Origin of the sequence: Halomonas chromatireducens, from assembly GCF_001545155.1 — a bacterium.
Classification (GTDB): Bacteria; Pseudomonadota; Gammaproteobacteria; order Pseudomonadales; family Halomonadaceae; genus Halomonas; species Halomonas chromatireducens.
In genome coordinates this window covers 3,371,068-3,425,557 of sequence record NZ_CP014226.1, presented here as the reverse complement: position 1 = coordinate 3,425,557, position 54,490 = coordinate 3,371,068, and the positions used below count along the sequence as shown (strand labels likewise).

Below are 54,490 nucleotides of genomic sequence, written 5' to 3'. Positions count from 1 at the left end.
CCGCCTGTGGCAGATCGATGATCACCGGGCCGTCGGTCGCCAGCAGCACATTGAACTCGGAGAGGTCCCCATGAATCAGGCCCGCGCACAGCATACGCACCACGTCGCCGATGACCTTGGCATAATAAGTACGGGCCTGTTCGGCGGTAAGGGTGACGTCGTCCAGGCGCGGAGCGGCAAAGCCCTCGGCGTCGGTGATCATCTCCATCAGCAGCACGCCGTCGACGAAGCCGAACGGCTTGGGCACCCTCACCTCCGCCGCCGCAAGCCGATAGAGCGCATCCACCTCGGCATTCAGCCAGGCCTGCTCCTGCTCCTTCTGCCCATAGCGGGTCTTCTTGGCCATCGCCCGGCCCTGGCGGCTGTTGCGCACCTTGCGGCCTTCCTGATACTGCACGGCCTGCTTGAAACTGCGCTGCTTGGCCTCCTTGAAGACCTTGGCGCAGCGAAGTTCACCGCCGGCACGCACCACATAGACCTGAGCTTCCTTGCCGCTCATCAGCTGGGCGACGACTTCGTCGACCATGCCGTCTTCAACCAGCGGTTGTAATCGCTTGGGTATTTTCATATCACCACTTTGGCCTATCGCCTTACGAGCGTATCGCCCTGCTGCATGTCAGCGGCTGACGCGCCGGGCGCGAAACGAACGCCCCTTGAGTTTTCCCGCGCTCAACTGCGCAAGCGCCGCCTTGGCGACCTCGCGCTGCACGGCCACATAGGCGCTGCGCTCCAGCACCTTGATCTTGCCAACCTGGTCACCCCGGATACCGCCATCCCCGGTCAGGGCACCCAGGATATCCCCCGGACGCACCTTCTGCTTCTTGCCCCCGTCGAGCTGCAGCGTGGCCATGGGCGGTGCCATGGGCTCACCTGACAGGGCTCGGCGGGAGGGCAGCGCCTCCATCACCAGCTGTTGCTCGAGAAACGCGCCGAGTCGCTCCAGGCGATAAGCCTCCTGCTCGCTGACCAGGGTGCAGGCCACACCGGAGCTGCCGGCCCGGCCGGTACGGCCCACCCGGTGCACATGCACCTCGAGTTCGCGGGCGATACGGTAATTGAATACCGCATCCAGGGCGTCGATATCCAGCCCCCGGGCTGCCACGTCGGTGGCCACCAGTATCGACGCGCTCTTGTTGGCAAATAATATCAGCAGACGATCGCGGTCGCGCTGTTCGAGGTCGCCATGTAGCGCCAAGGCGCTGAAACCGGCCTGGTCCAGGGCCTCGGCCACCTCGTCGGTCTCACGCTTGGTATTGCAGAACACCACGCTGGATTGCGGACGATGATGCTGCAACAGCAGGCGCAGCGCCTCGAAGCGCTCCGACTCGTCACCCAGCCGGTAGAAATGCTCGCGAATACTGGTCTCGTCATGGGTCTCGCTCACCGCCACGTTCACCGGGTCACGCAGGAACCCCTCGGCAATGGCACGAACCCCCTCCGCGCCCTCGCCCTGCAGTCCGGTGGCGCTGAACATCAGTGTCTGCCGACTCGTTGGCGTCTCGCCGATGATCGCCTCCAGCGCGGCCTGGAACCCCATGTCGAGCATGCGATCGGCTTCGTCGAGCACCAGGGTGTCCAGTGTTGCCAGGTTCAACGAGCCCTTGCGCAGGTGCTCCTCGACCCGCCCCGGCGTGCCGACCACGACATGGGCCCCGTGGGCGAGCGAATTGAGCTGCGGTCCCAGGGGCGCCCCGCCGCACAGAGTCAGCACCTTGATATTGGGCAGCGCCCGCGCGAGACGGCGGATCTCACCGGCCACCTGGTCGGCCAGCTCCCGGGTGGGACACAGCACCAGCGCCTGGACGCTGAAGCTCGATACCGTAAGCCGCGTGAGCAATCCCAGGCCGAAGGCCGCCGTCTTGCCCGAACCGGTCTTCGCCTGGGCGACGACATCTCGCCCCGCCAGCATCGCTGGCAGGCTGGCAGCCTGGATCGGCGTCATGGTGTGATAGCCAAGGGACCCCAGGTTGCCAAGCAGCTCCGGCGGCAGCGAAAGCGACGCGAAGGCGGCCTCGCCAGGAGAGTCGGAGTCGGGAACGGAATCGGACACTGCAGTCATCCTGAAAAATGAGTGGGAGCCTGAGGAACAAGCGAAGGCGAGAGCCGCGAAGCAAGGGCCGTGAGGGTCGTAATCGAAGGCGCACAGAATAGCAGAAAGCATCAAGAAATGCCGTCATGCCACCGGCATTCCCGATGCGACCGCATACTGCACTGTGCGTTCACAGCGCCAACCTGCAGCCATGGATCGCCACCATGTAGCGCTTTACGTCTCATGGCCCCGGCGATTGACGCTGGTCAGCCCCTCAGCGAGAGGCACGGTGCCAGCATGCCTTACCGGCGGCCTTGGCACGGTAAAGTGCCTCGTCTGCCCGCCGGTAGACATGGTCCGCGTCAACACCACTGCCGGGTTCTACCAGATAGAGCCCGGCGGAAACGGTAACGCTATCACAGGGTCCGTCGGGCGCCGGTTCCCCGAGCTCCTCGATGACTGATAGCAGGTGGGTGGTCATCTCCTCGGCCTGGGCTTCGTCCTCGCTGCGAAAGATGATGCCGAACTCCTCGCCGCCCAGACGCAGCAGGATATCCTCCTGGCGACTGAACACCTCCCGCATCACACTGGCCAGCCGCTTGAGCAGAGCATCGCCCTGCGGATGCCCGTACCGGTCGTTGTAGGCCTTGAAGCCATCGATATCCAAAATCAGGAAGGCCAGTTGACGATCATCACAATCGCGGCGCCGCAGCTCACGCTCCAGGTCTTCGATAAAAGCGCGGCGATTGTGAAGCCCCGTCAGCGAATCGCGGTTGGCTTGAATCGAGAGTTGTTCACCGACCGCACGCAGACGTGCCAAGACCTGCTGACGATGATGTACGTACAGCGCCAAGACCACGGCCTGGAACGACATCCCGGCCGTGAGGGTCAAGGCCCCATCGAGCAGCATGGTGCTATCGCGTAGCTCGGGTCCTGCTCCCAGCGCCAGGGCAATATTGAGACCGGCGGTCATCAATAGCGTGCCGGCAACTCCCTTGCGTATGTCACCGAGCAGCAGGAATGCCATGGCCGGGTAGATCAACGGCAGCGACATGGCCAAGGGGTTATCGGCCCGGAGGATGGGCAACCCCAGCAGGCTGATGAAGAGAAAGGCGTGGGCCACATGAGTGACTGCCGCAATCGAGCCTCCCCGGCGCAAACCGACGATGACGCTGACAGAGACCAACAGGCCAGCGACATGAAACACCATGCGCCAAAGCGAGGCTTCCAGCACACCGAGCAGCGTCAGCGACAGGAAAACTCCCCAGACGATGATGCTGGCCGCTCCAGCCAGGTTAAGAAGAGTAATGCGAAGATAGTGCGGGCAATCCTCGCAGGTGCGCCCGCCGGACGTCATCAGGTCTCGCCAGTATGCCGCCGCCGCGCTTCTCGACCCAGGCGTCCCGTCGCCTTCCTGGCGACTCGTGACACTGTACGTCCTCTCCATGCTTCACGCCTCTTTGTGAAGTTTGTCGCCACGATCATTCAGTCTAGCAAAGGCTCATCATACTTCGATTCAATCGTCGGGCTTTACATAATGCAACAACTGGTGACCTTCACCCTGGTTTAGGTCCGGCTCCAATATAAGAATCCACCCCTTCATGCACGTTGTTGGGAATAGGCCACGGGTGGCAAATAGCCCTGCCGCCGACTCGCGAGTGATGGGGCTATGCTGATATAACGCAGCAGTGACACGTCTCACCCACCAGCAGGAGAGCGCCCATGGCCGACACCACATCCCGGTTGGATGCCATCAAGGAAGGAATCAGGAAGCTGGCAAACCTGGCGGGAGGCGAACAGGCCGAAGCGGCACGCCAGCTTGCGGCCAAGTTGAGCGCCGATGTCGACGCGTTGGCGCCTGAAGTTGCAGCACAGCCGCCTGCCCCACCCCGCCCGGGAAAGGGGCCTGCCATCACGCCTCTCCATGGAGAGATCCGCTGCCCAGTCTGTGCGCTGCGTTCCTTTACCTACCAAAAGGGCACGATGCGTGAGTCGGCGGATGCCAATACTGGTTTCGAAGCGTTCTATCACTGCCTGAGCTGCGGCCACCAGGCATGGCACGAAGCGGCTCTCGACTGAGTCTGCTATACCCCGTTGCGGGCCAGATGGAGCGCTACCGCAGCCATCATCAGCCCGATCACCACATCGATGAGGCGCCAGGCCAGGGGGCGAGAGAGCCATGGCGACAGCAGCGCACCGCCCCAGGCCAGCAGGCTGAACCACAGGATTGATGCAGTGCTGGCGCCGGCCACGAAGGTCGTCGCACTCTCCTGCTGGGCGCCGATGGCAGGTATCAACAGCAGGGTATCCAGGTAGACCTGCGGATTGAGAATCGTCACCGCCAGGGTGGCGAACAGCACATGCTTCAGACTGCGCCCGCCAGCCCTGGAAGCCGTCAGCGCCTGTCGCCCGGTAGTGGCGCGATAGAACGCCTGGGCGGCGAGCCATGAGAGAAACGCCACGCCCAACCAACGCATCGCCTCCATGGCATTCGGCATGGTCAACAGGATGGCGCTGACACCGAACATGCCTGCCGTCAGCAATACCACATCGGTCCCCATGCAGAGCCCGGCCGACCACCAGTGATGCTCTCGCCTGACCGCCAGGCCCAGTACATAGGCATTCTGGGCGCCGATGGCGATGATGATCCCGCCACAAACAATCAGCCCGGTGAGATAACTCTCCAGCATCGCCTGCCCTCCTCAATTTCTGCTCGGAATATCCAGCTCGAATGCGGCAAGCATAAAGACAAAACGATATACTGAAAAATCATACTGCTAATTATGCATCAGTTTTTCTAATGGCGAGTGCCAAGAATAGCGAGAACCCCATGCTGGACTACAAACTGCTTCAGGCCCTGGCCACGGTCATCGAGTGCGGCGGGTTCGAACGAGCCGGTGACGCCATGGGCCTTTCGCAATCAGCGGTTTCCCAGCGCATCAAGTCGCTTGAGGTCCGCCTGGGTCAGCCGGTACTGATCCGCCACCCCGAACTTCACCCCACCCCCGCCGGCCAGCGGCTACTCAATCACTACCAGCAGGTGCAGCTGCTCGAGCGAGACCTGCGCACCACCCTGCCGACGCTGGAGGAGTCCGCTCCCAGGCTGCGTATCGCAATCAACGCCGACAGCCTGGTGACCTGGTGGGCCGACGCCGTGGGCGAGCTATGCCGAACGGAAGGCCTGTTGCTCGACCTGGTGGTCGAGGATCAGGACGTGGGGCTCAAGCGACTGCGTGACGGCGACGTCGCCGCCTGCCTGTGCGCCAGCCCCCAGCCCATTGCGGGGGCCCGCTGCATCCCCCTTGGCGAGATGGCCTACCATCCCCTGGCCACGTCGGACTATATCGCCTGCCACTTCCCCCACGGCCCGTCCGCCGACGCCTTCGCCCAGGCTCCCGCCATCGTCTTCGGCCCCCATGACCAGCTTCAACATCGCTTCCTGGCCCAATACGGCTATCACGGCAGCTTTCCCTATCACCTGTGCCCCTCTTCGGAAGGTTTCGTGCGCCTGGCGCTTGCCGGCATGGGCTACGGCATGATCCCGCGAATGATGCAGGCAGACGCCCTGATGGCTGAAGGCAAGCTGGCCAGCATTGCACCAGGTGAGTCGCTGTCTGTACCACTCTACTGGCATTTCTGGCGCCATAGCGGCGCGTTACTGGAACGTCTGACCCACGCGCTTGCCGAGGTCAGTCTGAAATAGTGACGCAGCATGGCGGGCGCCGGGTTCGCCAGATCCCGGCCGGCTATCTAGACTGCCTGCACTGCAAAGCGATTGCAGCGCCGTAGCCGAACATGCGAAGGAGTACGCCCATGCAGTCACGCTATTTCACCATCACGGACTATCCACAAGGCACGCCGCAACGCGAGCTATTCGAGCTGCACAGCACCGAACTGCCTCCGTTGCAGGATGGCGAAGTGAGAATTCGCAACACCTGGCTGTCGGTTGACCCCTATATGCGCGGCCGGATGAGCGGGGTGAAGACCTATATCGATCCATTCGAACTCAATGAGCCGCTAGAGGGTGCGGCTGTGGGTGAGGTCATCGAGTCGCGGGACGCCCGCTTCAAGCAGGGCGACAAGGTTCGCCACATGGCCGGCTGGCGGGATATCGCGCAGCTGAAGGCCGACATCATCGAACCGCTGCCGGAAATAGAGGTACCCGAAGAAGCCTATCTTGGGGTTCTCGGCATGCCGGGCATGACCGCCTGGTCCGGCCTCAATCTAATCGCCAAGATCCGTGAAGGCGACAATGTCCTGGTCAGTGCCGCCAGCGGTGCCGTGGGCTCGCTGGCGGTCCAACTGGCCAAGGCCAGGGGAGGCACCGTGGTGGGCATCGCCGGTGCTCCGGAAAAGCTCGCCTGGCTGGAGTCGATCGGTATCACCGCCGTCAGCTACCGCGACAAGGATGCTCAGCAGCTGAGTGCCGACCTCAAGGAGGCCTGCCCCGCCGGCTTTGACGTCTACTACGAAAATGTGGGCGGCATCTGCCTGGAAGCGGCGCTGAACAACCTGCGCGTTGGCGCGCGCATAGCGGTGTGCGGCCTGATTGCCGACTACAACGCCGAGAAGCCCAGCACCGCCCCCGGCAACCTCGCCATGATCCTGATCCGCCGGATCCGCATGCAGGGCTTCATCATCTTCGACCACTGGACCGAGTATCCGCATTTCCTTGAGGAAGTGGGCCCGCTGGTCACCAAGGGCGAGATCGACTATGAACAGACGGTCGAGGAGGGCCTGGAGCGCACGCCAGACGCCTTTTTGAAGCTCTTCGAAGGGGCCAACAAGGGCAAGATGCTGGTACGCCTTCAGTAATAACTGCGTGAAAGGCGCCCCGCCCGTGATGGGCTAGTCGTGATATCGCGACAGCGCCTCCGCACAGCCCATTCCCACATCCTCGCCGCCGCCTGGATCGATCCATGGCAGGACCGCCAGCGGCGGCGCAACCAGGGCGCCAAGTGCAGATAGCACGCCTCGCGTGAGCAGTTCAGGGGTCACTACCTCCACCTCCAGGTTGCTCAGCGGTCCCACCAGCTTGACCGGCGTATTGGCCGTGAACAGCGTGACGTCCCTGTTGTGCCCTTCGAATGCCATGTCCACCTCCTCGGTCGCAAGGCTCATCGCGCCGGCGCCGACGAAGTGAGCGATTTCAGTGGCCATGAAGAAGTTCTCCAGGGTAACCAGACCATCATCGGCCTGGAAGTGAACATAGCTGCACTCCAGACGCACCAGCTCACCCTCCCCAGCCAGCGCCTCCACCAGGGCATTGGCAACATTCAAGGGCATTAGCTCCGCAGCAATGATATCCAACCAACCCTGGGACATTGCCAGCTCCAGATCACCATCCAGCCCGGCCATGAGCTCGGCCATCGAGCGGCCGCGAAAATCGAATTTACCATGACCGCCAATGATACCGAGGGTATCTTCGGCCACATCGGGAAGCCCCGCATCGTCCAGCAGCGCGGCGAGGTTTACCTGGGTTATCTCCAACTGCATCTCACCCACGATGGTCCCCTGATGCGCGTCCAGGACCCAGGCCGCATAGACCTGGCCGCCACCGAGCCCCACCCGCAGCGGCGAGACGGTCATCACACCCTGCTCCAGCTCGAGATCGAGGCTCAGGTCATTGAGCGGTGCATACCGGGAGTGAATCGCGCCGGCCCGGTAGTCGAGCACGACATCGGTAGCACGCAGCGCCTCCAGGTTCCACTCTCTGTCGGGGAACACCCGTCGATGTCCCGCCACATCCTCGATCCAGGACTCCTGCTCCGAAGTCACCTCAGCTTCCGGCCCGTCTTCCGGTTCGATACCCAACAGCTCATCCACATCGACTCGCTCGGAAGTGAGCGTGGCCCATACCTGGTTGCGCTCACCAAGATGGAAACGCACGTCACCCGCCACATCGCTGTCTCCGACGCGCCCTTCCATGCCATCCAGGTTGAGGAGATCGCCGCTGTAGCGCAGATAGCCGGCCACTTCATAGGGGGGCAGGTCCGGAAGACCAATGTCGATCAACTCGTTCAGCTCTGCCGGCGTGGGGCCAGCTAGCCGTGCATCCCCTTCCAACGACTCCAGCTCGAAAGGCCTGACCACACTGCCATTGAGGTGAAGCCGAGTGTCACCGGTATTCAGCTCACCGCTCACCGGATAGGGCGTCTCGTCGACAGCCAGGCCAAGCAGTGGTCCCACGATCAGGTCATAGCCAAACGGTGTCTGGTCGTAGGTGCCATCACCAACCAGGTGAACGCCGGGGGTGTCGCCCCCCTCCACCGAGTCGGCCCGAAGGGAGAGGGCCAGATCCCACTGGGGGGCGAGATAGTCCAATGCGGTATTTTCGAACCGCAAGCCTCCCTCTGCCACGGTCAGGTTGATTCGACCAGACAGGATGCCCACTTCGCCAAGGCCCAACGGCGCCAGCGCCACGTCGAGATTGAGCTGGTCAAGCTGCGCTGACACCTCCGCCGCCAGCCGCTGATCCCGCTCCTCAGCCCAGCCCTCCAGGGACAGCCTCCCCTGCTGGCCTCGCGCCTCCTCCTGCAGCGCATGAAAATGCGTAACGATGAGCCGCGGCCCCTCGACACTCCCTTCCAGCGCAACGTCATGCAATACCTGGTCATCATGGATCAGCCGATCGAAAGCCAGATCAAATCTGGCGTCATACCCATCGAGCCCCTTCAGTGATTCGGCCAGATCCCGGTCCCAGTCCTGCCCCGGCCCCAGGTCATTCCATGCCGAATCGTCGGCCGCGGTCTGGTCCAGCGGCTCCCAGCGATCCAGGTCCAGCTCATCGGCGTGAATACGGGTCTCGATGTGCGTCACGTCGCGGCCGAAATCCACTGCCAGGTCGCCCGTGAGATCCAGTTCATCAATGCGTCCCTGCGCATCATCGAGCGTAAGGACGTTATCGCTGTAGCGCAGGAAGGCTTCAAGCCAGTAGGGAGGCAGTGTTGGCAGTTCGGCGCCGAAGAAAGCCGCGAACTCCTCGGGCGTGGGGCCCTCGAGGCGAGCGTGCCCTTCAATGGCCTCGAGCTCGAAGGGTCGCACCAGTCGCCCGTCCATCTGCAGCACGGTGTCTCCCGTACGTACCCGACCGATAAGCGGGTAGTTAGGCGACTCCTCGGCGAGATCGACTGGCCCCACCGTCAGGTCGTACTCGACCGGCCGTCCCTCATAAGAGCCACTCCCGGCCAATCGTACCGCCGCCCTGTCAGCATGGTCGACCTCGCGCGCCTCGGCCCGTAACTCAAGCGCCAGCCCCCAGGCCGGTGCGCGATAGTCCAGGACGGTATCATCCAGCAGGAGCGTCCCTTCACGCAGCAAGGCATTGACCCTGCCGTCGATGATGCCCAGCTCGCCCAGGCCCAGTGGCGCCAGCGCTGCGCTCAGGTCAAAGCGTTCGAACTGTACCGCCACGTCTGCTACCGGTCGTTCCTCATGGAGTCCGACCCGGCCCTCCGCGACGAGCTTACGCGGCGACGCGTCATCCCCCAGTTGCTGCAGGGCCTGAAGTTGCTCGATGACGACACTTTCCTCATTGGCCCAACCCTGAAGAATCAATTCGTACAGGACCTGATCGCCGTAGCGAAGCTCCTCCACCGCAATGTCGAGGTTCGCTTCGTACTCCTCCAGCATCGCCAAAACCTCGGCCAGCTCCTGCTCCCATTCAGGGCCGGGAAAGGGAGGCGCCACCGCGTCGTCAACCCAGCGCTCCAGGTCCAGCTCTAACATATCGAGACGTGCCTCGAGGGAAAGCACAGCCAGGTCGAGGTCCAGTTCAAGGGCACCGGAGAAGAGGTCGCGACCGACCCGCCCCTGCATGGACTCGACGTGAAGATAATCTTCCTCCCGCAGATAATGAACCAACCCTTGATACTCCAGCTCGTCCTCCCTGAAGCGGCCATCGCCCCACACCTCCAGGCTCAGCCCCTCGGTTATCTCGGCTCCCGGCGTCTGAAAAACGGCATCGAGCTGTAGATCCAGGGCAGCATCGCGGTAGACCAGGTGCCCCTGGCCGATACTGAACTCCCCGGGCCAAAGAGGCTCATCCTCCTCTCTCTCCTGCTCCGGGTCACCGCCATTGAAAAGCTCATCCCAGTTGCTTGAGCCATCCTCCCGACGGATCAGGTGCAATACGGGCTGGTCGATGGCGATGTGGTCCAGCTCCAGCCTACCCTGCAGCAAGGCGAGAACATTCAGGGTGATCGACAGCTCGTACATGCGGGCCAGCGGCTCCGCTTCAGCCCACTCGGCACTGGCGATGCGCACCTCCTCGAGCTGCAGCGTGATCGGCGTTCCCCAGCCGATGCCATGGTCGACAATTTCGACTTCACGGCCGAGCTGCTGGCTGGCCTGCCGCTCCAGCCATGCGCGCATCCACGATGATTCCAGCAGCAGCACGACCGCTACCACCAGCATCAGCACTACGCCTAGAAGCGCAACACCTGTTATTCGGGCCGCCCTGTTCACATTTCCATCCCTGGCCTCGCCGATACCCTTAACCATGGACAGAGAAGCGGCAACAGTCCAACCGGGACGGCAAGGAGATCAAATGCCAGCGGCCGCGGCAGGTGGCTCTGGGTATCACGAGCCAGGCACCTTGATAGTCTGACCGTTACAAAAAGAGCAGGTCCGACAGTTACAAAAAGAATGCTGCATTGCAGCAATAAAGCGCCTAGGCTGGTTTATGAAGTCCCTTAAGGAGGGCCGGCATGATGAATATCGCAACGCAGAAAAACCAGCCATACGAAGCCGAAGTGCTTCAATTCTGGGCCACTCAGGCACAGCTACAGCAAACCGCCTTCGATGCCCTGGCCGACTACTTGTCAATGGCAAGCACAGCCCCCCTGGCTTGCGCTCAGGCTGCCACAGGCCGCCACACTCACTAGCGCTCAGGCAGGCGCCGATTGCGCGGCGCCTTCCAGTATCAGGGCAGGCCGTGCTCGGAAACTGCCACCATGGTGGTGTTTCCGAATCTTTGCAGTTTATTGACGGCTTAAAGGGTATATAGTGACAACGTACTACCATTCTCATGTGGAGCAGAAAACACGATCGACCAATTTTCCAAGCCAGCCCGGAGGTTTCATATGAAAATCTATAAACCTGAGTGGCAATGCACGTTTAGCGTATATGAAGGCGTGGAAGAAGCGTCAAGCTGGAAAGAGCGTATCGCTTGGCGACTGCGACAGCTCGCAGATAAGCTGGATGGCAGCGGAAGGACGATCAAGATCGACTGCAACGTAACACCCCATGTGAGTCGCCAGGACATCGATACCTGCCTGGGAAAAGGCTTCGAAGTCACCCAGGGCCTACTCACTCAGCTCGCCCAGCAAGCAGCTTGTGAAGACGTCATGCGTGACGCAAAGGCCGAGCTGTACAAGGAAGATTACCCTTCCTGAGGTTGACGTTCGGGTTGCTACCACACCCTATTAGGCCCCTGGCCCAATAGGGTGTTTTCGTATCGGGTTGCCCTCGGCCGGCAATACGGCTACCATCCTGCCGGCAACCCCTGTTAACGTCGGCGATCTTGTACCATATGGAAACCCACCGGTGACATATGGATACCGATTCCCGGTGGGCAACAGATGCCTGGGGGCTGGCTTGAGACGAGTGCGAGGCTGGTGCAGCATGAGCCACGCGTCCTCCATCACTGATCATGGCGCCTGACCGTGGGATACGATCATGCGGCGCGATGCAGTAGTCACGAGGTGAAACATGGCGACACAAACTCGCCTGATTTTGACCGTTGGTCTGATAGGCCTGCTGATGATTTCCAAGGCAGCGGCCCATGAAACGACGGAGCTGATCGATGAGGGCATCGCATCCTTCTACAGCGACCGCTTCCAGGGTCAAACGACCGCCAGCGGTGAGCCCTTCGACCAGCAGGCCCTGACCGCAGCCCACCCGAGCCTGCCATTCGGCACCGAGGTTGTGGTAACCCGCCCGGACAACGGGCGCGAGGTCACAGTCCTGATCAACGACCGCGGTCCCTTCGTACAGGGACGCATCATCGACCTTTCGAAGCGCGCCGCCCGGGAACTGGGCATGATCAACCGGGGGACAGCACCGGTGCTCATTACCTCCGTCGAGTGAAGGTGTCTTCTCGCCAACATCACTAAAGCACATCTCCCGGCTATTACTTTTCCTCAACCTAGCGCTTGCTGAGGTCGGCCGGGCCAGCAGTGCCTGACGCCTGCACGACTCCCGTGAGAACATCCCCGCTCACGCAGGCGGTCGCCGCCAATCTCTCTCGCCCACTCCACAGCAGTCGCATTATAGCGACACAACAAGCCATTGATTTACAGGGATAGTTTTATTATCCCGCTATAACTGTCGGCGATCAGCAACAGATCGGAGCCTTCAGGAAGCCTCTATCAGTCAAGCTGAAGTCCTCATTAAAAAAAATCTGCAATAACAATTTGTTTTTTATGGCTATTATTTTTTATGGCACCTTTATCGCATTACCTTACCAGTAGCAAGATGATCGGGGAAATCAGGTAGCACACCATGACCAACCCGTTCAGGAGGCCCTTGCCCAGGCAAGGAAGGATGCAGCCAAGGAAAAATCGCCAGGGAATGGTGTATACGGGATGTATCCCGGCAAGGAGGCCTCCCCCCTATTCTCAGCTGCCCGTCACGTCGGCTCGCTGACGGTCAGCTAGATCCTTTAGTTCCCTGCGTACTTGGGCCGCTCTGCGGCCTTTTTTTTGCTCCCAGCAGCAACGAAAAGCAGGCACGGCGCATCACCGAAAAGCTCTACTCAGCATTGCGAGACCAGACTTTGGAACGGACGCCACGTATGCATATAAAGCCCAAGTACTCCCTGTACATTAGCCCCAACCTATTGCCGTGCCTCCTTGCAGGCACGATTATCATCGCTGCCATCTTGGCCATCAACAGCCTGCTACCGCAACAGACCCTCGTTCGCACCACCTTCCCGACTGGCATGGCACCCGGCGCGATACACACCGGCCTGATACTGGTATCGTTTCTTGGCGGGGGTGCTCTCCCCCCGGCGCTTTTCCTACCCCTGCTGCGCGACGCCCGGGCGCGCGAGACCCAGCTCGTGGAGTCCCAGGCGGTGCTCGAAGCCCTGAATAACGAGCTACATCAGCAGGCCACCCGCGATGGCCTGCTGGGCATCGCCAACCGCCGCGAGTTCGAGCGTGTACTGAAGCTGGAATGGGGCCGTTCCGCACGAGAACACCAACCCCTCAGCCTGCTGATGATTGATGTCGACCACTTCAAGATTTTCAACGATACCTATGGACACCTGCAGGGCGACCGCTGCCTTCAGGAAGTGACAGCCGTACTCAACCAAGCGAGCAACCGCCCCGGTGACTTGCTGGCTCGATATGGCGGCGAGGAGATGGTCATCCTCGTCCCTCGCACCGACCTCGAAGGTGCAAAGGCGCTGGCTCAGCGCATTCAAGCACTTCTGGCGGAGCGCGGTATCGCCTTTCACGCCTCTCCGGTGGGGAACGAAGTGACGGTAAGCATAGGGGTATCCACTGTCATGCCCACCCGCCATCTCGATCCTCATGCACTGATTCAGCAGGCCGACGAAGGGCTTTATACCGCTAAAGCAAACGGTCGCAATCAAACCTGTACCGTTCCTCAAATACGTTTGCTCACGCAAAGGGAAGCCATCGGCTGACCCCCTGACAAGGTAGCCCCCCTCCCTCTACGACCCTCCTCCACATCACCGTCCTCAATGGCAGGATTTGACTGCCATTGATCCCTCCAAGGCTCAAGTTTTCCTCCTGCCTTCCGATATCCCGATTAGCAAATGACGTACAAGGCCGGCGATGGATCGCGACAGCCTCGGATGTCCCCCGGCAGGCAGTGGCGTTGGAGAAAAAAATGAACAACTTGAGTAGGGCAAGTGAGCTGTCGCCCCATGGCCCTTTGCAGCACGACAACCTGGAGCAACGGCTGGTACAGGCCAAGCTAGTGCTTGATGACCTGGAGAGAAACGCCAGCTCCAAGGATATGGGCGCGCTGTCGGCGGCCCGGGTGGAATTCGCCTTGGCCGCACGCGCGCTCGCCGATGAGCTGATCGCCCAGGGAAAGCAGGGCAGGGAACGCGGCGAGTGACCCAGGCCCAGTCCATAGCATAGTGGGCCAGATGCTCTCATCCGGCCCGTCGCAGCGTTGGCTGGAATGACACCCTGATAGCGGGCAGTTAAGAAGGCCAGGACTATTGCCTCGATAGACAGCGACTAACGCTTGTCCTGGGTGTTCGTCTCGAAGTCACTCGCGTCATGGCGCTCGTGCAGCTGCTCCTCAGGCTCGCCGAAAGTACGGTTGACCATCCGCCCTCGCTTCACCGTCGGCCGGGCATCGATATCGCTGGCCCAGCGCTGCACGTTCTCGTACGTCTGTACCTGAAGGAATTCGCCGGCATCGTAGACACGGCCCAGCGCCAGCTGCCCGTACCAGGGCCACGTCGCAATATCAGCAATAGTGTAGTCGTCCCCACCCAGGTAACGTGTCTCACCAAGGCGGCGATCCAGCACGTCGAGCTGACGCTTGGCCTCCATGGCAAAGCGGTCGATGGCGTATTCGATTTTGGTGGGCGCGTAGGCATAGAAATGGCCGAAGCCGCCGCCCAGGTAGGGTGCGCTGCCCATCTGCCAGAACAGCCAGTTCAGGGTTTCCGTTCGCCCCGCCGGTTCACGCGGCAACAATTCGCCGAACTTCTCGGCCAGGTATAGCAAGATGGAGCCCGACTCGAACACTCGTGTAGGTGGTGTGGTGCTGTGGTCCATCAGCGCCGGGATCTTCGAATTGGGATTGACCTCGACGAAGCCGCTTCCGAACTGATCGCCGTCACCGATCTTTATCAACCAGGCATCGTACTCGGCCGCCTGATGCCCCCTCGCCAGCAGCTCCTCGAGCATGATGGTAGCCTTTACCCCATTCGGCGTGGCCAACGAGTAGAGCTGCAGCGGATGCTTGCCGACCGGCAGCGTCTTGTCGTGGGTGGGGCCGGCGATGGGCCGGTTGATACTGGCGAACTGACCGCCGCTCTCCTTCTCCCATTTCCAGACCCTCGGCGGCACATACTCGTTGTCTTGGCTCATGAAAGCTCCAATTCGCTGGTGACGAAGCGTCCCGACCCCATCTGGGGAAACAGCACGCAGTGCCACAAAGATAGCGTGTTAACGTTCAAGCTTCGAGCCGCTGCGCCGTAGATAGACAAGATGACAGAATGGAATCAGCAAGGGGCTCGCAACAATTCCGAGGGCGATGATGATCGCCCACTTCGGCGCATCCCACCCCAGGCCGAGAAGGACGAACACTGCCAAGGAGACGCCAACCAGCCCCGCGCCAAGGCAGGCCGCCCGCCACCACCAGTACAACGCCTCCTCGTGATCGACCCACGTCTGGCGATTCCAGATACAAGCGACCGCCACACGCCATAACCCCAGAATACCCAGCATTCCAATCAGCACGAAGTGCATGACCACCAAGTCCATCAGACTCCATGGAAAACCCAAGGTAAGAAACAGAACCACGCTGGAGAAGAGGCAGACCACACTCGCCGGCAGCGCCAGCACGAGCATTTCGACCGCGACAAACATTCGGTGAACGCTTCCCCTGTTCATGCTTTGCTATCTCGCTTGCTACAACAATCCATCGCTATTACCGCTCCATCGCTCCAAGCAGTTCCAGCTCGGCGTCGTGCAGGGAAACCAGTAAAGGCGCACCGCGCTGGTTGACGCGAAACTGGCCGTAGCGGGCGGGCTCATAGCGCTCGGCGTGGCCCTCCTGGAAGAAGAAGGCATTGGTGGCGAACCGCACCCGGCCATTGCGCAACCGGTAGTTTATGCGTATCTCATCCGCATCCAGCGGACTCTCCCCGGAATCCAGCCGCTCGAAGTGCGCGATGCGCTGCGCGTCCAGGCGAACGATCACATGGCCATCAATGCTCTGCGGTTCGCCACCCACCCTGTGCTGCGCATCGAGCGCCTCCCGGATGCGGTTTCCAACCTCGAAACTCAACGCCATGTAATCCCCCTGCATGAGCGAACGCGGGTCCACCGGCGCCAGCTCCAGGTACGCCACCTCGCCCTCGGCCAGGTGTCGCTCCTTGGCCCAGATGCTCCAGTTGACCAAAGCCAGGATCAGCACCAGGGCTACCACCACGGTGACCCGGCTCCACTTCGCTGTCGGTGTCATTGGCTCACATCCTCCCCGGCAGCGACCCGCGTATCGATGGGCCATCTGCGGCACAACACCCAGCGCAGCGCCAGCAGCAGCACGCCCAGCAAGAGCAGCGTCACTGACTTGGCCAGCAGCGTGACGTCGAGCCAGTAGTAGTAATGCGTGATGGCCAGCAGCAGCAATATCACGCCGAACCCCATGATCAGGCGATTGCCGATGGCGAAGCCCAGTGCAACCACCAGCGCCCCCTGACTCAGTCCATGGGCCTGAAGCGAAAGCAGCATCAGCACCAACGCAGCGCCATAGGCCGCCACCCGCGCGCTCGGCGCAATGGCGTGCCTGTGGCGCTGGACGACGTGGCGAATCAGCAGCAACAGCGCCAGCGTGCCCAGGCCATCCCCCACCCAAGGCTCCAGCCAGGCCAGGCCCGTACCGTAACCGTAGCGCCCAAGCAGCAGCGACTGCCCGTGATACCCCGTGACCTGAATGGCGAGCAGGCCCAGCAAGAGGCCATAGCCCAGCGCCTGCAGCTGGCGCATATATGTCGGCCAGCGAAACTCGTTGAGCCACAGGAAGGTCAGTGACAGCAGCACCAGGCCACCGGCCAGCGAAGGCGCCGAGACGCCTTCGGTCAAGGCCAGATAAAACGCCAGGCTCGCCGCGAAGGCGGAAAAAGTGCGGTGGGTGTGGCTTGGCATCACCAATGCCAGTACCGCCTGCAGTACTGCCAACGACCACCAGAAGCCGGCGTTCACGTCTCCCAGTGCGGCGCCCAGAGCCCAGGCCGCCAGCAGCTGGCCCGCCAGGCTTCCCGCCAACCCCAGGTGCTCGACGAAGTCACCGTTCGAACCCCGCAGCAGTGCATAGGCGCCCGCGATCATCACCAGCCCCAGCGTGGCGGCCGCCGCACTGCTGTCGAGCACGAATACCGCGCCCATGCCGATGAAGCCGAGCAGAAACAGCGCGGCCAGCCAGCCCGAGAACGCCTGCAGCGCCCGCACGAACCAGGGCGCCTCCAGCACCGGCGGCGCATCACCCTCGTCAACGACGATGCCGGCCTGGGCGAGCCTTTCCGTGAGCGGCCGGGTCATGGCGACATCTCCACGTGAAGCCGCTTGAGCCAGAATACCGCCAGAGCACCCAGCGACAGCACCCCCAGGGATAACAACAGGAAGCCCTCCGCCCCGCCCTGCCACAGCAGATGCCGGCCGAAGAAGGTGGTGACCACCACGATGACCGACAGGCAACCGCCCGCCAGCATGAACAGGTCGGGCCGCCAATAGCGATAGATGAAATAGAGCGCAGCCAGCCACAGCGGGTAAATCAGCAAGGCAGCCGAGACATCGGCCCACTCATCCAGGATGAACATGAGCATCAGCAGGGTCAGGGGAATGCCGCTGCCCAATGCCAGCAGGCCCGTGCTCCAGCCGGTAGAGAGCCAGCGGCAGCGCCGCGCGGCCAGCTCCCACACCGCCAGTGCCACGGTATTGAGCGCGAACACCCCCCAGAGGGCGGCGGCGTCTCCGCCGAAGAGGCTGCCAAACAACCCGCCCCAGGTACGGAAATAGAGCAGCAGCGAAAGGTTGAGCAGCCCCAGCCACAGGACCCAGAGCGCATCGAAGCGGGCCACCACGGCCCAGGGCAGCATCAGCACGGCCCAGAAGAAGAACAGCTGCCAGGGGTCGGCGCCGGTCTGGTAGACCTGACCGAACAGCGCCAGCAGCACGCCCAGCAGCAGCGAGGCCGTCGTCAGCGCGGCTCGTGCCACGATGTTGACGACTACACCGTCATCCGCTCTTCCCTCATCTACTGGGCCGCGTCCTTCGGCCCACCAGTAGACGCCGATCGCCGCCACCAGCGCCGCCTGCACCAGCCCGAAGCGCAGCCAGCGGCCCATGTCGGCCCAGTTGTAGGCGACCAGGAACAGCAGCGCGCTGGCCAGGGACAGCGTGCCCAGCCATAGCAGCAGTCGATCCAGGAACACGCCCCAGGCCCGCCCCGAGGGGTGGAGACCGGAAAGCGCGACCGCCCGCGCAACCTGTTCACGCGAAATCGCGCCGCGTTCGATCAATGCCACCAGCTCACGGCGAATGGAGGCCATGTCGCTTCCTTACGTGGTATCTCGGAATGGGGGGTTCGTGCCCCCTCTCACTCGGAAGCCTCTCCACCGTGGCTCTCGACTCCAGATGGCGGACGCACCCGCGGCTCGTCGCCCTTAGTTATGTCGTGCTGGCTGAGCACCACCACCTCCCGCGGCCACCACTCGGGGTGGTTGTCACGGATAAACGCCATCAGCCGCTCGCGGATATTCATTTCCGCCACCCAGCCGGCGAAGGGGTCGGAGGCCATCAGGTAACAGGAGATGGTCTGCGCCCGCTCGCTCTGGCCGGTGACGTAGCAGCACAGCCTGTGGTGTTCGACGACGTTGTCCTCTTCCTTGGCATACTCCAGGAATTTCTCTCGTATGACCTGAGTGTCGGCGCTCAGATGGACGACCAACTCCAGCGTGCGGTACATCTTGGCGCTCTTCACCGACAGGTTCTCGAAGGGCTTGGAGACGAAATACGTCACCGGCACGATCAAGCGCCGCTCATCCCAGCTTCTCAAGCGAATGAAGGTGTAGAAGATGCCTTCCACATAGCACCACTGCCCCTCGAACATCACCAGGTCGCCGATGCGGATGGGCTTGGCCAGCGACAACTGGAAGGATGAGAGAATATTACCCAGCACCGCCTGACCCGCGATACCCACCAGCACCGCCAGCACGCTGGCTGACGCCAGCAACGACATGCCCAGCGTCTCGAAGAGCGGGATCTGGCTCAGCACATAGACAGAGACCGCAGCGACGGTGATCAGGATGATGATACGGCGCACAGCGTAGAGCGTGGTCAGCAGCTTGCGCTCATCCTTGGGCTTGGTGTCGTCGATTTCCCCCACCATGCGCCGCGTCACTTTGAGCAGGATGGTGTCCACTAACCGAAGCGCTATCGTACCGACGCCCCAGGCAATCATAATGATCAACAGGATACGGATAAACGTGGTGGCAACGGCAGTGAAGGAAACCACGTAGTCGAGCAGGGATTGCGCCACGAAGGCCATGATGAGGAAAGCCATGGGGCTCCGGATCCTGCTGGCGAATATGCTGGGCACGCCGTTGGGGAACCATTGCGATAGCAAGCCGACCAGGCCGTAGACACCCCACCCTACCAGGCCGATCAGCATCAGGAAGACCGGAATGGCGATCCATTCCCAGACCTGGAGCCTACCGAAAGAGGTCTTGAAGCGATCCGGGATATACGCTTCCAACAGCGACGGACCAAACTCTTCGTAGAGTACGGGAATTGACGCAACGCTATCGGGAGTGATCAGCCAGATGGGATCCTCGTCGTCAACCCGATAGCGGGCCAGGCGAATATCATAGGTATCGCCCTTGGCCTCGAGCGAGGCCAGCTCGAGGTTTCGGCGTGGTTCTCCGGCTTGGGGATGCTGTCCTGACGGGTCCTCGATAGCGGCGTCCTGGCGCCCGGGAAGGTCGGATACATCGAGCCATTCGCCACGCCGGAGAATCTCGGCCAGTTGCCTGGCCAATTCCGCGCCCCTCTGCGGCTGCTCAGCGGCGTCCAGCTCGGAAAGATTCAGCACGTGTGCCGCGCTGGCATACTCCTCCTGATCAGTGAGCTGCTGAAAACTGCGGATCGACTCTCGTGGCGTATCTCGCCTGACCGCGTCGGGGGTGGCGTCGAGCCCGTCATTCAACGTATCGAGCGGAAACCACTCCTTCTCCTCGCTGTCGCTCTCACTCTCGCCACCATTCGCAACCGCACCCTGCGGCATCTGCGCGAGGCTGGCCCCGGAAATGACAATGGCCACTGCCATTACCGCCAGGATGCTCCACAGCCGCCATGCACCGTTTCCAGTCATAGACCTCTTCCTGATTGAAGCGAATCCGCCGCCCCTTCCTGAGGCAGCACTATGCGGGTCGCGTCGCACCGTGCATCGCACCAGGCGGCTCGACCGATGGCTGATGCCAGTACAGCGCACCGGCTACCGCTTCGTCCAGTCGCAGGCGGCCCGTCGCTACCGCACCTGAGCGTTATCGGGCTGCGGCGGCATTACCCTCGAGAGGGAATCACTTGACCGCCTTCTGCCAGGCACGCCGGGTTTCGCGACCGAGGCCCCGGGGCAGGACGAGACGGGTAGCGCCGAGGTAGGCGAGAAACTCACGGGCAGCCTGCTGCAGGGCATCGGGCAGGCCCTCGGGAAGCCTGGCCGGCTGGATGTCTGGCTCCCAGTGCCAGGCCAGAAGGCTCAAGGTGCCCTGCTGGCACCTGGCGTCGAAGCGAGCAACGAAGCGGTCGCCCCACAGCACCGGCAACACATAGTACCCCCAGCGCCGCTGGGCCAGGGGCTTGTAGACCTCCCAGACGTAGTCGAAACCGAAGAGGCGGGCAACACCTCCGCGGTCCCACATCAGCGGATCCAGCGGGGCGAGAAAACGCACTCCCTGACTCGTGCCACCGGCCGTAACGGGCGACGCCTCCAGAACCGAGAGTGCCTCAGGCGTGGCCCAGTAGCCCGTTCCCTCCACGTCGACTTCGACCAACGCTCCCGCAGCGATGGCCCGTGCGGCCATGCGGTTGCGCTCGGCACGCGAACAGGGCAGCAACCACACGGCGGCATCGGCGGTGGGACGCAGCAGGCCAGCGGCCTGCACGCGACGGACCACCAGCCGTTGCAGGGCGTCTTCCTGCGTGGCGCCCTGCATGTCCGCGGCCGGGGGCAGCACGCGTTCGGGCAAGTCGTAGGCATGGCGGCCGCCCACTCGATGGTGCGTCATCAGGCGTCCGGCATCCCACAGCGCCTTGAGCAGATGACGCGAGCGCTTGGGCCCGTACCAGCTGCCGCGTAATGCGGGATCGGACCGTTGATCACCCAGCTCGAGGCTGGTGGCGGGGCCGTGGCGTTCGGCCTGATCGACCAGGGCGAGAGCTTCCGGGGATTCGACGTCCACGCCGTGCTGCCGCCAGCGCCGCTCGAACCAGCGATGGAACGGCGCCTGGGCCCACCACTCGCCGGGCTGGATCAGGCTGGCCTGCTTGTCCCAGCCATCGACCAGGAGTCGCTGCGCATAGGTCGCATGCAGCCAGTCACCCCGCCTGTATCCCGGTACCCGGGACTGCAGCACCAGGTCCGGGTTGGTACCGACCGGTGCCAGGGGATCGAACTGAATGGTCCCCAGGCGACGGATTACGGTCGCCAGCGAGGCCAGCTGAAAGTGATAGCACACCAGCAGGCGGCGAGCGTCGGCCCGCGTCAGGGACAAGCGCTGTTGGACGGTCATCGGCGATGCCTGGAGACACTATGCGCCCGGGTTGCCCAGCGCTTTTAGCTGTTCGGCGCTCAGTGCGAGCTTTTCGTTTTGATTAACCCCGATGCCTTGCTCGATGATGCCCTGTGCTATCGCCTTTGCCTCTTCCAGAGAGTGCATGACGAAGGTGCCGCACTGGTACTCATTCAGCTCCGGGATATCCTCCATACGCTTGACGTTCAGCACGTCCTGCATTGCCGCAAGCCATGCTTCACCGACACGCTCCTCGCTGGGGTTGCCCAGCAGGCTCATGTAGAACCCCGTGCGACACCCCATCGGTGAGATATCGATTATCTCGACATCCTTGCCGTTCAGGTGGTTGCGCATGAAGCCTGCGAACAGGTGCTCCAGGGTGTGAATGCCCTTCTCACCCATCATCTCTTCGTTCGGCTTGTTGAAGCGAAGATCGAACACCGTGATGGTATCGCCGGAGGGCGACTGCATGGTCTTGGCGACGCGCACAGCCGGGGCGTTCATGATCGTGTGGTCGACGGTAAAGCTATCCAGTAAGGGCATGCTCAGTCCTGATTTTCCGATTGGGTTTGCTGGTCGTGTTGCCGGTATATGACAGCATAAACCCGTCGCGTTCAATCGTTGGTATAACGGCACACCCTCCGTCCCATGCCAGCCCAGATCGTGGCGAAGCGTCGGCGCGGTGCAAAGGGGTAGCGCTTCCGGCCCGCCGCTGTTCTCTTGAACGCCCCCCGGCGTCAGGTCGCCTGAGCCGGCTGGAAGTAGTCGAACAGCTGCGTGACCGCTTCCGGCGCCACGCCGTTGGTAATGAACACGAAGCGCGAGACACCGTCACGGCAGGCCTCCACCGGCAGCGGCTCCGGTGGGTGGAAGATGTGCTGAACACCATGCAGAGCGAGCGGCTGCTCGCGCCCTGCGATCTTCACGATGGCCTTCACCCGCAGGATCTTATCGCCCAGCAGCGACATCAGCAGGTCCAGCCAGTCTTCCAGGATTTCGGGGGCGATGGGCTGCTCGACGGTGAAGCAGAAGGAACGGATCTGTTCCCCATGCCGGGTAAGCGCCGGGCCGGATGCCGGCGCCATCATCGTGACCAGGGCACCGGGGGTCGGTGGCGCCATGCCCATCGCCGGGGAAACCTGGGCATAGGAAGCCGCACGCAGCCAACCCTCGGCGCGCTGCCCCTTCGCGGGCAGACTGCTCCCGACCACATATTCGGCCGCCAGCTCACCGTGACGCACCTGCAGCTGCTCGGCGGCCGGGTTGATCGCCGCCAGATGGCTGGCCAGCCGCGACAGCCGCTCCTCATCCACCAGATCCGTCTTGGTGAGCAACAACCGGTCGGCAACCGCCACCTGGCGCTGCGATTCGCGGTGCGCATTCAGGGTCGAGATACCGCTGGCAGAATCCACCAGGCAGATCACGCCATCCAGGGCAAAGCGGTGGGCCAGCCAGTGGTCGGTCATCAGGGTGTGCAGGATGGGGGCCGGGTCGGCAAGCCCGGTGGTCTCGATGATCACCCGCGAGAAGGGCTGGCCACCCTCCCGCTCGACTGCCTCGCAGGCCTGCTGAACGTTGCGGCTCAAGTCGCCGCGGATGGTGCAGCACAAGCAGCCGCTGCTCATTTCCACCACGGTATGCTCGTCACTCTCGGCGACCAGCCGGTGGTCCAGCCCGATATCGCCGAACTCGTTGATCACCACCAGCGCATCCTTCATGGCCGGCTGGCGGACAAGGCGATTGAGCAGCGTGGTCTTGCCGCTACCGAGGAAGCCGGTGAGTACGGTAACGGGAATCAGATCCGCGGTATCAACGTTCATACAAAGCACCATCACGGGGCATATTCATCGCCACATCGTTGAAGTGAAAGGAAGTTCCTGGCAGGCCCTGGCGAAACATCCCACTCGCACCGCCTTGGCATGTTTCACGCTCTCTTGGCTACCAGACGGCATCCCGAGGCCATCATTTATGTTATATCATAACATATATCGAAGCGTGAGCCCTGCTGTCAGCCAGCCCCCGGCGCCATTGGTCCAGGTCTCACAGACCCCGGCCGCACCCCATCGACTGGGTAAGTGAGACTCTCGTATCGCATCACTCGAAATTAGTATTTTATTAATTTCAACGAAAACATGCGCTTCACGCTAATACGGGAAAATTAAACAGAAAGACTTTGACCCAAGCCAGTAACCGTGACACCGTAGTCGCAGCTGGTTAGTAAGCGTTATAGAGTTTCAGTAGTGTTCGATTCTTTCGGCAGTCTGTAATTTATCTCGTTCTACCCGCTACAAACCTGGGTAAAACCAGAAACATTGCAAGGCGCTAAGCGCGAAAGGATATATATTATGACGACTGGCACAGTTAAGTGGTTCAACGATTCCAAAGGCTTCGGCTTCATTACCCCGACTGACGGCGGCGATGACGTTTTTGCCCACTTCTCCGAAATTCAGGCCGATGGCTTCAAATCCCTGCAGGAAGGTAGCTCCGTCTCTTTTGACGTGACTCAGGGTCAGAAAGGCCTTCAGGCTTCAAATATCAAGCAAATCGCATAACCTGACGGTTAAACGGTTTGTCGAACCTTAGGGTTCGATGACAAGGCCCGCTTCGGCGGGCCTTGTTGCGTTATAAATATAATGGCGAGATCGGCTCTACGTGATGCGCCCTGCCCTGCGGGGCCGAGTATGGCTCCGGCCAGTATTCGACCAAGCGCACAATCCTGCCCTTCTCCACCGTGAAGAATGAAATCGCCGTCGCCGACTGAACGCCATCAGTAATGGCGACCTCCGTCACCACTTCACCCTCCCCCTCTACACACCGGTTCAACGTGAACTGCCAGCGGCCATGAGCCGGGTACTCGGCATTCATCTGTGCGAAGCGCTCACCTCCGCAAATACGCTCATTGGACTGCGGCCATTCGAGAACGAAATCCGGCGCAAGCACCGTCGCGACCGAGTAAAAGTCATTTGTGGCCATCAGCTGCCAGAATTGACGCACCACATCGCCTGCCGTTTTCATCCTGCTCTCCCTATGACAATACGCCCACGCCGGCATCAAGCGCCGGACGACTTGCAGTGGCGTCGGTGCTTCCTCTTTGCTGCATTCCTGACAAACTCTCAAGGCCGCCGCATGGCGGCGACCAGGGCACTTGCCCCGATCAGGCTGCCGGCGCCGGTGCGGTGCAGGATGCGGCGCAGCCGTGCGCTCAGCATCCGGCCGCCGCTGGTCGCCAGGAAGGTGAAGGCGAGATCGCTTAGCACGCCGATGACCAGAAAGGTCGAGAACAGGATGGCCAACTGCGGCAGCAAGGGCTGGCTGGGTGCCACGAACTGCGGCATGAAGGCCATGAAGAAGGCCAGGCTCTTGGGGTTCAGCGCGGTAACCAGAAACGCCTTGGCCGTGCCGAGCCGAATATCCGTACCCGTAGGCTGCAAGTCGCCCAGTTGGCCAGCCTCGCGCCACATCTTGATGCCCAGGTAGAGCAAATAAGCGGCCCCGAGCCATTTGAAGAGTTGGAACAGCTCAGCGGAGGCCATCAGGAGCGCGCCAACCCCGGCAAACGACAGGGTCATGGCCAGCAGGTCACCAAGGAAAAAGCCGGGCAGCATGGCCAGGGCGGCCCGTCGCCCGCGGTTGACCCCGGTGGTGACCAGCAGGGCCACCGCGGGGCCGGGGGAGGCGATGATCAACAGTGAGGCCAGGCAGAAGGAGAGCCACAGTTCCTGCGGCATAGCGCGTTCCTCGAATGGGTCATATCGGTGACGTTCGGCACATCCTCATAGTGCATCACTGCCGCCACTTGGAAAAGCAAGACGCAACGCCTACATATGCTACGTTATAACATCCTTGATCGATCAAAATTTGTAGCCCACCATGGTCGGCCTTCGGCACCGACAAGGGCTTCGCGGGACTGTTTCCCGTATCAGGCTAAACCCATGGGAGACGCAATGATCGCCAAGCGAGAACGCGGCAAGATGGAGCGGCGACTGTCCGCTTCGCTGACACATGCCTGTGAGCAGGCCAAGCCCCTGCTGTCCGGCTTCTGCTGGCTGACCCATGAGGTCGATTACCAGCGCTTTCCCGAGAGCCTGGTGGTCACCTGGGTGTTCGATACCCACCCCAATCTGGCGAATGCGCTCAAGGGCGATGCCCGGCGTTGCATCAATGAGCTGACCGCCGAGGCATTGGCAGAAGTCGGAGTCGATGTCGGCGACGCCTCAAGGCATCTCGACTTCGACAGCGAAGAGGCGTGTCAGCGGGAACACGGCGGCGACTGGCAGTGTCGGCTGCGCACCAAGGCCATGAGGCACTGAATGGCCAAGAAGATCGAAAACCCCTGTGTCTCGATTTGCCAGCTTTCGGGGGGCCTGTGCGTGGGCTGCGGCCGCACCGTGGAGGAGATACGCCAGTGGAAAGCCATGAAGCGGCCGGAAAAGATGAAAACGGTAAAACGTGCCGATGAGCGCTTGAAGAAGATCTCGCGCGACTGACAAGAAAATAATTCGGAATACAGCCCAGAACAAAAGCATAAACACTGCACTAAGCCACAATAATAGACTTATCCTCTTACTTATCGGCGCATTGCCGATTTTCCAGGAAGTGCTGCTAAACTCCGTGAATGACAGGCTTCGCCCCGCGGCGAAGCTTTCTGTATCTATCGGCAGGGAGACCTTCATGGCCCGCAATATCATCGTTCTTGGTGCCGGCATGGTCGGCGTATCTGTGGCCTGGCACCTGGTGCGTCGCGGTCATGACGTCACCCTGGTGGACCGCCGCGAGCCGGGGCTCGAGACCTCCTTCGGCAATGCCGGCATCATCCAGCGCGAGGCGGTGCGCCCCTACGCCTTCCCCCGCGATATCGGCACCCTGCTGCGGGTGCTGCCCAATCGCAAGGTGGATATCCGCTACCGCCCCACCGGCATGATGAACGCGGCAGGTCCGCTCCTGAACTACTGGCTGAACTCGAGCGGTAAGCGCTACGAGCGCATCGTGCGCGAGTGGGCGTCGTTGATCATGCGCTGCCAGGATGCTCACGCGCCGATGATCGAGGCTTCCGGCGCCGAGGCGCTGGTGCGCAAGGGCGGCTGGCTGGAGCTTTACCGCACCCGCAAGGCGTTCGAGGAGCGCCAGGAAGAAGCCCGGGAGAACCACGAGCGCTTCGGAGTCGAGTATGAGGTGCTGGACGCCGAGGCGCTCTACGCCAAGGAGCCGCATCTGGGCAAGGGGCTGATCGGGGCGATCCTCTGGACGCAGCCCTGGATGGTTTCGGACCCGGGCGGCCTGGTGCAGGCCTACGCCCGCAGCTTCGCGGAACAGGGCGGCCAGGTGATGCAGGCCAGCGTCGAGGACGTGCTCCAGGTAGATAGCGGCTGGCAGGTCAAGACCAGCGAGGGGCCCCTGGAGGCAGATGAGGTGGTGGTGGCCCTGGGGCCCTGGGCCGGAGAGCTGCTGGGAAGGCTGGGCATGAAGGTGCCGCTGTTCGTGAAGCGCGGCTACCATATGCACTACTCCGCCGAAGAGGGAGCCAAGCTCAACCACTGGGTCATGGACGCCGAAAAGGGGTTCCTGCTCGAGCCGATGCGCGCCGGAATTCGCCTGACCACCGGCGCCGAGCTTGCCGACCTGGACTCGCCGCCCCAGTACAAGCAGCTGGCTGCCGCCGAGAGGGTGGCACGCAAGCTGTTCCCGCTGGGCAAGCGCCGTGACGGCCAGCCCTGGAAGGGAGCCCGGCCCTGCCTGCCCGACATGAAGCCGGTGATCGGCCCGGCCCCCGACAAGGCGGGATTGTGGCTCGCCTTCGGCCACGGCCATCAGGGCTTTACCCTGGGTCCGGCCACCGGCGAGCTGCTCGCCCAGATGATGGATGGCGAAGAGCCCGCGGTGGATATGACGCCCTTCCGCGTCGATCGCTTCCGAATGTAAGGCCACAAGGCTTTGTACGAAAGCGGGCGCCCTTGTGGTGCCCGCTTTGTCATGGCTCCCACGACTCCCCTGCCAGGGAAACTCGATCAGAGTTACCGTTCGGTAATTTTCGCCATTTATCGCGTCCTGACGGCCTCATGATTACCGATCGGTAATTATTTCATTGCGGAACAGGGGAGCCGCGCCTAGAATTACCGAACAGTAATCACATGCAGGTTCCCATGCCTACCAACGACTCCCCTGCCCACCCGACACACATTCGCCACAGTGAAGAGCTCGGCAAGCTGGTACGCCAGCTGCGCGCCGAACAGGGGTTATTGCAAATCGACCTCGCCGGCCTGGCCGGAACCGGCAACCGATTCATCGTCGATCTGGAGCGGGGCAAGCCGACCCTGCAGCTGCAAAAGGTGTTGGATGTGCTGGACCTGATGGGGCTCGAGGTCGTCGTGCGGCGCAAGGGTGCCAGCCGACATGGCGAGTGATGACACTCTGGCGGTTTACCACGGCGACAAATATGTCGGACGCCTCTACGACGTTCAACCGCTGCGCTTCGAGTATGCTACCGAATGGCTGGAGCATCCTGAAGCGGTCAGCCTCTCGCCCTCGCTGCCGCTCATTCAGCAGGTTCACGTTGGCGATGCGGTGCTGGCCTACTTCGAGAACCTGCTGCCGGAAGGCGACCTGCGCCACCATCTGGCACTTCGCCACCACACCACGACCGTTTTCGGCCTGCTGAAGGCCATCGGTGGGGACACAGCCAGCGGCTTTACCTTGCTGCCACCGGGCGAGTCACCGGCTCCGCCGCACTATCGCCCCATCAGTTGGGAAGCGCTAGCGGAACATCTGCAACACCGGGAACGAAGCCCCCTGCTCTCGCAACAAGGTGAGGAAGCCCGCATCTCGCTGGCCGGCGCTCAGGACAAGCTACTACTGATGGTACTGGAAGATGGGAGCCCCGCCATACCGGAAGGATCGGCGCCTTCCAGCCATATTCTCAAGCCGGACATCCAGGCCCTGAGGGGCGTATGGGGTTCCGCCATCAACGAGACCTTCTGCATGCGGCTGGCCGCCGAACTCGGGCTCAAAGTCGCCGAGGCCAGCTACCAGCCCGAGACCCACGCCTGCCTTGTACGCCGCTACGACCGGGTTGCCGATGAACAGGGCGGACTGCGACGCCTGCACCAGCTCGACTTCTGCCAGCTCGCCGGTACACCTTCGTTGATCAAGTACGAAAGCGACGGCGGGCCCGGCCTGGCTCGCTGTCGCGACCTACTGCAGCAGGCCGGCGCACCGGCCAAGGACTTGCAGCGCCTGATCGCCTGGTTCTTCTTCAACCTGCTGGTGGGCAACAACGACAGCCACGCCAAGAACCTCGCCATCCTCTATACCGATGAGGGGCCTCGGCTGGCGCCGTTCTACGATCTGATGAGCACGACGCTCTACAGCGGGCTCGCGCGCCGCTTCGCGTTTCGCATCGCCGACGAGGATCGCCCCGGAAGCATCGAACGCTCGCACCTCGAAGCGCTGGCCCGCTCGATGCGCTTCCAGCCACGCTATTTCCTACGCCAGGGGCTAGAACTCGCCGAACGCATGCCGGCGGCCATCGACAGCACACTCGCCTCCCTGAGCACCGAGGCTCATCAGGGTACTGAGCAGACGCTGCTGGAAAGGCTACAGCAGCGGCTGCTGAGCCATTGCCAAAAGCTGCCGGAGCGGTGGTCTGCCGGATAGGGGTGGCCTTTGGCCGCATCGTGGATGAGATGCACCAATGGAAATCCATGGGATCGCCAGCTGCGGCAGCAAGGGCTGGCTGGGTGCCACGAACCAGGGCCTGAAGGCCATGTGAATGTGGGCCAGCGTACCGACACAGGTCGCAGGACAGGTTAGTGTGACTCTAATTCTGAGTCCCGATGGCTTCATGGCGAGGCTCAGGCGTGGATACTCGCTATCCACAGGAGCGATCTCCAAGAGCAATCTCCAAGAGCAATCTCCACCCACAAGCACCAGATCGAAGTCCGAAATAACGAGGAGTACCTGACGAAATGTCGAATAACCCGATGAACATGATGTTCGCCTGGATGAAGATCGCATCTTCCTACAACCAGATGATGCTTTCTTCCAGTGAGGTGATCGTTCGCCGCACCATGATGATGGCCAGCGGCACCATGACCCTCCCCGATGCCATGAGCATGATGATGGAGAAAGGGACAATTTACGCCACGGCAACCGAGCGAGCGGCAGTGGCGATGGCCAGCGGCGCCGATCCCGCAAAGATCACCGCGGCAGCGCTGAAGCCATACAGCACCAAGACCCAATCCAACGTGCGCAAGCTGCGCGGCTGAACGGAACCAGTCCTCCAGCGGCAATCGCTAGCAGAGGGCCAGAAACGCAAAACCGCCCCCCCGGGAAGACCCGTCAGTGGCGGTTTTTTTGTTTCTGAACCTGACACGCTATTTCGATCGCAGCGCCTGCAGCACCAACCGCCGCTCCAGGTGTTCGTTCCAGCCGCTGGGCCGATCCAGCTCAAGCCGGGCCAGCAACGACTGTTCAGCGTCGCTGGCTTGGCCTGCACTCAGTGCGCCCAGCAGCGCTTTCAGCTTGCCGCTTCGGGTGGCGGTGCGCGCCTTGAGCTGCTTGAGGGCCTTGCCCAGGGTCAGCTCCTCGTCGGTAAAGTCGGTGCCGAACGGAAACCGGGAGAAGACCTGCTCGCCGCCCATCCGTTCAAACTGCTGCGCCAGTTGCTCGGGGGTATTGTCCCGCCAGAGCGCGGGAATCTCGACGTCGGCGGCCACTTTGCCGGCATCCTTGGCCTGAGCCAGCAGCTCGGACTGGAAACGCGCATCGGCAATGGCGATCAACGCCAGGCACACCTCCTCATCAGAGCGACCACGCAAATCGGCGATACCGTACTCGGTCACCACGATATCGCGCAGGTGGCGGGGAATGGTGCAGTGGCCGTAGCTGAACAGAATATTGGACCGGGTTTCGCCGCCGCTCTCGCGGGTGCTGCGCAGGGTAATGACCGAGCGAGCCCCGCTCAGCTCGTGGGCCATGGCGACAAAATTGTACTGCCCGCCCACACCGCTGATCACCCGGCCATCCTCCAGGCCATCCGATACCACCGCCCCATCGATCGTGCATAGCATGGCAGAGTTGATAAACCGCGCATGCTGGCGCTGGGCCACCTTGAGCCGCTGATTCCCGAAGCGGTGATCATAGAGGTCATTGATGTAGTTGACGCTGGTCATGTTGATGCTGGCGCGCTCGGCGTCGGACAGCGCGTGCAGCTTGTCGTAGAAGCGCCGAGGCCCCACGTAAAAGCCGCCGTGCATCACCATACCCTTGGCCGCGTCGGGGTGGTCGCTGCTCTCCGGGTCGATCTCGCCCCGGTTGATCGCTTCCTGGAAGTCGGCGTCGGCAAAGACCCGGCGCTTGAGCACATCGCCTTCCATCAGGTAGATAAAGCCATCCACCATCATCTCGCTGCAGCCATACAGCCCCTGGCTGAAGGGCTGGGTGTCACCCCACTGCTCGGCCACCGGAAACCGCTCGGCCACCTGCAGGTCCTGGTAAATCGCTTGCCAGCGGGCGTTGTCCCGCTGGCGCAACAGGGTGCTATGCACCAGCGCCGCCCCCAGGGAACCGATGCCGATTTGCAGCGTGCCGGCATCCTTCAGCAAGCAACTGGCGTAGAAGCCGATCAGGTGATCTTCTGACGAGATGGGCGTCTGGGGTGCGCTGAACAGCGGATACTCGGTATCCGGGTTTTCCAGCAGCAGGTCAAAGTCGGTACGCGCCACAGCCGCGTCATTACCCAGATACGGCAGGTGCCGATTGGTTTCCGCGACACAAACGGTGGCATAGGGTTGCTCGCGCAGCCAGAGCAACGCATCCAGGGTCATGTCCGGATTGCAGCTCAGGCTCACCGCTTCGCCCTGCTCATCGGGCGCTACCAACTGAGCCAGCACATTGATGCCCTGGGCCATCAAATCGCGCAGCGCGTGAGTGTAGTTGGTGCAGATATAGTGGCGCTGCTGGTCGGTGTTGTTCTTCAGGTTGCCTGCCTGGAAAAAGAATTCGGACACCGTGACATTGTCCGGCAGGCGGTTGGCCTGGGCATCCCGAGCATAGGCCAGCTCGGGGATATCGCCGTACAGCCGCTCGACAAAAGGCCCCATGAAACGGCGCTCCAGGGAGGAGCCGCCCGCCGGTGCCAGCAAAGAGAGCGCGGTGACGATATGCAGCTTGATCGTCGGATCACGCTGGGCGCGGGCATAGAGGGCGTTCACAAACCGCAGGGGTTTGCCCAGCCCCAGCGGCAGCCCCAACACAATGTTCTTGCCCACCCGCTCGATGACCTGATCAACGCACTGGTCAGCATCCTGATAACTCACCGGTTCACCCATAGCCTGAACCCCATCCTTGGCTTCGATAGATTCAAGCTAGCACATGGGGACAGCCGTCGAATGGCGGGAGGCGCGAACACCCGGCTCCCCGAGTGGCCCATCGAAGCCTATCTGGCTACTTCTTTTTGAGCGTTTCAGGTAGCTTGGCTTCTCACACGACAACCATCGCCGTTGAAATCGAGGTAGAACCACAGTGAAGAAAACCCTGTTCATCTCGATGGCCACCCTGCTTACCTCCCTACTACTGACTGCCTGCTCGCCGGCCAGCGGCGAGCCACCGGCACACTATCTAGAGCGCGCCGGCACCGCCCTTATGGAAGCCATGGGCGATACGGAGCAGCTCGAGAACGTTCTTGCGATATACGATGAAGGGCTGGAACGACACCCTGACAACGCCGAATTGCTCAATAGCCGCGCGCAGCTCCTCGCCAGCCTCGGCCGGTACGAGGAAGCCAAACGCGACCTGGATGAACTGCACGAAGAAGGATTACACAAGGAGGGAATGCTGCTGCGCTGCATGCTGCATGAGCGCCTGGAAGGAGCCACGGACGATGCCTTGGCGTGCTATGCGGAGGTGGAGGCCGCCTATGTCCTGGCTAGCGAGCCAGACGACTATCCCAACGCCAACCACATCCTGGCGGCTCGCCTGGCCGGCTCTCCCGAGGCCGATGCGCTATTGCTGGAATGGCAGGACAGCGACGATCCGATGAAGAATCCAATGCTGGGGGAAATGCTGGAGATGGAGAGGGAGGCGTTGATAAAGCAGTTGCTGCCGTAAACTGGCCTGACATTGGAAAAGCCGAAGCGAGGGCAATTGCAGATCGACCTCACCCGGCTCGCGAGAGCCATCCGAGGCCGAGAGATATCAGGCACAATGGAGAAGGTGAAGCTGAGGACGTTACCTGAATGGACGACATAACCGAACGGGCTGCGCTGTTTAGCAGGGCCGCACATCAAGCCGTTGGGCAACGACGCAAGTACAGTGGCGAGCCCTACTGGCACCACCCGGTGGCCGTCACAGAGATCGTGTCAGCAGTCGAGACGGCAACACCGGAGATGATCGCCGCCGCCCTACTGCATGATGTGCTCGAGGATACCGGCGTTACGCCGATGGACATCGAGGAGTGCTTCGGCCAGCGGGTAGCCGCCCTGGTCCAGGAACTGACGGATCAATTCATCGATCCGGAAATCGGCAACCGCGCTCACCGCAAAGCGCTGGAGCGTGACAGGCTGGCTGAGGTTTCCCCTGAGGCGCAGACCATCAAATACGCCGACCTGATCGACAACACCATCAACATCGTCGCGCGAGATCCTGGCTTCGCCCGGGTCTATCTGGCCGAGAAGCGCCGACTTCTGGAAGCGATGGAAGGGGATGACCAGGCGCTGAAACGTAACCGGCTGGTGAACCCATCTACCGGAGAGGCTCGCCTTCCTCTCGCGGCGCTTCAACAACACCATCCTGATCAAGCGGGAGGACCTGCAGCCGGTCTACTCCTTCAAGATCCGCGGCGCCTACAACAAGATGGCGCAGCACCAGTGCCAGGCTGGGTCCGGGGGACATGGCCCCCATGGCGCAGACCGCCACCNCAATGCCCTGCTCGACCAGCAGCGCCAGCGCTCGCTCATTGAGTTCGGTGGGCGCCATCTCGCTGGTGTCGAAGGGCAGCGAGACCACGCCGCGGTAGAGCGCCATGCGCCGCTGGGCCACCGGGCTGTGGGCCAGGCCGACGATGGGCAGGCCCGAGCGGATGCGCGAGGCGATCAGCGGCGTGTAGCCGGTGGAGGTCATGCAGGCGATGGCCGCCACGCCGGTGAGGTGGTTGGCGGCGTACATCGCCGACAGGGCGATGGTCTCGTCGATCCGCGAGAAGCCCTCGTGGATGCGGTGACCGGACTCCTGGGCGATCCTCTCGCGCTCGGCGCCGAGGCAGACGCGGTTGATCGCCGCGATGGTCTCCACCGGGAAGTCCCCGGCGGCGGTCTCGGCGGAGAGCATCACCGCATCGGTGCCGTCGAGCACCGCGTTGGCCACGTCGAACACCTCGGCCCGGGTGGGCAGCGGCGAGGTGATCATCGACTCCATCATCTGGGTTGCCGTGATCACCGCCCGGTTCAGGGTGCGGGCGCGCTTGATGATGCGCTTCTGCATGCCGATCAGCTCGGCGTCGCCAATCTCCACCCCCAGGTCGCCGCGGGCTACCATCACCGCCTCACTGGCCTCGATGATGCCGTCGAGCGTCGCCGCGTCGGCCACCGCCTCGGCGCGTTCGAGCTTGGCCACCAGGCCGATCTCTTTCCCCGTCTCGCCCAACAGCGCCCGCGCTTCCTGCATGTCGGCGGCGCTGCGGGGGAACGAGACCGCCAGGTAGTCGACGCCGATGTCGATGGCGGTCTTGAGGTCGGCGCGGTCCTTGTCGGTGAGCGCCGGGGCCGAGAGCCCGCCGCCCTCCTTGTTGATGCCCTTGTTGTTGGAGAGCTTGCCGCCCACCACCACGCTGGTGTGGATCAGGTGGTCGGCCACCCGGTTCACATGCAGCACCAGCCGGCCGTCGTCGAGCAGCAGGCGGTCGCCGGGGGCGACGTCATCGGCCAGGGTCTTGTAGTCGCAGCCGACCCGGGTCACGTCACCGGCATCGGCGTCCAGCGCCATGTCGAGCAGGAAGGACTGCCCCTCCTCGAGCATTACCGGCCCATCCTTGAAGCGGGCGATGCGGATCTTGGGGCCCTGCAGGTCGCCCAGGGCGGCCACGGCCCGGCCCAGGCGGGCGGCGATCTCGCGCACCCGCTCGAGGCGGCGGCGGTGGTCGTCGGGCGAACCGTGGGAGAAGTTGAGGCGCACCACGTCGACGCCGGCCTCGATCATCGCTTCCAGCACGCCGTCGCGGTCGCTGGCCGGACCCAGGGTGGCGACGATCTTGGTGCGACGAAGGGGAGAGCGAGGTTGGCAGTGGGGCATGGAGAGTCCTCCTTGTGGCGACGCCNGGTGGTAGGGACGCAAGACCAGATCGACAAGCGTGGCGCTGTCAGCTTCGAAGGCCCGCAGGCCCAGATAGAGCAGCGGCACCAGCATGGCAGCAGCAACGACCAGCGACGGCAGCAGGATGTGCAGCGGCACATTCCGGGGCAGCAGGCGCGGCAGGCGGGAGGCCGGCTGACTATGGATGGAGGTGCTGTTGGTCCGTGTCATCGTGCCTCGCGGAATGAAGTGCGCCGCCTGCAGAGCAGGCGGCGCTCGGGTCGGCGTTACAGCAGGCCGACATCGCGCAGTAGGTTCAGGGTGCCTTCGAGATCCTCGAGCTCGTCCAGGTCGATCTGGGGGGACACCTCGAGAAGGCGATCAAAATCTTCGAGAGTCGGGTTCTGGATGACGCCGCGGGTCACCGGGTACTCGTACACGCTGCCGGTGAAGTACTGTTGGGCGGCCGGCGAGAGCAGGTAGCGCACGAACTCGATGGCCTCTTCCTGACTGTCGCTGCTGCCGACCACGGCGATACCGGCCACGTTCACCAGGTTGCCGATATCACCGTCGGCGAAGAAAGCCTGTTCCACCGGGTAGTCGGCATCGCTCGCCTTGAAGCGTGGCAGGTAGTAGTTATTGACCAGGCCGAAGTCGATTTCACCGCCGGCGATGCCCTGCACCTGGGTGGTATTGTTGCGGAAGGTAACTGCGCCATTGTCACGCATGCCTTCCAGCCATTCACGGGTTGTGTCATCGCCATGTTCGACGCGCATGGCGGTCAGGAAGGACTGGAAGGAGCCATTGGTGGGGGCCCAGCCGACACGCCCTTTATAGCGCTCATCGGTGAGGTCGAAGACGCTCTCGGGCAGCTCGCCCTCGTCGACCCGCTCCGGTGAGTAGGCGACGACCCGCGCGCGGCCGCTGGCAGCAACCCAGTTGCCGGACTCGCTGGTGTAAATGCTTGGCAAGCCTTCATAGATATCGGCCGGCAGTTCGGCAAGCAGACCGGCCTGGCTGATGGCGCCCATGGCCCCGGCATCCTGGCCCCAGTAGAGATCGGCCGGTGAACGGTTGCCCTCTTCCTGCAGCAATACGGCCAGCTGGGCCGTGTCGCCATAGCGGACCTGCACGCTGATGCCCGTGTCCTTCTCGAACTGTTTGACGACTGGCTCGACCATCGACTCGCCACGCCCCGAATAGAGCGTCAGGCTGGCGGCGGAGGCCAGCGGAGCGGCAAGCAGGGTGGTTGCGACAGCGGTTACAGTAAACAGCGTCTTGCGCATGGATGTGTTCCTTGAGGCTGAAAGGCGGGGGAAATAGTGCGCCACTCTGTGTTGACATCGTCCCTCGGCCAGTCTCGGTCTAGCGCCACGATAGCAAAAATGGATCTGATTGCAAATGACAATGATACGCAAAAAGATTTTAATGATCTCGGTCAATTTTCTCTGCTGAAAAAGCGCAGCACCCGCCACTCGTTTGAGTGGCGGGCGCTTTTTCCGGCAGGCACGGTGGGGTCAATAGCCGACCAGTAGCGCCGGCAGGCCGGTGATGAGGGCGGGGAAGAAGGCCATCAGCAGGCAGGCCAGCACGATCAGCGCCACGAAGGGGATCACCGCCTTGTAGAGGTCGACGATCTCGACGCCGGGTGGCGCGACTCCCTTCAGGTAGAACAGTGCGTAGCCGAATGGCGGTGTCAGGAAGGAGGTCTGCAGCACCACTGCCACCATCACCACGAACCACAGCACGTCGATGCCCATCTGCTGGACGATCGGCAGCATGATCGGGAAGCTGAGCAGTACGATGCCGGTCCAGTCCAGGAACATCCCCAGCAGGAAGACCAGGAACAGCATCAGGATCAACGCGCCGGTGGTGCCACCGGGCATGGCCAGTACCAGGTCGCTGATCACCGTCATGCCGCCGCCGCGGGAGAAGACCCCGGTAAAGGCGGTGGCGCCGACCAGCACCAGCATCACCATGGTGGTCGTCTTGCCCGCCTCGATCAGGGTGTGAAAGCAGGTTTTGATCTTGCGGTCACCGAAAATCAGGAACAGCAGGAAGGCGATCCCCACGCCGATGGCGGAGGCCTCGGTAGCGGTAGCGATCCCGGTGAAGAGCGCCCCGAGCACCCCAAGGATCAGGCCCATGGGCGGCACCACGTACTTCGCCAGCATGATCAGCAGCTGACCGGTACTGGTTTCGGCGCGCTCCGCCGGAGGCACGGGAGGGCCATAGGAGGGTTTGATGTAGCAGATGATGAGCACATAGAGCGCGTACATCGTCCCCAGCATCAGGCCCGGGATCAGCGCCCCGGCGAACAGCGCCCCCACCGACACCGGCGAATAGCTGGCCATCAGGATCAGCATGATGCTCGGCGGGATCAGGATGCCGAGGCAGCCGCTGGCCATGATCACCCCGGAGCTGAGCTCCTTGTTGTAGCCGTACTTGAGCATCGGTGCGAGGGCGATCATGCCCATGACAGCGATCGACGCCCCGACGATGCCGGTAGTGGCGGCGAGCAGCACCGAGACGATGACCACCGTCAGCGCCAGTCCACCACGAAGATTGGCCAGCAACAGGCGCATGACATCGAACATCTTCTCGGTGACGCCCGAATCATTGAGAAAGCGTGCCATCAGTACGAAGAGCGGAATCGCCACCAGCACATAGTTGTCCATGGCGTTGCCATAGATATTGTTGATGATAGTGCCCAATACCCGCGGCCCAGGGCCGAGATAGGCCCCGATCACCGCCACCCCACCCAGCACGAAGGCCAGCGGATGGCCCATGAACAGGCCGACCAGCAGGCCGCTGAACATGACCAGGGTAAGCAGTTCTGCACTCAGACTCATGCGGTTTTCTCCCGAAGCTGCTGAATGGCACGGATGACGATGGCGATGGCCTGCAGGAGGATCAGGAAAGCGGCCACCACGATCACGCCCTTGATCGGGTAGACCGGTATCGAGACCATGCCATAGGTGGTCTCACTGCGGCTGTAGGAACGCATGAAGAAGCTCCAGCCGAAGGTCAGCAGCATCCAGATGAAGGGTACGAAGAAGATCAGATAGCCGAGCAGTTCGATGGCGGCCTGCTTGCGGCGCGTGAGCAGGCGCTTGAGCACATCGACCTCGACGTGGGCGTGATGGCGCAGGCCATAGGCGGCCATCAGCATGAAATGGGCGCCGAACAGCATCTTGGTGATATCGAAGGCCCAATCGCTCGGGCGCCCGGTAAAGAAGCGCAAGGCAATGTCGTAAAGCACCACCAGGGTGATGATGGCAATCAACGGCGCAATGACACGCCCGAGTGTCTCATTGAGCGTGTCGATCGCCTTGGCAATCGCATTCATGGAGTGACATGTACCGCGACGCGCTCATCCAGGGGTGTGAGCTCGAGCCGTGGCAAGAGGTGGTCATGGGCGAAGGCAACCGGCTCCTGCACTGACAGACGCTCAATCTCGATTCGGAGGACCGCGGGGAGGTCTTCATCGGCTGTGCCGGTGGCGCCGATATCGTGGTGGAAGCCCAATTGCCGACTGCCGAACTCGCCGACGATGAAGTGGCGCTGCGGCTCTCCCTCACCGGGCTGGTGGGGGGGCATTCCGGCATCGATATTCACCGCGGCCGTGGCAACGCCAATCGGCTGCTGGTGCGGGCCCTGCGTGCGCTGGAAGCCTTCGATGCCCGACTGGTCGATTATCATGGCGGCACGCTGCGCAATGCGCTCCCCCGCGAGGCCTTTGCCACCCTGGCGCTGCTGGCCGACGAGGAGGATGCTGCCCGTGAACGGATCGCCGCGCTGCAAGAGGAGCTGCGTGCCGAGCTGGCAGGTGTCGACGAGGGGGTGACGCTGACCCTGCAGGCGCTGATGACGCCGCCGTCCCAGGCGCTCAACGCCCATGCCAGCCGCATGCTGGTGGCGGCACTGCATGTGGCGCCCTGTGGGGTGGAGCGGATGAGTCAGGACATGCCCGGAGTGGTGGAGACCTCCAACAACCTGGGCGTGGTCAGCCTCGATGAGGGGCGCTTCCATCTTTGCGCGCTGGTGCGCTCTCTGCGCGACAGTGCTACGGCCGACATGGCCGACCGCTTTGCCGGGCTGTTCGATCTGATCGGCGCCCGCACCCGAGTCGAGAATGCCTATCCCGGCTGGACGCCCGACCCCAGCAGTCCTCTGCTGGCGCGCTTCCGCCGGCTGCATCAACGGCAGTTGGGCAACGACCCGGCAGTGAAAGTGATCCATGCAGGACTGGAGTGCGGCATCCTGGCTGGCAAGTATCCCCACCTCGACATGATCTCCTTCGGCCCGCTGATTCGCGGCGCTCACTCACCCGACGAGCGGGTGGAGTTGGCCTCCGTCGAGGAATTCTGGGCGTTGCTGCGGGGGCTGATCGAGGAAATTGCCGAGAGCCGGGTTGCCTGACGCCGACGTCAGGACGAACCGGGCATGGAAAACGGCACCGTCCGTAGGGCGGTGCCGTAGAGGCGGTGAACCTGTATCGAGCTCAAGCAGGCCGGGGCCGTCAGCCTAGGTAGGCGTTGAGCATCCAGACGGTCTTTTCCTGCTCGCGAATATAGTCACCGGCCTGGGCAGCGGTGCCTTCGTCATCGGCATCGGACGCCAGGGCAAGAATTTCGCGCTGCAGCTCAATCAGCGTTTGATAACCCTTGAGCACGCCTCGTACGCAGGCTTCGCCATCGTGTACGTCCTTGTCTTCGGCGATCACCGCCATGGCCACATAGTCACTGTAGGCGTGGGCTGGCTGATGCCCCAGGGTCAGGATACGCTCGGCCACCTCATCCACCTTGGTCAACAGGTCGGTGTAGAACTCCTCGAACTTGGTATGCAGCTCGAAGAACTGGGGACCCTTCACGTTCCAGTGGTAGCCACGCACATTCATGTAGAAAATCTGATAGTTGGCCAGCAGGGCGTTGAGCTTTTCGGCAAGCTGGCTGGCGCTGCTCTCGTGCAGGCCGATGGCATTGGTGTCGCTCATGCGCGGTACTCCTTGTGCTGAGTGATTCTAGGGCAGGTCCATTGGAAAATTGCCGTTCCGGGGCGATTGGTATCGCCATGGATGTAGCGCCAGTCTAAAGGCCCACGGCGCGGTGAGATAAGAAAAATCTGATCATCGCCTCCATAGCGTTCCTTCATGATGTGTCGCCGGGCGCATCGCTTTTCAAGGGTATGCGAAGTTTTGCCGCACCATCGATGATCTTGCGGGAACCCTGCATCATGGCGAGACTCAGATGAATCGGCGTGCAGGAATAGGCTTGTCGACAAGTGATTGCATCGCATCCTGTGCCGCGTAGACTGCGACCAAATCGACCGGGAGTAAGCCCAAATGCGTTCATGGTGGTGGATGCCCTGCCTGCTGGTGCTGGCCGGCTGCCAGACGGCCCCCACGGCACTGCCCACGGCGGAGCCTCGGCCGGCAGCGGAGTGCCGTTGGGAAGGCGGTGGCCTGGGGTCGGAGGAGTGGCTGCGTCGGGCCCTCACGGCGCTCGAGCAGGAGGGGTTCGTGATTCGGCACACCGAGACGGCGCTGGGGCTGGTCAATGCCGAGCGGACCCGTACGGTGCCTGGCTACGGCGACTTCTACGACCGTGAGCGTGTCGGAGTGTTCGGCGGCTATGGCGTGGGCGGCGGGAGTGGCGGTCTATCCACCGGCGTGATGATCGGCTTTGGCGGCGGGGCAGGCAGCTTTACGCGCGATGCCACGCGCCTGGAGCGCGTCTCGCTGGTGGCCGACGGCGATTGGGTGCGGGTCACGCGGGATATCCAGGTCATCGACTGGCAGGGCGAGATCCGCGAGTCCCGCAGTGCCAGCGATACCGACTTCTGCCTTTCGTTACGCAATGCCATGACCGCGATCGACTCCCGGGGAGGCGCCTGATGTCCCGTTTCGTCACCCTGCTGCTGGCGCTCTTGCTGGCCGGCTGCGCGGCCACTGCTCCGGCGCCCGAGCCCCGCGAACTCTCCCTGGCGGCCACGCCAGGTGCCGTGCTGCATGAAACCGTGGACCTGCTGATGGAGGAGGGCTATGTGATACGCCATGCGGATGCCGAGCTTGGCCGAGTGGAAGCGGCGCTGGCCCGCTGGCCCGGTTATCGGGTCCGGGCGGAGGTCACGCCCGAGGGCGAGACGGCACGCATCTCGCTGACGGCCACGCGGGGCGGGCGTCCACTGCCGCCTCACCTGCTCGACCGACTGCTGGCGGCACTGCAGACCCGGCTCGGGCTGGCTCCCTGATGTCTCGGTGCATCGGCGCCTGTCGCGCCATCCTGTTTCACCTGCTTTCGAGATACCCGAAGACTATGAAGCATTTACGCCCTTTAATGCCGAGCCATACTCGCTTCTGGCCGATCTGGATGACGGTGCTGCTGCTGATGCCTGCTCTGGCTCAGGCACACCCCCATGGCTGGATCGACATGCGCATGCGCTTGATGCTCGACGACCAGGGACGCCTGGAAGGGCTGCATCAGGCCTGGCGAATGGACCCCTTCTATAGCCTGATCATCCTTGAGGAGCTGGGGCTGGCCGAAGGCGAAGGGGGCCTCGAGGCGGGTCTGGACAAGCTGGGTGGCGAAATACGCCAAAACCTGGCGCCCCACGACTATTTCACCGAGCTGCAGGTGGATGGCGAAAAGCTGGCCGTCGGGGAGGTAACCGAATACACCGTGATGGAGCGCGGCGGGCGCGTCGAGTTCATCTTCATGCTGCCGCTGGAGACGCCGCTGCCGCTGAGTGAGAAGACGCTGTACTACAAGGTGTTCGATCCCACCTACTACCTCGAGGTGGTGCATGAAGCCGAAGGCAAGACGCCCCTGGATGATGCCCTGACGGTCAACGGCGAGCTGACGTGCTCGACGCGTATCGTACCGGCCGACCCGGACCCCGAACTCGTCATGGAGGCCGCGATGCTGGACATCACCGATGAAGCCGAGCCGGGGCTGGGCCGTCACTTCGCCGAGACCGGGGAGGTAACATGCGATTGAGTGCCATGCGCCTGCAGGGCAGAGGGTGGTTGTTCGGGGTTGGCCTGATGCTGGCTGCCATTCTCGTCCTGCTGATCACTCAGGGAAGCTTCCAGTCGCTGAGCTTTCAACTGGTCTCCTGGCAGCGGGATTTTCACCGTGCCCTCACCATGGCGATCACCGATCTCTCCGGGACGCCCTCGCCGGCCACCTGGATGGCACTGCTGGGCATCAGCTTCGGCTACGGGGTCTTCCACGCCGCGGGGCCCGGTCACCGCAAGGCGGTATTGACCACCTACCTGCTCACCCAGGGTGGAGCGGTGCGCCGTGCGCTGGCCCTCTCCTTTGCCGCTTCGCTGCTGCAGGGCGTCGTCGCCATCAGCCTGGTCGTCGTGCTGGTCCATGGGCTGGGCTGGGTCACTCGCCAGGCCATGGGTAGCGTGGTCTGGGTCGAACAGGCCAGCTTCCTGATGGTGGCGCTGTTGGGGGCCTGGCTTTGCCTGCGTGCCATTCGACAGCTGCGAGGCCCAGCACCCCACCGTCATGCCGACTCGCCGCCCGGCGCTGCTGCGGAGCATGCATCAGAGCATGCCGCGGACCCTGATCATGGTCATGAGCACTGCTGCGGGGGGCATCACCACGTGGACCCCCGGCAGGCCGCCGACTGGCGGACCGCGCTGGCTACTGTCGTCGCCATCGGCATCCGTCCCTGCAGCGGCGGCGTGTTGCTGCTGGGTGCGGCGACCCTGCTGGGCCAGTTTCCGGTTGGCGTGGCGGCGGTGCTGGTCATGTCGCTGGGCACGGCATTGACTGTCTCCGGCCTGGCTCTGGCCAGTGTTGTCGCCCGTGGCTGGGCCGAGCGGCGACTGGCACGGCAGAGCAGCATGGCGCGCGCCGGCAGAGTGCTGGGCTGGGCGTCGCTGGCCGGTGGGCTGGCCATCATGGCGCTTGGCATCTCGCTTTCCGTCACAGGGGTGAGCCAGCCCTCTTCGGCGCCGCTGCTGGGCGAGCCGCCTTCCCGTGGCGCGGGCGCCGAATCACCCGCCCGGAGCAGCCCCTTCGGTGGTGGAGGCTGAGCCCGGCGTCATCAGTTTTAGTCGCTCGACCTGGGCCAGCAGGTGGTCCCGCATGCTGGCCAGGCTGTCCAGGTCATAGGGCTCGGGCTCACCATGGCCCCAAACGGGTGCCGGCCAGGCAGCATCGTCTCTGCGCCTGACAACGACATGCACGTGGAGCTGGGCCACCACATTGCCGAGGCTGGCAATGTTGAGCTTGTCTCCCTTGGTCAGCGCTTTCAGCATCTGGCCGACCAGAGTGGCTTCGCGCCAGAGCTGCTGCTGGTCCCCTTCGTTCAGTTCGAATACCTCGCTCACGCCACGGCGGCGGGGGATCAGTACCAGCCAAGGAAAGCGAGCATCATCCATCAGCCGAAGCTGACAAAGGGGTAGCTCGGTAACCGGGTAACTGTCCTGGACCAGCCGTTCATCGAGTTCAATGGATGTCATCGCGTTCCCTCATTACCGATTATGCCGAGCTATCTCTCACCTTCCTCATCATGACACAACCTGGTTGAGAATAGCCCCTGGGGTCTGATGCAAAGCAATGCGTTAAATCGCGCAGTGGCCTTCTGACAGTGCTAGATTGAAGAGGCAGAAGTCCTGCCCAATGGAGAAGGCGAAATGAAACGGATACTACCCATGTTGCTGGTTTCGCTCTTTGCCCTGTCACTGCTGAGTGGCTGCAACACCATGCGTGGCGCGGGCGAGGATATCGAAAGAGGCGGCGAGGCGATTCAGCGCCAGGCAAGCTGAAGCGGCAGAGTTAGGCAAGGCCTGTTACGCTGAATAAGACCATTGCTTCACGGAAAGGAATGGATGTCCCGGAAATTTTCAAGGAGAAACGACCATGAAGAGAGCCATTGCCCTTAGCTTTGCCCTGCTGATGACCGCCGGTGCCCTCGCAGGCTGCAACACCATGCAAGGTGCCGGAGAGGATGTGGAGCGCGGCGGACAGGCTGTACAGGATGCCGCCGATTAAGGCCGTGTTTTAACTCCATCAACGGTACGGCCGACACACGGGTGTGCCAGGCGTCATGCCCGTGTGTTCCCCTTCGGCCGTCCTTCCCTGTTATTTCCGTCAGCCATTGAGGCGAAGATGGCCATATCCATGAAGCTGTGCCTGTCGTTTACCAGCCTGTTGCTGCTAACCGCGTGTGCTCCCATGAACCAGACCAACCCACCCCGTGAACCGGCCCCTGAGCCTCCCCGCGTCAGTAGTGAAGGGGATGTCTGTGGCGCGAGCCGTGTCCAGGACCGTGTCGGACGCCACTATGACGAGGCGCTGGGCGAGTCGATGCGTGAACAGAGCGGTGCCGGTACGCTGCGTGTGATGCGCCCCGGCCACGCCTATACCCTCGAGTACCGCGAGGATCGTCTCAACGTTCGTGTCGACGAGAACGAGGTGATCACCGACATCGGCTGCGGCTGAAGCCGGCTTTCGTCCGCTTCAGTCATAGCGCTGTTTCCAGCGCTGCCGGGCGACCTGCTCCTTGAGTAGCTCCAGGGTGTCGAGCAGTACCTGCTCGGTGACCCTGTCCGTGTGTGCGTCGACCCTTAGCCAGGCATCGAAGCTGCTGTCGGCGAGGTGCTCCACCAGCGAGTCGAACTCCGGCGAATGCAGGCCCTCGATGGCCTCATGCACCAGGCGTTGCGCGATATCGCTTAGCGCTTCATCGAGGGCGCTGGCGACCTGGCCGCCCAGCGGCAGGCGCCTGAGCCGCTTGATCTCGGGGCTTTCCGCCAGGGTTCGCCTGACCAGGGCACTGATGAAGCGCATCAGGTCATCGCGGTTGGCCCGGTAGGCACTGTCTGCCATATCCTCCAGGCGGCGGCAGATTTCGTGGATCAACTCCTGCTTGCGCGGCATGATCACCTCGTCGGCGATACGCTGTGACAGGGAGTCGCTGCTGCGCACCTGCTCCTGGATACTCACCAGCTGGCGAAGGGCGATACGGTCCGACAGCTCCTCGAGCAGGATGTCGTAGTACTTGGCGTAGACGCCGTACAGTCGCCACTGGCGGATATCGATCAATCCCAGCCGCTGTAGGCGATGCAGTAGCGAAATGACACGCAATATCCTCAGCAGCCGGAAGCCGCCCACCGGAATGCAGCCCAGCACGTCGTACCAGTGCACGAAGGGGTAGAAGAACCAGCGGTGATAACGGCGCTCGACAATGGCCGCTGCCCACCCCAGCAGGACATCGAGCACGAAGATCGCCACGAAGACGAGGTCGATGGCGATGAAGTTGTCATGGATATGCCGGTCATAGGCACCATGCAGCCCCGGGGCGATGGCCGCGAAGGCGTCGTTCAGCGGAGTCAGTGCGAACAGGGCATCGAACAGCAGCAGCGTCAGGTTGGCCACGACCAGCACGATGATGAGCAGGTCCCATACCAGGTGCATGCGCTCGCTGAAGGCAGAGGCTCTGTCGCGGTCGGGTGGAGTACGGGACATGGCCTCTCCTTGTCCGGTGACGGGTTCGATACGCCTCAGCTGTCCTGCGTGCGGTTCGCCTGGCTGGCAAAGTGGTCCTTCTGTGCGCGATGCTCCTCCTCTTCGGCCTTCTTGCGTAGTTTCTTGCGCAGCGCGGCCTTCTCGAAGCGCAGTTTTTGCAGCGAGGTCGCCAGCTTCAACGGTGGAACCCTGGCAGGGTGGCCGTTGGCATCCACCGCCACCATGGTGAGGTAGCAGCTGTTGGTATGCCGTATCACCTTGTCGCGAATGTTCTCGGCCACCACCTTTACGCCGATCTCCATGGAGGAGCGGCCAACGTGATTGACGCAGGCAAGAAATGTCACTAGCTCGCCAACGTGGATCGGCTGCTTGAACAGCACCTGGTCAACGGAGAGCGTCACGACATAATGCCCTGAATAGCGGCTGGCGCAGGCGTAGGCCACTTCATCGAGCTTCTTGAGGATGGCCCCGCCATGGACCTTGCCGCTGAAATTCGCCATGTCGGGGGTCATCAGCACGGTCATGCTCAATTCATGCTGACCGGGCAGGTCGTGGTGGTCCATATCGATTTCCTGTGGGGGCGTTCCTACAGCATAACGCCTTGCCACGTTCGTCACGACTCGTTGGCAAGGCGTTATCTCAGCCTGGGGGCCGCTGGTGCGCGGCCGGGTTCAGAACCAGGTCAGGCCAACGGCAATGATGATGCCGGTAATGAACAGCTGGATCAGGCAGAAGCCCATGATGTCCTTGGCCTTGAGCCCGGCGATGGCAAGTACCGGCAGCGCCCAGAACGGCTGCAGCAGGTTGGTCCAGGCATCGCCCCAGGCCACGGCCATGGAGACGCGTGCCACGTCCACGCCCAGCGCCTCGGCGGCCGGCAGCATCACCGGTGCCTGTACCGCCCACTGGCCGCCACCGGAGGGCACGAAGAGATTGACGATGCCAGCGCTGAGGAAGGACCAGAACGGCAGCGAGGTTTCGGTGGCAAACGAGATCAGACCCTGGGACATGGATTCGGCAAGCCCGGACTGCACCATGATCGCCATGATCCCTGCGTAGAAGGGAAACTGGATCACGATGCCGGCACCGCCCTTGATCGCCTCGTTGAGGCTCTCGAGCAGGCTGCGGGGGGTGCGGTGCAGCACGATGGCCAGGAACAGGAACATGAAGTTGACGATGTTCAGGTTCAGGCCGCCGCCACGCAGGATGAAGTGGTCGAGCAGGAAGATCACCCCGGGGATGCCCACGAGCCAGGCCAGGGTCACGCTGTTTTCCAGCCGATCGGCCGGGCGAGTGATGCGAACACGGGCATCGGGGGCATCCCCCAGCACCTTGGGGTCCACATAGACGCTGTCTTTCTCGTCGGGCAGCATCAGGCGGTTGACCAAAGGAATGCTGATGAACAGGCAGGCCACGATCGCCAGGTTGAAGAAGGAGAAAATGGTGGCGCCGGTGCCGATCACGCCGATCTGATCGGCGGTGAAGTGCCCGTCGGTGGCGATGGTCAGTGGAATGGAGCCGGCGAGCCCGCCGTGCCACACAACGAAGCCGGAGTAGGCGCTGGCCACCAGCAGGCGGTAATCGACCCGGATCAACCGTGCCAGCTCCTTGGCGAACAGGGCGCCCACCACCAGACCGAAGCCCCAGTTGATCCAGCTGGCCAGCAGGGAAACCAGAGTGACCATGATGATCGCGCTGCCGGCGTTCTTGGCCTTGCCAGCCAGCTGCTGCAACATGCGCTTCACCGGCGGTGAGCTGGCCAGCATGAAGCCGGTAACCAGGATCAGCAGCATCTGCATCGAGAAGGTCAGCAGATTCCAGAAACCGTCGCCCCAGAAGCGCATCACCGCCAGCGGGGTCTGGCGTTCGACGCCAATGGCTGCGGCGGCCGCCACGAGGGTCAACAGGAGAACGAAAATGAAAGGATCGGGCAGATAGCGATCGACCAGCCTGACGGCAGGTTTGGACAGGAACTTGAGCATGGCAGTTTCGCTTCTTCTAATGTTGTGGAATTGCTGTCGGGTCGTCTGAGAAAAGTAGCGCAAGCTCAGAAGGTTGCATGGTTCGACTCGTCAACGGTGGGACGAATGTCAGGTTTTGTCAAAGGGAAGGGGCCGCCGGATGCCAGCGGGTGCGGCGGTAATGCAGGTAATAGCCGGCAAGAACGGCCGAGCGCACCAGGCTGAATGTCAGGAAGGCCAACCATAGGCCATGGTTCCCCAGCGGCTGAGTGGCCCACCAGATCGGAAGGTAAACAGCCAGGCCGAGGAAGATGCTGTTGCGCATCTCGCGTATTGCCGTGGCACCGATGAAGACGCCATCCAGCAGATAGCTCCAGACCGCAATCACGGGCATGGCCACCATCCATGGCAGGTAGCTACCCGCCGTGGCGCGCACTTCCGGCAGTCCGGTCAGCAGGGCGATGAGGTAATGTCCACCGAGGGCGAAGGCCAGCGAGGCAACGGTGGCGGTGATCAGCGAGAACCAGGCTGCGGTTCGCACGGCGGTGGCGAACTCGTCCCAACCCCTGCGGCCCACCGAGCGGCCGACGATGGCCTCGGCGGCGTGGGCGAAGCCGTCCAGGGCATAGCTGGTGAGCATGATGAACTGCAGCAGCACGGCATTGGCGGCCAGCACGGTATCGCCCTGTACGGCGCCCCGCGAGGTGAAGAAGGCCATGGCGAAGAGCAGTCCCAGGGTGCGCACGAAGAGATTGGCATTGACGTGGAAGAGCTCGGCGTAAGCGGCCAGCGTCAGCAGGCGGCTGCGCAGGAAGCGTCCCTCCAGCAGTTTCAACTGTCGGGTCACCAGCCACAGGCCGAAGGTCAGCGCCGTATAGTCGGCGATGACCGTGGCCCAGGCCACCCCATCGCTGGTCATGCCGAGGCCCACCACGAAGAGCAGGTCGAGGGCGATGTTGACGCTATTGGTCAATACCAGGATGAGCAGGGTGACCCGTGAATTCTGCTGGCCCAGGAACCAGCCGAGAATCGCATAGTTGGCCAGCACCGCCGGCGCCGAGAGAATGCGGATCTGCGCGTACTCGGCTGCCAGTTCGGTGGCCACTTCGCTGCCGTTCAGCAGCCAGAGCCCGAGAGATATCAGCGGCCGTGAGAAGAGGATCAACAGGGTGCCGATGCCAGCGGCCATCAGCAGCGACTGGCCCAGCAGGTTGCGCACTTCGCTGTCGCTTTCGCGACCCACCGCCTGGGAGGTCAGCCCCGTGGTGCCCATGCGCAGGAAACCGAAGCCCCAGTAGAGGAAGCTGAACAGGGTTGCGCCCAGGGTCACCCCGGCCAGGTAGCGGGAATCCGGCAGGTGACCGACCACGGCGGTGTCCACCAGCCCCAGCAGCGGCACGGTGATGTTCGACAGGATGATGGGCCAGGCCAGCATCCAGATGCGACGGCGGGCGGCGGAGGGAGTAGCCAGTTCCTGGGATGCCACGGGGTCTTCCGGTGTGAGGCGAAACCGTGAAGCATGGCGGGCGATGGGGCATAACGCAACCAGGCGCTACGGTGAATCACTGGATGCCGGTCGCAGGGTGTGGGACCTTTATAGAGCGCTTGTGCTCAGGGCGGGCATTTTCGATCAAGATGATAAGGGGGTGGTATGTCACGTATGGCGAAAGGAACCATGGGACTCGTGGTGGCGGTGATGCTGGCGCTTGCGAGCCTGCCGGCGATGGCTCAGGAGCAGCATCTGGAAGCTCGACCGAGCGGCGGCGCGATGATCGCCGATGCTCTGATTGCACGGCCGTTGCTGCTGGCGGCGACCCTGGGTGGCACCGCACTGTTCGTGGTGTCGCTGCCGTTCTCGGCAATGGGGGGCAACGTTGACCAGGCGGCGGAAACGCTGGTCAAGACACCGGCCGAGGCCACGTTCCGGCGCTGCCTGGGATGCACGTCCATCAATCCCCGTCCCTACGAGCGATAGCCTTACCGTCACCAACGAACGCCAGCGCCCCGCGTAATAGCGGGGCGCTGGCGTTTGTCGTGAGTCCTGGCGTCGTTGTGCGTTCAGGCCGCGGTGATGACGTGGTACTTCTCCATCAACTGCTCGCGGCTCTCCTCGCGCTCCGGGTCCAGCGGTATGCAGTCCACCGGGCAGACCTGCTGGCACTGGGGCTCGTCGTAGTGACCGACGCACTCGGTGCATAGGTTGGGGTCGATGATGTAGATCTCTTCCCCCGCCGAGATGGCGCCGTTGGGGCATTCGGGTTCGCAGACGTCGCAGTTGATGCACTCGTCGGTGATCATCAGGGCCATGGGGCTACCTCGCGATAAGGCGCGGCCAGTGGTACTGGCACGCCCGGGTGAAGCGACTCGGGATAAAGCCGAGTGTTGCAGTCAGGTATTGTAATGGCTGCGCAGCGCTTCGGCGACCCTGGGATGCACCAGCCGGGTGATATCGCCACCGAGCTTGGCAATTTCCCGCACGATGGTGGAGGAGATATAGGAATTCTCCACCGCGGGGGTCAGGAAGACGCTTTCCAGCTCGGGCGCCTGGGCACGGTACATGTTGGCCAACTGCAGCTCGTACTCGAAGTCCGATACCGCCCGCAGGCCACGCAGGATGATGCGTGCTTTCTGTTCGACCATCATGTCGGTGAGCAGGCCGGAAAAGCCGATGACCTCGACGTTGTCGAGCTCTGCCACCACCTCTTGGGCCAGGGCGATGCGCGTGCCCAGGTCCAGGGCCGGCCCTTTGCCAGGGCTGGCGGAAATCGCCACCACGACCTTGTCGAAGAGGCGCGCGGCGCGCTCGATCAGGTCGAAATGGCCGTGGGTGATGGGATCGAAGGTGCCGGGATAGACCGCGATTTTCATGGCGCTCCGCTCAGTTGTCACTCTCAAGGGGGCTCAGGGTAACCGCCCGTGGCCGGGCCGACAATGTCCACCTCGCCATAGCATCACTCTTCCAGCCGGCCGAAGGGGTTGTCCACCGCCAGCGAGACAGGGCGCGCATAGCCGGGAATCTGGATGCTGTCGGCACTGACGTCGAGCTCCGGCCCCTCCAGCACCCCTTCTCCGAAGCGATAGCGGGCCAGGTAGTGTCCGTGATCGGCCCTGTCGAGGTAGGCCTTGCTCGCCTCGCGGGTTGCCTTGCGGCGTTCACGCCAGGCCGCCAGCGCGGCTTCACCATGGCGCTGCGTCAGCAGCCGTTCGGTCACGGCCGGCGACAGCACCACGCCGGTGGCGTTGTTGCCGCCGAAGCCCTTGGCATTGATGAAGGCGGCATCGGCGTCGAAGGCCTGGGGGGTGCGGGAGAAGTGCAGCCGGTCCGCATGCACGTCGTCGGCCACCGCGTTCAGGGTGGGAATGCCCGGCAGCAGGCCATGGGCGAAACTGCCCAGGGCGCTGGTCAGCTGATCGCCTGCGGCGCTGCCCTGGGAGTGGCCGACGAAGGCCTTGACCGCCACCACGGGCCAGTTCTCGATGCCGTGGGCCTGGGCGATGAGGTCGAAGACATGGGACTCGGTCACGCGATTCTTGGGCGTGCTGGTGCCATGGGCATGCAGGAAGGTGCGTTCTTTCAGGGCTTTTTCGCCGAGCATGTCGCGCACCAGCGAGGTGGCCTTGCCCAGTGTGATGTAGTTGCCGATGCCCGGGGCAGAGATCGAGCGCTTCCAGCCGTCGGCGTTGACGAAGACCCCCGGCACGCTGCCGAGTATCTCGGCACCGACTTCCAGCGCCAGGGAGTCGTCCAGCAGCAGGATGAACTGGCTGGCCTCGGCGATGGTGAATCCGCAGTTGCGGGCGAAGGGGCGGCAGGCCCGCTGGTAATCGGCATCGGTCAGCAGCTCCAGAGCATCCAGCGCCTTGAGGCTGTCGTCATCGGCCAGGGCGCCCATGGCGCGAAAACCCTCGATGATCTCCGGCGTCACCGGCGCATCGGAGGTGCCGACCATTACCGCACGGCGCTGGCCGCTGCGAATATCCTCGCACCCCAAACGCAGGTTGTAGAGGAAGCTGGCGCAGGCGCCGAGGACGGCGCCGGTGCCACCGACGCTGCCCAGTACATAGGCGTTGAGGAAGTCGGCGGGCATCTGGCCATAGCCCAGCGGCATCTGCTTGGAGGTGGCGCGGTTGCCAGAGACAAAGCTCTTGAGCAGCCCGCCCCATCCTTCGTCGTCGAGCTGGCCGATGGAGTTGCCGGCATAGACGGCAACCTCGTCCGGATCGAGGCGATCGCGCAGTGCCTCCCAGGTCAGCCCGCTGCTGCCCAGGCAGTCGCTGGCGGCGAAGATCGACATCGACAGGCCGCGAGGGTGGTGGACGCTGCGATAGTGACGGCTGGGATCGAAGCCGCTGGGCAACTGGCCGGCGGCGCGTACCAGGGCCGGGCGGGTTTCAGGCAGCATCACGTCCAGGTCGCCGGGAGGCACCGTGACTTCGAGGGTATGGCGATCCAGCTCGCGAACCTGCCAGGTACCCGGGAGGCGTTCAGGCAGCTGGCGGCGCCGAATGCGGAAGACCAGTTCGCTGCCCAGTTCCAGGCTGGCACGCCGATTGGCCGGCAAGCCGTCGTCATTGAACCGGGGATCCTCGATGCGCCGGATGAGCGTATGGTCGAGGATCTGCTCGCGGCACTGGTCAGCCAGCTGGGAAGCGCTGATGGCCTGGCCTGTGGCGTCATGCCAGCTGCCATCGCGATGGCTACCCAGCCCCATCAGGGCGGCCAGGCCCAGCAGGAGATGCTGCTGGTCGTCGTCGGTCAAGGCATCGATCACGGTGCGACGAAATGCTTGATGGCCAGACGTACGGCCGGCGGCGTTGACGCCGCCCATGCCGACGATCACCGGTAAGTGTGACAAGCCGCTTTCCTCGTTCTGCAGTTGGTGCGAGTGGCTGTAATTGGTATGAGACTGGCGATCATAGCACCCGGTCCGGGACCCCGTCATGGGCTCGCCGGGGGCCTTTAAAGCACAAAGAAATTAAACAAACGTTTGAAGTGTGGCCGTTGTCGCGCTATGCTTAGCTTGCTGTTTGAGTCATACGAGTGGGTATGTGGGCGCGCATCTTCGGAGCGCGCCTTTTTTTTGTTCGCTCTTCGGTCAAGTCGATCAGTGCCAGCACTTACACGCCCCTGCCATCCTATAACCATTCGGTTGACTTCACTCGCCAGCGACCTGCCAGGCGGCTACCAGCTCGCGAGCCTGCTGCTCTACCTGCTCGGGGGACTGGCCAGGCTTGTAGAGGGCGCTACCCAGTCCTGCACCGTCGATGCCGGCGGCACGCCAAGCGGAGAAGGTCTCGATACCGATGCCGCCCACCGCATAGAGCTGGCAGCCCGCAGGCAGCACGGCGCGCAGTGCCTGCATCCCGGCGATGCCCACCTGGACGGCGGGGAATAGCTTGAGCCCGGTGGCACCGGCCTCCAGGGCGTCGAAGGCCTCGGAGGGAGTAACGATCCCTGGCCAGCTCTGCAAGCCGAGGCGGCGGGTTTCCTCTATCACTGCCGGGTGACAGTTGGGCGAGACCACCAGCTGCCCGCCGGCAGCATGAACGTCGTGCACCTGCGCTGTCGTCAGCACGGTGCCGGCGCCCACAAGAGCACGGTCGCCCAGTGCTTCGGCCAGGCGGCGGATGCTTTCCAGGGGCTCGGGGGAGTTGAGTGGTACCTCGAGGATGGTGATGCCGGCGGCGGCTACCGCCTCGCCCATCGGCACCGACTCATTGGGGGTGACGCCACGCAGAATGCCGATCAGGGGCAAGGTCATGGGGATTTTCCAGAGTTTGTAAGCGCCCGATATGCCAGTTCGAGGCCGGCCAGTACTGCAGTCTCGCCGTCAAGGCGCCGGCTTTCGTGTCCGAGAGCCTCGAGTGCCATGGCGTAGCGTGCGCTGAGCGCGGCGTTACCGATCAGGGTAATGGGGCCATCCAGCTTGTCCAGCCCGGCCAGTTCCAGGCCGATGGTCAGCCCCGACAGGCGCGCGGCCAGCCGTGCTCCGCGAGCCTGTCCGGTGGGCAAGTCAGCGTCCAGCAGGTCGGCGGCTCGAAGGCCGAAAAGCCATGTCGGGAAGCGGCCGGGAACTGACAGGATCTCGTGGATGGCGGTGCAGAAGGCCTCACGGCAGGCGGGATCGGCCAGGTCGTCTTCGCCGATGGATTGTCTCAACACGGATTCACGAGCCAGCAGTCTGTAGAGCTCTCCGGTCATGCAGGTGGTGAAGTGTGTCACTGCGCCATTCTCGAGCCGTGCCCACTTGGCGTGGGTGCCCGGCAGGCAGGCCAGGCCTGAGAAGAGGGGCTCGCGGGCAACCAGCCCTGCCAGCTGGGTCTCTTCGCCGCGCATGACGTCGAAGTTGCCAGGTGCGGTTTGGCAGAGCCCCGGCAGCAGCCGTACTCTCAGGCGCGGGTCGCTGAGCGGCGGAGACACGGCACCCTGCACCAGGTCCTCCAGTCGGGTCGGCACTGCCAGGTAGGCGGCCTCTCGCCAGCCCTGGCGGGCACCCGCCATACCGCAGATCACGACGTCAACGAGGCCGGTGCCTGACAGCCAGTCTCCGATCACCTCCAGCAGTGCATGCTCGTATTCGCCAGGCGATAGCGAGAGCATTCCGCGCTCGCTGCTGCCACGGACCAGCACCTCGCCCTGGTTGTCCAGAGCCCAGGCGCGCAGGTTGCTGGAGCCCCAGTCCACTGCGATCCAACTGGGCCTCCTAGTGTGTGTTGGCATGTTGCCTCTCTTACCATTCAGCGATGGAGCCGTCTGCATGGGTCCACACCGGATTGCGCCAGCGATGACCGACCCTGGCGCGCTCCTCGACGAAGGCCTCGTCGATCTCCACACCGAGCCCGGGACCCGAAGGAATGGCACAGAAGCCGTCCTCAATGGCCAGCACCGACTTGTCGACCAGGTAGTCGAGAACGTCGTTGTCGCGATTGTAGTGAATGCCCATGCTCTGCTCTTGAATGAAGGCGTTGTGGCACACCGCATCCAGCTGCAGCGAGGCGGCCAGTGTCAGCGGGCCCAGCGGGCAGTGGGGTGCCAGTGCCACGTCATGGGCCGATGCCAGGGTGGCGATCTTCAATCCCTCGCTGATGCCACCACAGTGGGAGAGGTCGGGCTGAACGATATCGATCATGCCGTCGGCCAGCAGATCGCGGAACTCGAAGCGGGTGTGCAGTCGCTCGCCGGTGGCCAGGGGGTAGCCGAGCCCACCGGCGATCTGCTTGA

At 62.8% G+C, this 54,490-nt stretch carries 58 protein-coding genes and 2 pseudogenes (2 of these 60 running past the window's edge); 26 read left to right on the top strand and 34 right to left on the bottom strand.

Going from position 1 to position 54,490, the window contains the following annotated elements:
• The 3 genes from LOKO_RS15850 to LOKO_RS15840 form a co-directional block, all read right to left on the bottom strand.
• Positions 1-568 carry the 5' portion of a PA4780 family RIO1-like protein kinase gene (locus tag LOKO_RS15850; protein ID WP_066451550.1) on the bottom strand. 299 nt of this gene lie to the left of the window's left edge, so only the first 568 of its 867 coding nucleotides appear in the window; its start codon is at positions 566-568; its stop codon lies beyond the left edge, outside the window.
• Between the two features lie 48 nt (positions 569-616).
• Positions 617-2,059, bottom strand: coding sequence for an ATP-dependent RNA helicase DbpA (gene dbpA / locus LOKO_RS15845; RefSeq protein WP_066451548.1), 1,443 nt, complete (start codon positions 2,057-2,059; stop codon positions 617-619).
• Positions 2,060-2,303: 244 nt separating this feature from the next.
• A complete protein-coding gene (locus LOKO_RS15840) occupies positions 2,304-3,386 on the bottom strand; it encodes a GGDEF domain-containing protein (RefSeq protein ID WP_066451546.1) in 1,083 nt (360 codons plus the stop codon).
• 365 nt (positions 3,387-3,751) lie between these two features.
• Between LOKO_RS15840 and LOKO_RS15835 the strand changes: the two genes are divergently transcribed.
• Positions 3,752-4,108, top strand: coding sequence for a hypothetical protein (locus tag LOKO_RS15835; RefSeq protein WP_066451544.1), 357 nt, complete (start codon positions 3,752-3,754; stop codon positions 4,106-4,108).
• 5 nt (positions 4,109-4,113) lie between these two features.
• Here the strand turns inward: LOKO_RS15835 and LOKO_RS15830 are convergent, their stop codons facing one another.
• Entirely contained in the window at positions 4,114-4,719 is a 606-nt protein-coding gene (locus LOKO_RS15830; protein ID WP_066451542.1) for a LysE/ArgO family amino acid transporter, read from the bottom strand.
• Between the two features lie 140 nt (positions 4,720-4,859).
• Between LOKO_RS15830 and LOKO_RS15825 the strand changes: the two genes are divergently transcribed.
• Both LOKO_RS15825 and LOKO_RS15820 read left to right on the top strand, forming a co-directional pair.
• Complete coding sequence (locus LOKO_RS15825) at positions 4,860-5,732, top strand: LysR family transcriptional regulator ArgP (RefSeq protein ID WP_066451540.1); 873 nt, start codon at positions 4,860-4,862, stop codon at positions 5,730-5,732.
• A 110-nt stretch (positions 5,733-5,842) separates the two neighbouring features.
• Positions 5,843-6,844 (top strand): NADP-dependent oxidoreductase, encoded by a 1,002-nt coding sequence (locus tag LOKO_RS15820; RefSeq protein WP_066451537.1) that lies wholly within the window; start codon positions 5,843-5,845, stop codon positions 6,842-6,844.
• Positions 6,845-6,877: 33 nt separating this feature from the next.
• On the opposite strand, the gene LOKO_RS15815 is transcribed toward LOKO_RS15820, so the two are convergent.
• Positions 6,878-10,531, bottom strand: a complete 3,654-nt coding sequence (locus tag LOKO_RS15815) for an AsmA family protein (protein WP_083517628.1) — start codon at positions 10,529-10,531, stop codon at positions 6,878-6,880.
• 581 nt (positions 10,532-11,112) lie between these two features.
• Between LOKO_RS15815 and LOKO_RS15810 the strand changes: the two genes are divergently transcribed.
• The 4 genes from LOKO_RS15810 to LOKO_RS15795 all read left to right on the top strand — a co-directional run bounded on the left by LOKO_RS15810 (position 11,113) and on the right by LOKO_RS15795 (position 14,122).
• Positions 11,113-11,424: a hypothetical protein gene (locus tag LOKO_RS15810; RefSeq protein ID WP_066451533.1), complete on the top strand. Its 312-nt coding sequence runs from the start codon at positions 11,113-11,115 to the stop codon at positions 11,422-11,424.
• A 367-nt stretch (positions 11,425-11,791) separates the two neighbouring features.
• A complete protein-coding gene (locus LOKO_RS15805; RefSeq protein WP_066452405.1) occupies positions 11,792-12,118 on the top strand; it encodes a septal ring lytic transglycosylase RlpA family protein in 327 nt (108 codons plus the stop codon).
• A gap of 706 nt (positions 12,119-12,824) precedes the next feature.
• A complete protein-coding gene (locus LOKO_RS15800; RefSeq protein WP_066451531.1) occupies positions 12,825-13,682 on the top strand; it encodes a diguanylate cyclase in 858 nt (285 codons plus the stop codon).
• A gap of 206 nt (positions 13,683-13,888) precedes the next feature.
• Positions 13,889-14,122, top strand: coding sequence for a hypothetical protein (locus LOKO_RS15795; RefSeq protein ID WP_066451529.1), 234 nt, complete (start codon positions 13,889-13,891; stop codon positions 14,120-14,122).
• Positions 14,123-14,247: 125 nt separating this feature from the next.
• Here the strand turns inward: LOKO_RS15795 and yghU are convergent, their stop codons facing one another.
• The 9 genes from yghU to LOKO_RS15750 all read right to left on the bottom strand — a co-directional run bounded on the left by yghU (position 14,248) and on the right by LOKO_RS15750 (position 23,356).
• Positions 14,248-15,111, bottom strand: a complete 864-nt coding sequence (gene yghU, locus LOKO_RS15790; protein WP_066451527.1) for a glutathione-dependent disulfide-bond oxidoreductase — start codon at positions 15,109-15,111, stop codon at positions 14,248-14,250.
• 78 nt (positions 15,112-15,189) lie between these two features.
• Positions 15,190-15,612, bottom strand: coding sequence for a hypothetical protein (locus LOKO_RS15785; protein WP_066451523.1), 423 nt, complete (start codon positions 15,610-15,612; stop codon positions 15,190-15,192).
• A gap of 61 nt (positions 15,613-15,673) precedes the next feature.
• Positions 15,674-16,210, bottom strand: a complete 537-nt coding sequence (locus LOKO_RS15780; protein WP_066451522.1) for a GDYXXLXY domain-containing protein — start codon at positions 16,208-16,210, stop codon at positions 15,674-15,676.
• Complete coding sequence (locus LOKO_RS15775) at positions 16,207-17,286, bottom strand: DUF4401 domain-containing protein (RefSeq protein ID WP_066451520.1); 1,080 nt, start codon at positions 17,284-17,286, stop codon at positions 16,207-16,209. Before LOKO_RS15775 ends, LOKO_RS15780 begins: the two co-directional genes overlap by 4 nt.
• Complete coding sequence (locus LOKO_RS15770) at positions 17,283-18,296, bottom strand: DUF2157 domain-containing protein (RefSeq protein ID WP_066451519.1); 1,014 nt, start codon at positions 18,294-18,296, stop codon at positions 17,283-17,285. Before LOKO_RS15770 ends, LOKO_RS15775 begins: the two co-directional genes overlap by 4 nt.
• A 47-nt stretch (positions 18,297-18,343) precedes the next feature.
• A complete protein-coding gene (locus LOKO_RS15765; RefSeq protein ID WP_066451517.1) occupies positions 18,344-20,116 on the bottom strand; it encodes a mechanosensitive ion channel family protein in 1,773 nt (590 codons plus the stop codon).
• 208 nt (positions 20,117-20,324) lie between these two features.
• On the bottom strand, positions 20,325-21,536 hold the full coding sequence (locus LOKO_RS15760; protein WP_066451514.1) for a DNA glycosylase AlkZ-like family protein: 1,212 nt from the start codon (positions 21,534-21,536) through the stop codon (positions 20,325-20,327).
• Positions 21,537-21,554: 18 nt separating this feature from the next.
• Complete coding sequence (luxS, locus tag LOKO_RS15755) at positions 21,555-22,079, bottom strand: S-ribosylhomocysteine lyase (protein WP_066451512.1); 525 nt, start codon at positions 22,077-22,079, stop codon at positions 21,555-21,557.
• 194 nt (positions 22,080-22,273) lie between these two features.
• Positions 22,274-23,356: a CobW family GTP-binding protein gene (locus LOKO_RS15750; RefSeq protein WP_066451508.1), complete on the bottom strand. Its 1,083-nt coding sequence runs from the start codon at positions 23,354-23,356 to the stop codon at positions 22,274-22,276.
• Positions 23,357-23,881: 525 nt separating this feature from the next.
• Between LOKO_RS15750 and LOKO_RS15745 the strand changes: the two genes are divergently transcribed.
• Positions 23,882-24,088, top strand: a complete 207-nt coding sequence (locus LOKO_RS15745; protein ID WP_066451504.1) for a cold-shock protein — start codon at positions 23,882-23,884, stop codon at positions 24,086-24,088.
• A 70-nt stretch (positions 24,089-24,158) separates the two neighbouring features.
• On the opposite strand, the gene LOKO_RS15740 is transcribed toward LOKO_RS15745, so the two are convergent.
• Entirely contained in the window at positions 24,159-24,551 is a 393-nt protein-coding gene (locus LOKO_RS15740) for a nuclear transport factor 2 family protein (protein WP_066451501.1), read from the bottom strand.
• A gap of 98 nt (positions 24,552-24,649) precedes the next feature.
• A complete protein-coding gene (locus LOKO_RS15735) occupies positions 24,650-25,264 on the bottom strand; it encodes a LysE family translocator (RefSeq protein WP_066451499.1) in 615 nt (204 codons plus the stop codon).
• A gap of 216 nt (positions 25,265-25,480) precedes the next feature.
• Between LOKO_RS15735 and LOKO_RS15730 the strand changes: the two genes are divergently transcribed.
• From LOKO_RS15730 to LOKO_RS15710, 6 genes are all read left to right on the top strand, one after another.
• Positions 25,481-25,846, top strand: coding sequence for a hypothetical protein (locus tag LOKO_RS15730; RefSeq protein ID WP_066451497.1), 366 nt, complete (start codon positions 25,481-25,483; stop codon positions 25,844-25,846).
• A complete protein-coding gene (locus LOKO_RS18980; protein WP_083517626.1) occupies positions 25,847-26,023 on the top strand; it encodes a DUF1289 domain-containing protein in 177 nt (58 codons plus the stop codon).
• 184 nt (positions 26,024-26,207) lie between these two features.
• A complete protein-coding gene (locus LOKO_RS15725; protein ID WP_066451495.1) occupies positions 26,208-27,455 on the top strand; it encodes an NAD(P)/FAD-dependent oxidoreductase in 1,248 nt (415 codons plus the stop codon).
• 221 nt (positions 27,456-27,676) lie between these two features.
• A complete protein-coding gene (locus LOKO_RS15720) occupies positions 27,677-27,937 on the top strand; it encodes a helix-turn-helix transcriptional regulator (protein ID WP_066452404.1) in 261 nt (86 codons plus the stop codon).
• Complete coding sequence (locus LOKO_RS15715; RefSeq protein WP_066451486.1) at positions 27,927-29,186, top strand: type II toxin-antitoxin system HipA family toxin; 1,260 nt, start codon at positions 27,927-27,929, stop codon at positions 29,184-29,186. The genes LOKO_RS15720 and LOKO_RS15715 overlap by 11 nt, the downstream gene beginning before the upstream one ends.
• Before the next feature lie 311 nt (positions 29,187-29,497).
• Entirely contained in the window at positions 29,498-29,797 is a 300-nt protein-coding gene (locus LOKO_RS15710) for a hypothetical protein (protein WP_144439683.1), read from the top strand.
• Positions 29,798-29,905: 108 nt separating this feature from the next.
• Here LOKO_RS15710 and LOKO_RS15705 read toward each other — a convergent pair whose 3' ends face one another.
• Positions 29,906-31,849, bottom strand: a complete 1,944-nt coding sequence (locus tag LOKO_RS15705) for an acetyl-CoA hydrolase/transferase C-terminal domain-containing protein (RefSeq protein ID WP_235588886.1) — start codon at positions 31,847-31,849, stop codon at positions 29,906-29,908.
• A gap of 205 nt (positions 31,850-32,054) precedes the next feature.
• Here LOKO_RS15705 and LOKO_RS15700 point away from each other — a divergent pair, with 205 nt between their 5' ends.
• Together LOKO_RS15700 and LOKO_RS20325 are read left to right on the top strand one after the other, a co-directional pair.
• Entirely contained in the window at positions 32,055-32,639 is a 585-nt protein-coding gene (locus LOKO_RS15700) for a tetratricopeptide repeat protein (RefSeq protein ID WP_066451477.1), read from the top strand.
• Between the two features lie 128 nt (positions 32,640-32,767).
• A pseudogene (locus tag LOKO_RS20325) lies at positions 32,768-32,971 on the top strand (HD domain-containing protein); the annotation flags it as partial.
• Here the strand turns inward: LOKO_RS20325 and LOKO_RS20320 are convergent.
• The 3 genes from LOKO_RS20320 to LOKO_RS15685 all read right to left on the bottom strand — a co-directional run bounded on the left by LOKO_RS20320 (position 32,933) and on the right by LOKO_RS15685 (position 36,103).
• Complete coding sequence (locus LOKO_RS20320) at positions 32,933-33,310, bottom strand: hypothetical protein (protein WP_235589040.1); 378 nt, start codon at positions 33,308-33,310, stop codon at positions 32,933-32,935. The pseudogene LOKO_RS20325 and the gene LOKO_RS20320 sit on opposite strands and share 39 nt — an antisense overlap.
• Positions 33,273-34,817 (bottom strand): pyruvate kinase, encoded by a 1,545-nt coding sequence (gene pyk, locus LOKO_RS15690; protein ID WP_201025420.1) that lies wholly within the window; start codon positions 34,815-34,817, stop codon positions 33,273-33,275. The genes LOKO_RS20320 and pyk overlap by 38 nt, the downstream gene beginning before the upstream one ends.
• Positions 34,818-35,104: 287 nt before the next feature.
• The gene (locus tag LOKO_RS15685) at positions 35,105-36,103 is read right to left on the bottom strand and encodes an iron ABC transporter substrate-binding protein (RefSeq protein ID WP_066451471.1); all 999 of its coding nucleotides are present in this window, start codon (positions 36,101-36,103) and stop codon (positions 35,105-35,107) included.
• 99 nt (positions 36,104-36,202) lie between these two features.
• On the opposite strand from LOKO_RS15685, the gene LOKO_RS19705 reads away from it, so the two are divergent.
• On the top strand, positions 36,203-36,352 hold the full coding sequence (locus tag LOKO_RS19705; RefSeq protein ID WP_158509953.1) for a hypothetical protein: 150 nt from the start codon (positions 36,203-36,205) through the stop codon (positions 36,350-36,352).
• Here the strand turns inward: LOKO_RS19705 and LOKO_RS15680 are convergent.
• Positions 36,335-37,669 carry a TRAP transporter large permease gene (locus LOKO_RS15680; protein WP_066451467.1) on the bottom strand — a complete coding sequence of 445 codons (1,335 nt, stop codon included), beginning with the start codon at positions 37,667-37,669 and terminating at the stop codon, positions 36,335-36,337. The two genes, LOKO_RS19705 and LOKO_RS15680, sit on opposite strands and share 18 nt — an antisense overlap.
• The gene (locus LOKO_RS15675) at positions 37,666-38,166 is read right to left on the bottom strand and encodes a TRAP transporter small permease subunit (protein ID WP_066451464.1); all 501 of its coding nucleotides are present in this window, start codon (positions 38,164-38,166) and stop codon (positions 37,666-37,668) included. The genes LOKO_RS15680 and LOKO_RS15675 overlap by 4 nt, the downstream gene beginning before the upstream one ends.
• Positions 38,167-38,267: 101 nt before the next feature.
• On the opposite strand from LOKO_RS15675, the pseudogene LOKO_RS15670 reads away from it, so the two are divergent.
• Positions 38,268-39,239: pseudogene (locus LOKO_RS15670) on the top strand (M20/M25/M40 family metallo-hydrolase); the annotation flags it as partial.
• A gap of 100 nt (positions 39,240-39,339) precedes the next feature.
• Here LOKO_RS15670 and LOKO_RS15665 read toward each other — a convergent pair.
• Positions 39,340-39,813 (bottom strand): Dps family protein, encoded by a 474-nt coding sequence (locus LOKO_RS15665; RefSeq protein WP_066451461.1) that lies wholly within the window; start codon positions 39,811-39,813, stop codon positions 39,340-39,342.
• Between the two features lie 348 nt (positions 39,814-40,161).
• Here LOKO_RS15665 and LOKO_RS15660 point away from each other — a divergent pair, with 348 nt between their 5' ends.
• The 4 genes from LOKO_RS15660 (at position 40,162) to LOKO_RS15645 (ending at position 42,870) form a co-directional block, all read left to right on the top strand.
• A complete protein-coding gene (locus tag LOKO_RS15660) occupies positions 40,162-40,713 on the top strand; it encodes a hypothetical protein (RefSeq protein WP_083517624.1) in 552 nt (183 codons plus the stop codon).
• A complete protein-coding gene (locus LOKO_RS15655; protein WP_066451455.1) occupies positions 40,713-41,069 on the top strand; it encodes a hypothetical protein in 357 nt (118 codons plus the stop codon). The genes LOKO_RS15660 and LOKO_RS15655 overlap by 1 nt, the downstream gene beginning before the upstream one ends.
• Before the next feature lie 86 nt (positions 41,070-41,155).
• On the top strand, positions 41,156-41,815 hold the full coding sequence (locus tag LOKO_RS15650; protein WP_066451453.1) for a DUF1007 family protein: 660 nt from the start codon (positions 41,156-41,158) through the stop codon (positions 41,813-41,815).
• Positions 41,806-42,870 carry a nickel/cobalt transporter gene (locus LOKO_RS15645; RefSeq protein ID WP_066451450.1) on the top strand — a complete coding sequence of 355 codons (1,065 nt, stop codon included), beginning with the start codon at positions 41,806-41,808 and terminating at the stop codon, positions 42,868-42,870. The genes LOKO_RS15650 and LOKO_RS15645 overlap by 10 nt, the downstream gene beginning before the upstream one ends.
• On the opposite strand, the gene LOKO_RS15640 is transcribed toward LOKO_RS15645, so the two are convergent.
• Positions 42,832-43,299 (bottom strand): HIT domain-containing protein, encoded by a 468-nt coding sequence (locus LOKO_RS15640; protein WP_066451448.1) that lies wholly within the window; start codon positions 43,297-43,299, stop codon positions 42,832-42,834. The two genes, LOKO_RS15645 and LOKO_RS15640, sit on opposite strands and share 39 nt — an antisense overlap.
• A gap of 174 nt (positions 43,300-43,473) precedes the next feature.
• Here LOKO_RS15640 and LOKO_RS15635 point away from each other — a divergent pair, with 174 nt between their 5' ends.
• From LOKO_RS15635 to LOKO_RS15625, 3 genes are all read left to right on the top strand, one after another.
• Positions 43,474-43,605, top strand: coding sequence for an entericidin A/B family lipoprotein (locus LOKO_RS15635; protein WP_066451445.1), 132 nt, complete (start codon positions 43,474-43,476; stop codon positions 43,603-43,605).
• Positions 43,606-43,699: 94 nt separating this feature from the next.
• A complete protein-coding gene (locus LOKO_RS15630; protein ID WP_066451443.1) occupies positions 43,700-43,831 on the top strand; it encodes an entericidin A/B family lipoprotein in 132 nt (43 codons plus the stop codon).
• A gap of 183 nt (positions 43,832-44,014) precedes the next feature.
• The gene (locus LOKO_RS15625) at positions 44,015-44,281 is read left to right on the top strand and encodes an I78 family peptidase inhibitor (protein WP_066452403.1); all 267 of its coding nucleotides are present in this window, start codon (positions 44,015-44,017) and stop codon (positions 44,279-44,281) included.
• 18 nt (positions 44,282-44,299) lie between these two features.
• Here LOKO_RS15625 and LOKO_RS15620 read toward each other — a convergent pair whose 3' ends face one another.
• From LOKO_RS15620 to LOKO_RS15605, 4 genes are all read right to left on the bottom strand, one after another.
• Positions 44,300-45,307 carry an ion transporter gene (locus tag LOKO_RS15620; RefSeq protein WP_066451441.1) on the bottom strand — a complete coding sequence of 336 codons (1,008 nt, stop codon included), beginning with the start codon at positions 45,305-45,307 and terminating at the stop codon, positions 44,300-44,302.
• A gap of 35 nt (positions 45,308-45,342) precedes the next feature.
• Positions 45,343-45,870: an acyl-CoA thioesterase gene (locus LOKO_RS15615; protein WP_066451440.1), complete on the bottom strand. Its 528-nt coding sequence runs from the start codon at positions 45,868-45,870 to the stop codon at positions 45,343-45,345.
• 108 nt (positions 45,871-45,978) lie between these two features.
• Positions 45,979-47,289 (bottom strand): short-chain fatty acid transporter, encoded by a 1,311-nt coding sequence (locus tag LOKO_RS15610; protein ID WP_066451437.1) that lies wholly within the window; start codon positions 47,287-47,289, stop codon positions 45,979-45,981.
• 118 nt (positions 47,290-47,407) lie between these two features.
• On the bottom strand, positions 47,408-48,703 hold the full coding sequence (locus tag LOKO_RS15605; protein ID WP_066452402.1) for an MATE family efflux transporter: 1,296 nt from the start codon (positions 48,701-48,703) through the stop codon (positions 47,408-47,410).
• A 225-nt stretch (positions 48,704-48,928) separates the two neighbouring features.
• Here LOKO_RS15605 and LOKO_RS15600 point away from each other — a divergent pair, with 225 nt between their 5' ends.
• On the top strand, positions 48,929-49,243 hold the full coding sequence (locus LOKO_RS15600) for a hypothetical protein (protein WP_066452401.1): 315 nt from the start codon (positions 48,929-48,931) through the stop codon (positions 49,241-49,243).
• A gap of 83 nt (positions 49,244-49,326) precedes the next feature.
• On the opposite strand, the gene LOKO_RS15595 is transcribed toward LOKO_RS15600, so the two are convergent.
• From LOKO_RS15595 to dgoD, 6 genes are all read right to left on the bottom strand, one after another.
• Positions 49,327-49,575: a YfhL family 4Fe-4S dicluster ferredoxin gene (locus tag LOKO_RS15595; protein WP_066451434.1), complete on the bottom strand. Its 249-nt coding sequence runs from the start codon at positions 49,573-49,575 to the stop codon at positions 49,327-49,329.
• An 81-nt stretch (positions 49,576-49,656) separates the two neighbouring features.
• The gene (gene coaD / locus LOKO_RS15590; RefSeq protein WP_066451432.1) at positions 49,657-50,136 is read right to left on the bottom strand and encodes a pantetheine-phosphate adenylyltransferase; all 480 of its coding nucleotides are present in this window, start codon (positions 50,134-50,136) and stop codon (positions 49,657-49,659) included.
• An 83-nt stretch (positions 50,137-50,219) separates the two neighbouring features.
• On the bottom strand, positions 50,220-52,097 hold the full coding sequence (locus LOKO_RS15585) for a beta-ketoacyl synthase (RefSeq protein ID WP_066452400.1): 1,878 nt from the start codon (positions 52,095-52,097) through the stop codon (positions 50,220-50,222).
• 327 nt (positions 52,098-52,424) lie between these two features.
• Complete coding sequence (locus tag LOKO_RS15580) at positions 52,425-53,030, bottom strand: 2-dehydro-3-deoxy-6-phosphogalactonate aldolase (RefSeq protein ID WP_066451430.1); 606 nt, start codon at positions 53,028-53,030, stop codon at positions 52,425-52,427.
• Positions 53,027-53,989, bottom strand: coding sequence for a 2-dehydro-3-deoxygalactonokinase (locus LOKO_RS15575; RefSeq protein WP_066451429.1), 963 nt, complete (start codon positions 53,987-53,989; stop codon positions 53,027-53,029). The genes LOKO_RS15580 and LOKO_RS15575 overlap by 4 nt, the downstream gene beginning before the upstream one ends.
• A 10-nt stretch (positions 53,990-53,999) precedes the next feature.
• On the bottom strand, positions 54,000-54,490 hold the final stretch of the coding sequence (gene dgoD, locus LOKO_RS15570) for a galactonate dehydratase (RefSeq protein ID WP_066451427.1). 658 nt of this gene lie beyond the right edge of the window; the window shows 491 of its 1,149 coding nt (coding positions 659-1,149); the start codon falls outside the window, past its right edge — the gene reads right to left on this strand; its stop codon occupies positions 54,000-54,002.

Excerpts from the sequence above, each read along its gene's own strand:
- LOKO_RS15745 (WP_066451504.1), top strand. The coding sequence starts at position 23,882 with ATGACGACTGGCACAGTTAAGTGGTTCAACGATTCCAAAGGCTTCGGC.
- LOKO_RS15840 (WP_066451546.1), bottom strand. The coding sequence starts at position 3,386 with ATGACGTCCGGCGGGCGCACCTGCGAGGATTGCCCGCACTATCTTCGC.
- LOKO_RS15630 (WP_066451443.1), top strand. The coding sequence starts at position 43,700 with ATGAAGAGAGCCATTGCCCTTAGCTTTGCCCTGCTGATGACCGCCGGT.
- LOKO_RS15675 (WP_066451464.1), bottom strand. The coding sequence starts at position 38,166 with ATGAATGCGATTGCCAAGGCGATCGACACGCTCAATGAGACACTCGGG.
- LOKO_RS15640 (WP_066451448.1), bottom strand. The coding sequence starts at position 43,299 with ATGACATCCATTGAACTCGATGAACGGCTGGTCCAGGACAGTTACCCG.
- LOKO_RS15730 (WP_066451497.1), top strand. The coding sequence starts at position 25,481 with ATGATCGCCAAGCGAGAACGCGGCAAGATGGAGCGGCGACTGTCCGCT.
- LOKO_RS15835 (WP_066451544.1), top strand. The coding sequence starts at position 3,752 with ATGGCCGACACCACATCCCGGTTGGATGCCATCAAGGAAGGAATCAGG.
- LOKO_RS15760 (WP_066451514.1), bottom strand. The coding sequence starts at position 21,536 with ATGACCGTCCAACAGCGCTTGTCCCTGACGCGGGCCGACGCTCGCCGC.
- LOKO_RS15665 (WP_066451461.1), bottom strand. The coding sequence starts at position 39,813 with ATGAGCGACACCAATGCCATCGGCCTGCACGAGAGCAGCGCCAGCCAG.
- LOKO_RS18980 (WP_083517626.1), top strand. The coding sequence starts at position 25,847 with ATGGCCAAGAAGATCGAAAACCCCTGTGTCTCGATTTGCCAGCTTTCG.
- dbpA (WP_066451548.1), bottom strand. The coding sequence starts at position 2,059 with ATGACTGCAGTGTCCGATTCCGTTCCCGACTCCGACTCTCCTGGCGAG.
- LOKO_RS15710 (WP_144439683.1), top strand. The coding sequence starts at position 29,498 with ATGTCGAATAACCCGATGAACATGATGTTCGCCTGGATGAAGATCGCA.
- LOKO_RS15660 (WP_083517624.1), top strand. The coding sequence starts at position 40,162 with ATGCGTTCATGGTGGTGGATGCCCTGCCTGCTGGTGCTGGCCGGCTGC.
- LOKO_RS15775 (WP_066451520.1), bottom strand. The coding sequence starts at position 17,286 with ATGACCCGGCCGCTCACGGAAAGGCTCGCCCAGGCCGGCATCGTCGTT.
- LOKO_RS15820 (WP_066451537.1), top strand. The coding sequence starts at position 5,843 with ATGCAGTCACGCTATTTCACCATCACGGACTATCCACAAGGCACGCCG.
- LOKO_RS15735 (WP_066451499.1), bottom strand. The coding sequence starts at position 25,264 with ATGCCGCAGGAACTGTGGCTCTCCTTCTGCCTGGCCTCACTGTTGATC.
- LOKO_RS15815 (WP_083517628.1), bottom strand. The coding sequence starts at position 10,531 with ATGGTTAAGGGTATCGGCGAGGCCAGGGATGGAAATGTGAACAGGGCG.
- LOKO_RS15605 (WP_066452402.1), bottom strand. The coding sequence starts at position 48,703 with ATGCTGGCCTGGCCCATCATCCTGTCGAACATCACCGTGCCGCTGCTG.
- LOKO_RS15785 (WP_066451523.1), bottom strand. The coding sequence starts at position 15,612 with ATGTTTGTCGCGGTCGAAATGCTCGTGCTGGCGCTGCCGGCGAGTGTG.
- LOKO_RS15615 (WP_066451440.1), bottom strand. The coding sequence starts at position 45,870 with ATGGACCACCACGACCTGCCCGGTCAGCATGAATTGAGCATGACCGTG.
- LOKO_RS15575 (WP_066451429.1), bottom strand. The coding sequence starts at position 53,989 with ATGCCAACACACACTAGGAGGCCCAGTTGGATCGCAGTGGACTGGGGC.
- LOKO_RS15715 (WP_066451486.1), top strand. The coding sequence starts at position 27,927 with ATGGCGAGTGATGACACTCTGGCGGTTTACCACGGCGACAAATATGTC.
- LOKO_RS15765 (WP_066451517.1), bottom strand. The coding sequence starts at position 20,116 with ATGACTGGAAACGGTGCATGGCGGCTGTGGAGCATCCTGGCGGTAATG.
- LOKO_RS15610 (WP_066451437.1), bottom strand. The coding sequence starts at position 47,289 with ATGCTCAAGTTCCTGTCCAAACCTGCCGTCAGGCTGGTCGATCGCTAT.
- LOKO_RS15655 (WP_066451455.1), top strand. The coding sequence starts at position 40,713 with ATGTCCCGTTTCGTCACCCTGCTGCTGGCGCTCTTGCTGGCCGGCTGC.
- LOKO_RS15740 (WP_066451501.1), bottom strand. The coding sequence starts at position 24,551 with ATGAAAACGGCAGGCGATGTGGTGCGTCAATTCTGGCAGCTGATGGCC.
- LOKO_RS15725 (WP_066451495.1), top strand. The coding sequence starts at position 26,208 with ATGGCCCGCAATATCATCGTTCTTGGTGCCGGCATGGTCGGCGTATCT.
- LOKO_RS15810 (WP_066451533.1), top strand. The coding sequence starts at position 11,113 with ATGAAAATCTATAAACCTGAGTGGCAATGCACGTTTAGCGTATATGAA.
- LOKO_RS15825 (WP_066451540.1), top strand. The coding sequence starts at position 4,860 with ATGCTGGACTACAAACTGCTTCAGGCCCTGGCCACGGTCATCGAGTGC.
- coaD (WP_066451432.1), bottom strand. The coding sequence starts at position 50,136 with ATGAAAATCGCGGTCTATCCCGGCACCTTCGATCCCATCACCCACGGC.
- LOKO_RS15750 (WP_066451508.1), bottom strand. The coding sequence starts at position 23,356 with ATGAACGTTGATACCGCGGATCTGATTCCCGTTACCGTACTCACCGGC.
- LOKO_RS15780 (WP_066451522.1), bottom strand. The coding sequence starts at position 16,210 with ATGACACCGACAGCGAAGTGGAGCCGGGTCACCGTGGTGGTAGCCCTG.
- LOKO_RS15795 (WP_066451529.1), top strand. The coding sequence starts at position 13,889 with ATGAACAACTTGAGTAGGGCAAGTGAGCTGTCGCCCCATGGCCCTTTG.
- LOKO_RS15625 (WP_066452403.1), top strand. The coding sequence starts at position 44,015 with ATGAACCAGACCAACCCACCCCGTGAACCGGCCCCTGAGCCTCCCCGC.
- LOKO_RS15830 (WP_066451542.1), bottom strand. The coding sequence starts at position 4,719 with ATGCTGGAGAGTTATCTCACCGGGCTGATTGTTTGTGGCGGGATCATC.
- LOKO_RS15685 (WP_066451471.1), bottom strand. The coding sequence starts at position 36,103 with ATGCGCAAGACGCTGTTTACTGTAACCGCTGTCGCAACCACCCTGCTT.
- LOKO_RS15585 (WP_066452400.1), bottom strand. The coding sequence starts at position 52,097 with ATGGGCGGCGTCAACGCCGCCGGCCGTACGTCTGGCCATCAAGCATTT.
- LOKO_RS15680 (WP_066451467.1), bottom strand. The coding sequence starts at position 37,669 with ATGAGTCTGAGTGCAGAACTGCTTACCCTGGTCATGTTCAGCGGCCTG.
- luxS (WP_066451512.1), bottom strand. The coding sequence starts at position 22,079 with ATGCCCTTACTGGATAGCTTTACCGTCGACCACACGATCATGAACGCC.
- LOKO_RS15770 (WP_066451519.1), bottom strand. The coding sequence starts at position 18,296 with ATGGCCTCCATTCGCCGTGAGCTGGTGGCATTGATCGAACGCGGCGCG.
- LOKO_RS19705 (WP_158509953.1), top strand. The coding sequence starts at position 36,203 with ATGGATCTGATTGCAAATGACAATGATACGCAAAAAGATTTTAATGAT.
- LOKO_RS15805 (WP_066452405.1), top strand. The coding sequence starts at position 11,792 with ATGATTTCCAAGGCAGCGGCCCATGAAACGACGGAGCTGATCGATGAG.
- LOKO_RS15580 (WP_066451430.1), bottom strand. The coding sequence starts at position 53,030 with ATGACCTTGCCCCTGATCGGCATTCTGCGTGGCGTCACCCCCAATGAG.
- LOKO_RS15595 (WP_066451434.1), bottom strand. The coding sequence starts at position 49,575 with ATGGCCCTGATGATCACCGACGAGTGCATCAACTGCGACGTCTGCGAA.
- LOKO_RS15720 (WP_066452404.1), top strand. The coding sequence starts at position 27,677 with ATGCCTACCAACGACTCCCCTGCCCACCCGACACACATTCGCCACAGT.
- LOKO_RS15650 (WP_066451453.1), top strand. The coding sequence starts at position 41,156 with ATGCCGAGCCATACTCGCTTCTGGCCGATCTGGATGACGGTGCTGCTG.
- LOKO_RS15620 (WP_066451441.1), bottom strand. The coding sequence starts at position 45,307 with ATGTCCCGTACTCCACCCGACCGCGACAGAGCCTCTGCCTTCAGCGAG.
- LOKO_RS15600 (WP_066452401.1), top strand. The coding sequence starts at position 48,929 with ATGGCGAAAGGAACCATGGGACTCGTGGTGGCGGTGATGCTGGCGCTT.
- yghU (WP_066451527.1), bottom strand. The coding sequence starts at position 15,111 with ATGAGCCAAGACAACGAGTATGTGCCGCCGAGGGTCTGGAAATGGGAG.
- LOKO_RS15800 (WP_066451531.1), top strand. The coding sequence starts at position 12,825 with ATGCATATAAAGCCCAAGTACTCCCTGTACATTAGCCCCAACCTATTG.
- LOKO_RS15635 (WP_066451445.1), top strand. The coding sequence starts at position 43,474 with ATGAAACGGATACTACCCATGTTGCTGGTTTCGCTCTTTGCCCTGTCA.
- LOKO_RS15645 (WP_066451450.1), top strand. The coding sequence starts at position 41,806 with ATGCGATTGAGTGCCATGCGCCTGCAGGGCAGAGGGTGGTTGTTCGGG.